Below are 48,613 nucleotides of genomic sequence, written 5' to 3' on the forward strand. Positions count from 1 at the left end.
CCGGAACTTTGATTTCGATATCTTTACCGCGTTTACCGGTACAGTCGCGGCTCTGGCCATTCTGCCCGCGTTCAGCGCGGAACGATTTCTCGAAACGATAATCGATAAGGGTATTGAGGTTTTCATCGGCGATCAGATAAACGTCGCCGCCGTCACCGCCATCACCCCCGTCAGGGCCGCCCTTCGGGATATATTTTTCGCGGCGGAAGCTGACGCATCCATTACCGCCATCACCCGCGACGACCAGAATTGTCGCTTCATCAACAAACTTCATTTTCAATCTCCGTCACACAATCGCCTGCAGCACTCTGCAGACGGGTCCGCCAGGGTCTTCTGCGCTGACCAGCGGCGGATAAATCAGGACTGGCTGTCGCCAGTGTGTACATAAAGTGTACAGCAAACTTCAGTGAGGCGTCGCTTTTACCGCGACAGAGCGCAGAATGTAAAAAGCCCCGCAGGAGCTGCGGGGCCTTTAATTCGTGCGTTCAGACGTTAAACGTCTGCGTCACGACAACCTTACTCAGCAACGATGCTGATGTATTTACGGTTGTTCGGACCTTTAACTTCGAATTTTACTTTGCCGTCTGCGGTAGCGAACAGGGTGTGGTCACGACCACAACCTACGTTGCTGCCTGCGTGGAATTTGGTGCCACGCTGACGAACGATGATGCTACCTGCCAGAACAGATTCACCACCAAAACGCTTAACACCCAGACGTTTTGCATTGGAGTCACGACCATTTCGAGTCGAACCACCAGCCTTTTTATGTGCCATTTGTCAGATCTCCTCTTACGCCGTGATACCAGTGATTTTCACATCAGTGAACCACTGGCGATGGCCAGCCTGCTTACGGTAGTGCTTACGACGACGAAACTTAACGATCTTAATTTTCTCGCCACGACCGTGAGCAACAACTTCTGCCTTGATCATACCGCCTGAAACCAGTGGCGCGCCGATTTTCACGTCTTCGCCATTAGCAATCATCAGAACCTGGTCAAACTCGATGGTTTCACCGGTTGCGATGTCCAGCTTTTCCAGGCGAACGGTCTGACCTTCGCTTACTCGGTGTTGTTTACCACCACTTTGGAAAACCGCGTACATATAAAACTCCGCTTCTGCGCTTGCCTTTTAGTTCATCAGGCGGCGCGCTAAATATTCACAATAGGGCGCGAATTCTACGCAAAACTCCAGAAGAAGACAAGAGCACTTTGCACACTCTTGCAGAAAAAAAACACAGGCTGAACGCAACCGTTTCTCAGGCTGAAAATTCAAGTACAATCAGTAACAGATTACCTGAACGCTGGCTGGGTAAAAGCACTTACCATGGCAGAGATAACGAGTCATAGCTGAAAAGACGAATGAACTTAGAACAGATCAACGAATTAACCGCACAGGATATGGCTGCCGTTAACCAGACCATCCTCGACCAGCTGAATTCAGATGTCTCGCTCATCAACCAGTTGGGCTACTACATCATCAGTGGTGGGGGTAAGCGTATCCGTCCCATGATCGCCGTGCTCTCCGCACGCGCCATGGGCTACAAGGGCGACCTGCACGTGACCAATGCGGCGCTGATCGAATTTATCCACACCGCCACGCTGCTGCATGACGATGTCGTGGATGAATCCGATATGCGTCGTGGCAAAGCGACCGCGAACGCGGCGTTTGGCAATGCGGCAAGCGTGCTGGTCGGGGATTTTATTTACACCCGCGCCTTCCAGATGATGACCAGCATGGGGTCGCTGCGTATCCTGGCGCTGATGTCAGAAGCGGTCAACGTGATAGCCGAGGGCGAAGTCCTGCAGCTGATGAACGTGAACGATCCTGACATCACCGAAGAGAGCTACATGCGCGTGATTTACAGCAAGACCGCGCGCCTGTTTGAAGCCGCGTCGCAGGCTTCTGCGATCCTGGCTGACGCCACGCCGGAAGAGGAGAAAGCGCTGCAGGATTATGGACGCTATCTGGGCACGGCTTTCCAGTTAATCGACGATTTGCTGGATTACAGTGCGGATGGAGAGACGCTGGGTAAAAACACCGGCGACGACCTGAGCGAAGGGAAACCGACGCTGCCGCTGCTGCATGCAATGCAGAACGGCTCACCTGAGCAGGCGAAGATGATCCGCGAAGCCATTGAGCAGGGTAATGGCCGCCATCTGCTGGAACCGGTACTGGAAGCGATGCACCAGTGCGGCTCGCTGGAGTGGACCCGCACCCGCGCCGAACAGGAAGCGGACAAGGCGATTGCCGCTCTGCGCATTCTGCCTGAATCACCCTGGCGCAGTGCGCTGGAGTCGCTGGCGCATATGTCAGTTCAGCGCGATTTCTGATTCCCTACGGAGCCTCCCTGGCTCCGTTTCTCCTCCCCGCTCTCACTTCTTTATGTTCGCTCATTGCTGTTGCATGCCTTTTGCGGGCTGTCACACAGACCCGACGCTGACGCCAAATATTACTGGAAATTAATGGAAACTATTTGCTATAAAAAACGCTTAATTTCCAGATAACAGTAAAAAGGTAAGCCAACGTCCCGGTGGACGACACAAAGACAAGGAGAACGGGTTATGCAAAAAAGGATGGAAGACTGGCACCCGGCTGACATTATCGCAGCCCTGCACAAACGCGGTACGACGCTGGCCGCACTGTCACGCTCGGCCGGCCTCAGCTCATCAACACTCGCGAATGCGCTGACGCGCCCGTGGCCAAAAGGCGAATGGCTGATCGCCGAGGCGATCGAGGTGCATCCCAGCGAGATCTGGCCCAGCCGCTACTACGATCCTGACACGCACCGCCTGCTGGATCGCAAAAAACGTATCCGGATCCCCGCCGATCTTTCCGGCACGCCCTGAGATCGACAGGCGAAAAAAAACCAGCCCCGCAAAGGGCTGGTTCTTTCAGCGCATACCTGAGATTACTCTTCGCTGACGCGCTCGATATTCGCACCCATCGCTTTCAGCTTATCTTCGATATGCTCATAGCCACGATCGATGTGATAAATGCGATCGACGAATGTCGTGCCTTCCGCGATACAGCCAGCCAGAACCAGGCTGGCAGAAGCACGCAAATCGGTCGCCATCACCTGCGCACCGGACAGGGTTTCCACCCCGTGACAGATCGCGGTGTTGCTCTCGATCTCCGCATGGCCGCCCATACGAATCAGTTCCGGGATGTGCATGAAACGGTTTTCGAAAATGGTTTCGGTAATCACGCCGGTGCCTTCCGCCACCATATTCAGCAGGGTGAACTGCGCCTGCATATCGGTCGGGAAACCCGGGTGTGGCGCGGTGCGCACATTGACCGCTTTAGGGCGTTTGCCGTGCATATCGAGACTGATCCAGTCTTCGCCGGTTTCGATATCGGCACCGGCATCACGCAGCTTAGAGAGAACCGCATCCATCGTATCGGGCTGAGCCTTGTGGCACATCACTTTGCCGCCTGAAATGGCGGCTGCCACCAGGAAGGTGCCGGCTTCGATGCGGTCCGGCAGAACGCGGTAAACACCGCCGCCCAGACGCTCGACGCCTTCGATGGTGATCTTGTCGGTGCCTGCGCCGCTGATGCGGGCACCCAGCGTGTTAAGGAAGTTGGCGGTATCGACAATTTCCGGCTCCCGCGCCGCATTCTCAATCACGGTGGTGCCGGTCGCCAGGGTTGCCGCACTCATGATAGTGACGGTTGCGCCGACGCTGATCTTGTCCATGACAATCAGCGCGCCCTTCAGGCGGCCGTTGACGGACGCCTTGACGTAGCCCTCTTCCAGCTTAATCTCGGCACCCAGCTGTTCCAGGCCGGTGATATGCAGGTCAACCGGACGCGCACCAATCGCGCAGCCGCCCGGCAGCGAAACCTGACCCTGACCAAAACGCGCCACCAGCGGGCCCAGCGCCCAGATGGAGGCGCGCATGGTTTTCACCAGATCGTAAGGCGCACAAAATACATCGACCGCGCTGGCATCGACATGCACAGAACCGTTGCGCTCCACCTTCGCACCCAGCTGGCTCAGCAGCTTCATGGTGGTATCAATGTCGCGCAGCTTTGGCACATTCTGGATCTCTACCGGCTCTTCAGCCAGCAGGGCAGCAAACAGAATAGGTAGCGCGGCGTTCTTCGCCCCGGAAATGGTTACTTCACCACTTAAGCGGGTGGGGCCTTGCACACGAAATTTGTCCATTAACACGGCTCTCAATTAACTAGCTAAAGATGGGACTCGCTTACCACGAGTGCACCACGCTGAGGGATCAGAAACCGTTGAGTTTACGGTCGCGCGCCCATTCAGCGGGAGTATAGGTTTTGATAGAGACAGCATGAATGCGGTTGTCCGCGATGTATTCCATCAGCGGCGCGTAGACAGCCTGCTGTTTTTTCACGCGGCTCAGCTCGCCAAACAGTTCGCCTACGGCGATCACCTGAAAATGGCTGCCATCGTTGCTCATCACATGCACTTCATCTAAAGGCAGCGCTGCCATCAGCACGGCCTGAATTTCACTGTTTTCCATTGTGCTTAACTTCACTTAATAATAATAAGGCTGACATAGTAGAGGAAAGCGGCTGACTCTTAAATACGCAAAAGCCCCTGTTGAAAACAGGGGCTTAGCATAACAAGCGGAAATCAGGCGCTTTTATCCGCAGAAACAATAATCTGTTGCAGATTGTAAAGCGTAATCAGCGACTGCAGTTTGTCGCTGATACCGGCAAAGCGCGGGGTGCTCCCCTGCGCCCGTGCGATTTCCCGCAGGTGCACCAGCAGAGCGAGGCCGGAAGAGTCAACCCGGTTCAGCGCCGCGACGTCGATCGTCTCGACGCCGCGAATCAGCGTTTCACGCTGCTGCCAGAGGCCCATCAGGGTGTCGCGATCCAGCTCGCCTTTCAGTAATAGCGTGCTGGCTTCGCGCTCCCAGCGTAACGATTCGTGCATTATTGTTGTTTATCCAGCGTGATTGGCTGTGACGCAGACGATTTGAGCTGCGCCGTCAGACCATCGATACCTTTGGTCCGTAACAGATCGCTCCACTCATTCTGTTTGGTGGTGATCATGCTGACGCCTTCGGCAATCATGTCATAAGCCTGCCAGTTGCCAGTCTGGCTGTTTTTACGCCACTGAAAGTCGAGGCGAACCGGCGGACGGCCATTAGGATCGATGATAGTGACGCGAATCGCCACAATTTTGGCGTCGCCCAGCGGCTGCTCAGGCTGGATCTGGTAGCTCTGGCCATTGTAGAGGGCCAGTGCCTGACCATAAGCCTGGGCCAGATAGTCGCCAAAAGCGCTGAAGTAAGCTTCGCGCTGGGCCGGTGTTGAGTCACGATAGTAGCGACCCAGCACTAATGCGCCCGCATATTTGATCTGCACGTAAGGCAGCAGTTCCTGACGCACAATCTGACGCAGGTAGTTGGGGTCCTGCTTGATTTTTGGCTGCTCATTTTTCAGACGGCTGAAGGTCTTTTGCGCCGCTTCGTTCATCAGCTTGTAGGGATTGCTCTGGTCGGCTGCCGTTGCCGTCAGCGGGACCGCAACCACCAGCATGGCAATCATCAGTAAACGTTTAAACATGGTATGCCCTCTTCTTTAAGGTTGAGCCGGTTCCGCAGGCGCGGCACTGCTGCCATCCTGCGCATCCTTGCCCTCATTTTTTTGTTTGTTGTCGCCGCTCTTGTAAAGGAACTGACCGATCAGATCTTCAAGCACCATCGCCGATTTGGTGTCGCGCAGCGTATCGCCATCTTTCAGCATCGCCGAACCAAGCTCAGGGTCGTCAAAGCCTAAGTTAAGCGCCAGGAACTGCTCACCCAGCAGACCCTGGGTGCGAATCGCCAGCGAACTGGTATCTGAAATTTTATTCGCGTACTGATCGCTGATCTCCATCGTGACGCGCGGCAGCAGGGTCTTCGGTTCAAGCTCGATATCCGTCACCCGGCCAATCACTACGCCGCCGATTTTGACCGGCGAACTGGCTTTGAGGCCGCCAATATTGTCAAAGGTCGCGTAGAGTTTCCACGTCGGCTCCGTGCCCATCGACTTCAGGTCGGCGACGCGCAGACAGAGAAACAGCGCGGCGATCAGCGCCATAATCATAAAAATGCCAACCCAGATTTCGCTTTTTTTGCTTTGCATTGCATCAATTCCCAAACATCAGTGCTGTCAGCACAAAATCCAACCCGAGTACCGCCAGAGAGGCGTGTACGACGGTACGCGTTGTCGCGCGACTGATCCCTTCGGAAGTGGGAATCGCGTCATAGCCATTAAAAAGAGCAATCCAGGTCACCGTCACGGCAAAGACGGCACTTTTGATCAGGCAGTTCACCACGTCGGTGCGGAAATCGACCGCGTTCTGCATCGCCGACCAGAAGAAGCCGGGATCGATCCCCTTCCAGCTCACACCCACCAGCGCACCGCCCGCGATCCCGACCGCCGTGAAGATGAGTGCCAGCAGCGGCATGCTGATAAAGCCTGCCCAGAAACGGGGCGACACCACCCGGCGTAACGGATCGACCGCCATCATCTCCATACTGGAGAGCTGCTCGGTGGCTTTCATCAGGCCGATTTCCGCTGTCAGCGCCGAGCCCGCCCGGCCGGCAAACAGCAGTGCGGTCACCACCGGTCCCAGCTCTCGCAGCAGCGACAGGGCCACCAGCATACCCAGACTGGTTTCGGCGCCATAGGTGGTCAGCACCAGATAGCCCTGCAGCCCGAGAACCATGCCAATGAAGAGGCCCGATACCACAATAATCAGGAGCGACAGCACGCCAACGCTGTAGAGCTGTTTGATCAGTAGCGGCGTGTGTCTGCGAAACGCCGGTTTTCCTACCAGCGCGTGAAACAGCATTAATCCTGCGCGTCCAAAACTGGCGCACGTTTCAATTCCCTGACGACCAAACGACGCCAGCGCCTTCAAGACCATCTGTTTAGTTACTCCGTGAGCCGGTTAAATCAGCGAGATAATCGCCGGCAGGAAAACGGAATGGAACCGGACCATCCGCATCGCCATCAATAAACTGGCGCACGCGCGGGTCGTTATTCTCTCGCAGTTCCGGCGCGGTGCCGTGTGCGATAATTTTTTGTCCGGCCACAATATAGGCATAGTCCGCAATGCTCAGTACTTCCGGTACGTCATGCGAGACCACGATGCAGGTCAGGCCCAGCGCATGGTTCAGTTCATCAATGAGTTTGACCAGCACGCCCATGGTAATCGGATCCTGACCCACGAAGGGCTCATCAAACATGATGAGTTCCGGCTCCAGCGCAATAGCGCGCGCCAGGGCCACACGTCGCGCCATGCCGCCTGAGAGCTCTGCAGGCTTCAGCTGGGCCGCGCCCCGCAGGCCCACCGCTTCCAGCTTCATCAGCACCGTGCTGTGCAGCAGCGGCTCAGGCAGTCGCGTATGTTCACGCAGCGGCCACGCAACGTTTTCATAAACCGTTAAGTCTGTAAACAGCGCACCCGACTGGAACAGCATGCTCATCTTTTTACGCGCTTCATACAGTCTGGCGCGCGATAATGACGGAATGTTTTCGCCACGGAAAAAAATCTCGCCGCGGGTCGGCTGAAGTTGCCCCCCAATCAAGCGTAGCAGAGTGGTTTTTCCGATCCCCGATGGCCCCATAATCGCGGTCACTTTGCCTTTCGGCACGGTCAGCGAGATGTCATCAAAGATGGTGCGATCTCCGCGCGAAAAACTCACGCCACGAACCTCAACCAGATTCGTTTGCTGCTGGGTCATTATTACCTCTTGTAAGGATCGGGCGTAAACATGGGGTACGATGGTAGCCTGTTCGGTCCTGATTCACGATAGCTTTACAGAAACTTACCGCTAAGATTTGGCGAAAATGGTCATTAAATTTACTTTTGCCCCTGAGGCGGTCAAAATCAGCGCCTGTCTCGCCAAACAGAATTTTAAACCGGCCGGGAACGCATTGCCGGCCTGAGTTTTTACGCAAGGATTTTTCATGTTCGTAGCTTCTGCACTGTTGATTATCGGTTTGCTTTTACTGGCTTATGGTGCCGATCGTCTGGTGTTTAGCGCCTCAATATTATGCCGCTCTCTGGGCATTCCGCCGCTGATTATCGGCATGACCGTGGTCAGCATCGGCACCTCGCTGCCGGAGATGATCCTCTCCTTTTCGGCAGCGCAGCATGGCCAGATGGATCTCGCTGTGGGCACCGCCCTCGGCTCGAATATTACGAACATTTTACTGATTCTGGGTGCCGCTGCGCTTATGCACCCGCTGAGTGTGCATTCTAATCTGATTCGCCGCGAACTGCCGCTGATGTTGCTGGTCACCCTGCTCAGCGGTTTTATGCTGTTTGACAATCAGCTTAGTCGACTGGATGGAATTGGCCTGATCGCGATTGCCGCAATTTATCTTCTGGTGGTGATTCGCATCGCGCGTAAGGCCGAACGGGACAATAACGACACCCTGACCCGCGAGCAGCTGGCCGAGCTGCCCCGTGAAGAGAGCGGCAACACGGTGGCCTTTCTCTGGCTCGCCGTTGCGCTGATCATCCTGCCGATGTCGACCCGTATGGTGATCGACAACGCCACGGCCTTTGCCGACTACTTTGGCGTCAGTGAGCTGGTGATGGGCCTGACGCTGATCGCCGTGGGCACCAGCCTGCCTGAGCTGGCAACGGTCATCGCCGGTGCACTGAAAGGCGAAGATGATATCGCGATCGGTAATCTGGTCGGCGCCAACATTTATAATATTGCCATCGTGCTTGGCCTGCCGGCGCTGATCCACCCCGGCAGCATTGACTATCACGCTTTCGCCCGTGACTACTGGGTGATGCTCGGCGTGAGTGCGCTCTTTGCCCTGCTCTGCCTGCTACGGCGTCGCCGTGTTGGCCGGACGGCAGGCCTGATTTTACTCTGTGGTTTCTTCGTCTGGGTGACGCTGCTGTGGATGCAGCCGGCGTTCATGGACGGCTAACAAGGACAGACTCACTATGTCACATCAGCAACCAACAGCATTCGACTTCCAGCAGGTGGGAAAAACCGTCCTGCGCATTGAGCGTGAAGGGCTGGAACAGCTCGATCAATATATCAATGAGGATTTTGCCCGGGCCTGCGCCCTGATCTATGCCTGCCAGGGTAAGGTGGTGGTGATGGGCATGGGGAAGTCAGGTCACGTCGGCAAGAAAATGGCGGCGACCTTTGCCAGCACCGGCACGCCTGCCTTTTTTGTGCATCCGGGCGAAGCCAGCCACGGCGATCTGGGCATGGTGAGCAAAAATGATGTCGTCATCGCCATCTCTAACAGCGGGGAGTCGAACGAGATTCTCGCCCTGATTCCGGTGTTGAAGCGCCAGCACATTACGCTGATCTGCATGACCGGACGGCCTGACAGCGCGATGGGACGGGCTGCCGACGTGCATCTCTGCGTCCACGTTCCTCAGGAAGCCTGCCCGCTGGGTCTGGCCCCGACCAGCAGTACCACCGCCACGCTGGTGATGGGTGATGCTCTGGCGGTTTCGCTGCTGGAAGCGCGGGGATTTACAGCGGAGGATTTCGCCCTCTCCCACCCCGGCGGTGCGCTGGGCCGGAAACTGCTGCTGCATGTGGCCGATATCATGCACAGTGGTGATGCGCTGCCGCATGTCACCCGTGACGCCTCACTGCGCGATGCGCTGCTGGAGATTACCCGCAAAAACCTCGGTCTGACGGTGATCGTTGACGACCTGATGAAAATCGAAGGGATTTTTACTGATGGTGACCTGCGCCGCATCTTTGATATGGGCATCGATTTTCAGCGTGCCACCATCGGGGAAGTGATGACGCCAGGGGGCATCCGCGTCCGGCCAAACATGCTGGCGGTGGATGCCCTGAACCTGATGCAGACCAAAAACATTACGTCGATTCTGGTGGCCGATGACGACCATCTGCTCGGTGTGGTACATATGCATGACATGCTGCGCGCTGGCGTAGTCTGAACAGGAAGAGAAAATGCAACAGGCAACTCCCCCGATTGACACCTGCTACGGCCCGGTCAGTGCTGAGGTTATGGCGCGCGCCAGTCGCATTCGTCTGCTGATCTGCGACGTGGACGGCGTGATGTCCGACGGGGTGATCTACATGGGAAATAACGGTGAAGAGCTTAAGGCGTTCAACGTGCGGGATGGCTATGGCGTGCGCTGCCTGCTGACCTCAGATGTGGAAGTGGCTATTATTACCGGCCGCAATGCCCGTCTGATGGAAGATCGCTGCAAAACGCTCGGCATCCGTCATCTTTATCAGGGACAATCGGATAAGCTTTTGGCCTATCGCGAACTTCTGGATAAACTGTCCCTTTCCGACGACCAGGTCGCCTATATCGGCGATGACCTGATCGACTGGCCGGTCATGGCGAAGGTGGGATTCAGCGTGGCGGTGGCGGATGCACATCCCATCCTGTTGCCGCGCGCAGACTATGTTACCCGTATCGCCGGTGGACGCGGTGCGGTTCGTGAAGTCTGCGATCTGATCTTAATGGCGCAGAACAAATTTGAGGATGCCAAAGGGCAATCAGTATGAGTAAAAGCAGGCGTTGGATAACGCTGATTCTGACCTTGATTGCACTGGTTTTGATCGGCTGGAATCTTACCAATAAGGATGACGATGGGATGCCCGTCGGGACAGACAGTCAGTCTCCGACCTATACCAGTGCGGATTCGCACACGGTGGTTTACAACCCGCAGGGCGCGCTGTCCTATAAACTGGTCTCAGACAAAGTGACCTATTTCTCGGATGACGAACTGAGCTGGTTCGAGCATCCGGTGATGACCACCTATGATGAGAACAAAATCCCGACCTGGACGTTACGCGCGGATAAGGCAAAGCTCACCAAAGATCGTATGCTTTATCTTTATGGCCATGTTGAGCTCAACACGCTGACGCAGGATTCTCAGCTGGAGCGGATCAAAACAGATAACGCGCAGATCAATCTGGTGACCCAGGACGTTACCTCGGATGACCAGGTGACATTGTATGGCCGCAGCTTTAACTCCACCGGCATGAAAATGCGCGGCAATTTACGGACAAAAAACGCCGAGTTAATCGAGAAGGTCAAAACCTCTTATGAAATTCAAAATGAACAAAAATAGCCTGAAGCTTTTACTGGCCAGCGTGCTGCTGGCGACCAGCGTTCCGGCGCTGGCCCTGACCGGTGACTCGGACAAACCCGTTAATATTGACTCGCAGAATCAGGCGCTGGATTTACAGGGCAATGTCGCGACCTTTACCGGCAACGTCATTGTGACGCAGGGCACCATTAAAATTACGGCAGATAAAGTCGTGGTCACCCGTCCGGGCGGCGACAGCAAGAAAACTATCGTCGACGCCTACGGTAATCCTGCCACCTTCTATCAGATGCAGGACAGCGGCAAACCGGTTCAGGGCCATGCCGCAAAACTGCATTACGAACTGGCCAACGATTTCGTTGAACTGACCGGCAATGCGTTTATTGAGCAGCAGGACAGCAACATCAAAGGCGATCGCATCACCTACCTGGTGAAAGAGCAGAAAATGCAGGCTTTCAGCCAGGGCCAGAACAAGCGCGTCACCACCGTACTGGTGCCGTCGCAACTTCAGGATAAAGCGTCGTCCAACAGCGAGAAGAAGAGTAACTGATAGCTATGGCCACATTAATCGCAGAAAACCTGGCGAAGGCCTACAAAGGCCGTCGCGTGGTAGAAGATGTCAGTCTGCAGGTGAAATCCGGCGAGATTGTCGGCCTGCTGGGCCCGAACGGTGCCGGTAAAACCACCACGTTCTACATGGTGGTCGGCATCGTGCCGCGTGACGCGGGCCGTATCGTGATTGACGATGAAGATATCAGCATCCTGCCGCTGCATGCGCGTGCGCGTCGGGGTATCGGCTATCTGCCGCAGGAGGCGTCCATTTTCCGTCGCCTCAGCGTTTACGATAACCTGATGGCGGTGCTGCAGATCCGTGACGATCTGACCGAAGAGCAACGCCAGGATCGCGCCCGCGAGCTGATGGAAGAGTTCCACATTGAGCACCTGCGCGACAGCATGGGCCAGGCCCTCTCCGGCGGCGAACGCCGCCGTGTTGAGATCGCGCGTGCGCTGGCCGCCAATCCGAAGTTCATTCTGCTGGATGAGCCTTTTGCCGGTGTTGACCCTATCTCCGTTATCGACATTAAGAAGATCATTGAGCATCTGCGTGACAGCGGCCTCGGCGTGCTGATTACCGACCATAACGTGCGTGAAACGTTAGCGGTTTGTGAGCGGGCTTATATCGTCAGCCAGGGCCACCTGATCGCGCACGGCACACCCAATGAAATTCTTGCGGATGAGCAGGTTAAGCGGGTTTATTTGGGTGAAGAGTTCAGACTCTGATAAGGTGTCGTTAAGACCGCTATTTACCTGGGAACTATCATCCTGTCTATGAAGCAAGGCTTACAACTCAGGTTCAGCCAACAGCTGGCAATGACTCCCCAACTGCAGCAGGCGATTCGTCTGCTGCAGCTCTCTACGCTTGAACTCCAGCAGGAGCTACAGCTGGCGCTGGAAAGTAATCCCCTGCTTGAGCAGACGGACCCGCACGACGAGATCGACTCCCGGGACGCTGCAGAAGCGGAGGCGCTGGATACCCGCGAAGCGCTTGAGCAAAAAGAGATGCCCGATGAACTGCCGCTGGATGCCACCTGGGATGAGATCTACACCGCTGGCACACCTTCCGGCACCGGAACGGACTATCAGGATGATGAGCTACCGGTTTACCAGGGTGAAACGACGCAGTCTCTGCAGGATTATCTGATGTGGCAGGTCGGCCTGACGCCGTTCAGTGATACCGATCGCGCGATTGCGACCTCTATCGTCGATGCTATCGATGACACCGGATATCTCACCGTTTCGCTTGAGGAGATCCTCGACAGTATCGGCAATGACGAGCTGGAGGTGGATGAAGTTGAAGCGGTGCTGAAACGCATCCAGCGCTTTGACCCGATTGGCGTGGGTGCGCGCGATCTGCGCGACTGCCTGCTGGTTCAGCTGTCACAATATGCACCCGACACGCCCATGCTGACCGAAGCACGTCTGATTGTCAGTGAGCATCTCGACCTGCTGGCCAACCACGACTTCCGTAGCCTGATGCGGGTAACGCGCCTCAAAGAAGAGGTGCTGAAAGAGGCGATGCTGCTGATTCAGTCGCTGGACCCGCGTCCCGGCCAGTCGATCAACACCGGCGAACCGGAATATGTGATTCCCGATGTGCTGGTGCGCAAGGTCGGCAGCCGCTGGACGGTTGAACTCAACGCCGACAGCCTGCCCCGCCTGAAGATCAATCAGCACTATGCGGCGATGGGCGGCACCACGCGTAACGACAGCGACACGCAGTTTATCCGCAGCAACCTGCAGGAAGCACGCTGGCTGATTAAGAGTCTGGAAAGCCGCAATGATACACTGCTGAAAGTGACGCGCTGTATCGTTGAGCAGCAGCAGGCGTTTTTCGAGCAGGGGGAAGAGTTTATGCGCCCGATGGTCCTGGCTGATATCGCTCAGGCTGTTGAGATGCACGAATCGACTATCTCCCGCGTGACCACGCAGAAGTATCTGCACAGTCCGCGCGGTATTTTTGAACTGAAGTACTTTTTCTCCAGCCACGTCAACACGGAAGGGGGCGGCGAAGCCTCCTCTACCGCGATTCGTGCGCTGGTGAAAAAATTAATTTCGGCGGAAAATCCAGCCAAACCCTTGAGCGACAGTAAACTGACCTCCATGTTGTCCGATCAGGGGATCATGGTGGCACGGCGTACCGTCGCAAAATATCGTGAGTCTTTATCCATCCCGCCATCGAACCAGCGTAAACAGCTGGTTTGACAGAAATGAGAAGGAAGACCTATGCAGCTGAACCTGACCGGGCAACACGTTGAAATTACGCCACCACTGCGTGAATTCGTCAGTGCTAAATTTGCCAAACTGGAACACTATTTTGAGCACATCAATCAGGTCTATATTGTCCTGAAAGTTGAGAAAGTCATGCAGGTGGCTGACGCAACACTCCACGTTAACGGTGGCGAGCTGCACGCCACGTCGGAAGCGGAAGATATGTACGCGGCGATTGACGGGCTGATCGACAAGCTCGCCCGTCAGCTGACTAAACATAAAGATAAACTGAAAAAACACTAACCTTCATGCTGGCTACGCGCGCCTGGCGCACTGAGCCGACAGGATGGGGCGGATAATCCGCCCCGTTTTGTCATCTGGCAGGCGTCATTTTCCGTCACGTCAGAAGACGCCGGCGGTGAATGGCCTGGTGAACCCGCAAGTGAAACGATAATGAACAACGATCTTACACTGGAATTGAGCACGGTGCTTTCGCCTGACTGCACACGCAGTGGCGTACACTGCCAGAGCAAAAAACGTGCGCTGGAAATCATCAGCGAACTGGCCGCTAAGCAGCTCAACCTGCCGCACCAGACGCTTTTCGAAGCGATCCTGACGCGTGAGCGTATGGGCAGTACCGGTATCGGCAACGGGATAGCGATCCCGCACGGCAAGCTGGAAGAGGATACGCTGCGCGCGGTCGGGGTCTTTATCAGCCTCGAACAGCCGATTGCGTTTGATGCCGTCGATAACCAGCCGGTCGATCTGCTGTTTGCCTTACTGGTTCCGGCTGACCAATGCAAAACACACCTGCACACCCTTTCACTGGTGGCAAAGCGTCTGGCCGATAAAACGGTCTGCCGCCGGCTGCGCGCTGCGCAGAGTGATGAAGAGCTTTATGCCATTATTACGGAAAACCAGACAGAGCTGTAACGCGTCTTTACCGGCCGGGTGCCGGTTTTAAAACGGGAGAGAAGGTCATGGTGCTGATGATCGTTAGCGGTCGTTCAGGCTCGGGGAAGTCAGTGGCACTCCGTGCGCTGGAGGATATGGGGTTCTACTGTGTTGATAACCTGCCGGTGGTGCTGCTGCCGGAGTTAGCGAACTCACTGGCAGAGCGGAATATTTCGGCGGCGGTCAGCATCGACGTGCGCAATATGCCTGAATCCCCCGAAATTTTTGAAACCGCACTGAATAATCTGCCCGACTCCTTTTCACCTCAGCTGCTGTTTCTCGACGCCGACCGCAACACGCTGATTCGCCGCTACAGCGATACGCGTCGTCTGCACCCCCTCTCCAGCAAAAATCTGTCGCTGGAGAGCGCCATTGATGAAGAGAGCGATCTGCTGGAGCCGCTGCGTTCGCGCGCCGATCTGATCATTGATACGTCAGAGATGTCGGTGCATGAGCTGGCCGAGATGCTGCGCACCCGCCTGCTGGGCAAGCGTGAACGTGAGCTGACCATGGTATTTGAATCCTTTGGTTTCAAACATGGCATCCCTATCGACGCGGACTACGTGTTTGACGTGCGCTTTCTGCCCAATCCCCACTGGGATCCGAAACTGCGCCCGATGACCGGCCTCGATCGTCCGGTCGCGGCCTTCCTCGACCGCCACACGGAAGTGCATAATTTTATCTACCAGACACGCAGCTATCTTGAACTCTGGTTGCCGATGCTGGAGACCAACAACCGTAGCTATCTTACCGTGGCGATTGGCTGTACCGGCGGTAAACACCGCTCAGTCTATATCGCCGAGCAGCTGGCGGACTATTTCCGCTCGCGCGGTAAGAATGTACAGTCACGCCATCGCACGCTGGAAAAGCGCAAATCATGACCGTCAGACAAACTGTAGAAATCAAAAATAAGCTGGGCATGCATGCCCGTCCGGCGATGAAGTTGTTTGAGCTGGTGCAGAGCTTCGATGCCGAAGTGTTACTGCGCAACGAGGCAGGCACTGAAGCCGAGGCCAGCAGCGTGATCGCCCTGCTGATGCTCGACTCGGCAAAAGGGGGACACATTGAGATTGAAGCCAGCGGGCCGGAAGAGGTCCCGGCGCTGGCTGCGGTCATTGAGTTGTTTGAAGCGGGCTTTGATGAAGAGTAAGGTCAGTTAAGCTGATTACGCTGTAAAAAGCCCTCTCCGCCCAGCTGACGCATCTGGCGCAGTATCCACTGCTGCCGCGACCTGACATAGCCTGAAGGCGCGGCGGCACGGTAACGAATCGGATTCGGCAGTACCGCCGCCAGCAAAGCAGCATCGGCCGCAGTGAGCCGGCTGGCAGGTTTGTGGAAATAGCGCTGTGACGCGGCCTCCACACCAAAGATGCCCGGCCCGAACTCCGCGATATTGAGATAGACGGTCAGAATACGCCGCTTCGTCCAGACCGTCTCAATCCCCACCGTCAGACCCGCTTCCAGCCCCTTACGGATCCAGCTGCGACCATCCCAGAGAAAGAGATTCTTCGCGGTCTGTTGTGACAGCGTGGACGCTCCGCGCATCCGGCTGTCGCTGTTATCCAGCACCGATTCAATCGCCGCCACATCAAAGCCCCAGTGCGTGGGAAACTTTTGATCCTCAGAAGCGATAACGGCCAGCCCCATCCACGGCGAGATCTCATCATGTCCGACCCAGTCTGAATGCGCCACATAACTGAAATCACCGCGCAACCACGCCCCCACCTGTCGCTCCACCATCACTGCGGAGAAGGGCACCGGTAAAAACGAAAAGAGTAAAATGCCGGCCAGCCACACGCCCAGCCAGACCAGCAGGAGACGGCCGGCAATCCGTCTGATACGCCGTCCGGCGCTTCCTTTATGCTTGTTCATGCAATCTTCCCATACCTGTTTCAGACGTTAATCAATTACTCATGTAATCACTGCCAGAAAAATCGCCTTTTTGCGATTTTCGGTGAAAATGAACGGTGCGTTTCCAGACTTCATGCACCTATTTTGCATCAACATGCGGCAACAGATCGAAATAGTTCAAGGACTTCCGAAAAAAGGAATCGGTTCCATTCATTGCCTCTGCTTAGCATCTTTCCAGATAAACACTTAATAATGGGTAATAAACGTCGCTTTAAATCATTCACCACCCTTAACTGTTATTTTTTTCTGTTATCGTAATGGTTCAACTCTTAACCAGAACTATTCTTATAACGTCTAAATAAACAGCAGAGGTCAGCGTAAATCCTGTCATAAATGACCCGGTTTTCGATCCCTGCCCCGCAAGCCGGCAGACGCAGAAAAGCGCAAAGTTTAAGATTCATTTCTGCCATTCCGAATCGTTTTGGATGATTCGGTTCATTTCAGGCTGCCGGCTTGCAATATCAGCGCGTTACGCGGACTGTCAGGGCAAATGAACCTGCCGGTTCGCTTTTACGCTGTACGGTCTTCGCGACATGGCGCAGCCGCGTTAAAAGTACGCGAAAAAGGGTAAATCTGATTAAAATAGCAGCAACATAACGCGGAAATTAATTCCTTGCTTGACTGTGTTGCCAAATTAATGTTTTCTGTGTTTAAACGCTGCTCAACATCACACATTTTAATGAATCTTGTCACATGAGAAGATGAATTTGCTAAGGTGATGACAGTGTTAACCAATACCCTGCGGCTGCATTAATTATTCAAATCATAGCGGCCGCAACATTTTCCCTGGTGTTGGCGCAGTATTCGCGCACCCCGGCCTCGGCTGGGGTCATTTTTTTCTGCCGTTTCACTTCTCCTGTCCGGCAACCCAGTCGCGCAGAACCTGCACATCGTGTCGCCACTCATGTTTCAGCTCTTCAATCCATTCAACCACGTTGTCCCACCACGCCGGCAGCTCCGGACTCTGGATCTGTTTCGCCAGCATCTGTAAACGCTGCAGCCCGACGGACCCGGCCGCGCCTTTGATTTTGTGCCCCTCTTCCGCAATTCCTTTCTGATCGCGCGCCATCAGATTCGATTCCAGCACCGCAAGATAGTCCGGCATCATCTTCTCAAACATCGTCAGGCTCTGCGTAATCAACCCCGGGCCCACCAGCTCGATATACTGTTCGAGCATGGCGACATCCAGCAGCATCCGGATTTTGTCATCGCTGACGGCGGGCGTTTCATCGTCCGTTTCTGCCTGATAGTCCCAGTATTTTTTGATCATTGCGGTCAGGGCAGGCACGGCCAGCGGTTTACTGAGCACATCATCCATCCCGGCGTCGAAATACTCTTTTTTATCTTTCAGCACGTTGGCCGTGAGCGCCACCAGCGGAGGCAGATGCGCGCCCTGATACTGCTGGCGAATCGCACGGGAGACATCCAGCCCGGTCATATCGGGCAGCTGAATATCCAGCAGCACCAGATCGAACTCCAGCGGGTCAAACATCGCCAGAGCCTCGCTGCCGGTCATGGCGACCTCCACGCTGCATCCCAGCTTCTCCAGAACGGAGCGCGCCACAATCACATTCAGTTCAATATCCTCAACCAGCAGCACATGCAGCGCAGGCAGAGGCAGGCTGTCGTCGACGCCTTCGTCAATCACTTCTTCTGCGATGCGTGGTGCTTTAATTTCGACGGTGAAGCATGAGCCCTGGCCGGGCGCACTCTGTACGCGGATATCTCCCCCCATCGCCTGGGCCAGTCGACGTGAAACCGCCAGCCCGATGCCGGTTCCGGTCGCCGGTTTCCCGCCATGCTGATCTTTAACCTGATAGTACATCGCAAAAATCTTGTCCTGCTCCTCCTGGCGGATACCCATGCCGGAGTCCTGCACCTCAAAGCGCAGTGTTTCATCCTGCTCATACGCGACGCGCACCACGATCTCGCCCTGCTGGGTGAACTTCACGGCGTTACCAATCAGGTTCCAGAGAATCTGACGCAGACGCGTTCCGTCGGTGGAGATCATGTGAGGCAGCGGCAGTTGCGGCGCGAGCACAAACTTCAGCCCTTTTGGCTGCGCCAGCAGGCCGGAGAGATTCTCTAAATCGGCGAGGAAACCGGTGAAGTCGAGCGGCTGATTATCCAGCTGAACTTTACGACGCTCGATTTTGTCCACCTCAATCACATCGTTGAAGATGTTGCCCAGCGTAATGGCCGAGACGTGGATGGTTTTCAGGTATTTCAGCTGTTCCTGGTTCAGATCGGTATCCAGCAGGATGCGGCTCAGGCCGACAATGCCATTAAGCGGCGTACGCAGCTCGTGGCTGATGGTGGAGATAAAGGTGGTCTTTTCCCGGCTGGCGTTCTCTAACGCGTCCTGATAGCGCTTACGCTCGGTGATATCGCGGCCAAAGCCCATCAGCCCGCTGCGTTTGCCGACACGATCGTAATAGGGCACCTTGCGGATCTCAAAACAGGCTTTGCGCCCGTCGGGATATTGCAGCCACTGCTCATAGGTCAGGGAGACGTTATGGCGGAACACTTTTTCGTCCGTTTCCAGCACCTTGGTCGCGGCTTCATCATCGTAGATATCGCGCGGCGTCAGGCCAATCAGCTGCTTTTCGCTTTTGCCGGTCAGCAGCTCCATGGCGCGATTGCAGCCGGAGAACTGCTTGTCGATATTGCGATAGAACACCAGGTCAGGTGACGCATCCAGGAAGGAGCGCAGGAAGGATGATTGCTGCTCCAGCTCAATCTGGGCCTGTTCGCGGCGGGTGACCTCTTCGCGCAGCTTGTCCATCACCTGTTCGCGCGCCAGCTCCGCTTTTTTACGATCGCTGATCTCCTGATTCAGCTGGGTGATGGTTTCCTTCATCTGCTGATTGAGTTCCAGGTCGCGGGTGCGCATCTCTTCCAGCTTATCCACCAGCCTTGCCAGCCGCTGCCGCGACTCCTCAAGCTGATCGACCACCACCGACAGAAAATAGACGGCCCAGGGCGTAATCAGCAGGCCAAAGAAGACCGAGCGCACCACATCGATACTCTCGACGTGCCCCCGCAATACCATCGTGACCGCCATCTGGACAATCATCGCCAGCACCACCAGCGCAGAGGCCAGCAGCAGCGAGAACCTGACCAGGCCAAGTTTGACCATTAAATCGACGTAGTACTGCGCCAGCAGACGAATCTGTTTCATAACGACTCCCTGGAAAAGAAACAGCCCCATGATAGCGCAGTTAGCCTGCGGACGTCGCAGCACGTCACGCGAAGATGAGGGATTGAATGCGCTTTTATGGTGCATCCGCCCTGCCGTTCGGCGACGTTTGGCACAAACCGGTTAAATCCCTTGACTGATTGTGCCAAATGAATAATCTGTAAGGCCGCCTGTGAATCACAGATTTCACCCGACGGCCTTTTTTCAATATCCTGGCAGCGTCCTGTTGCGCAGGCTCTCTCCTTTATATGAATACTCATTCAACTTTAATGCTGTTTTAAGCATTCTCTGCCTGATTAATTTTTCTTATAACCAACCGCTGTTTCATTCAAATAGGCCGACATAAGAAAAACAGATACATGCTATGTATCAGGGGTGCCGGACAGCATTTAATGCTGCCAGACACCCTGTCACCAGCATGGTGCAGAGATATGACGCCTGCACTACAGTGAGTCAGTTCACATTTATCGGCCGATCACCAGGTGGCAGAGTGAGACATTTTAAACCATAAAAATCAGTATTTTCATATATTTATACAAGAAAAGCGCCTGATAAGCCCGCCTGGCCGCCCTATTTGACCTGATTACGCTTTCCCGATAAGTTGGAAATCCGCTGAAAGCTTTCCTGACGGGCCATTGTCTCGGCATATCTATGCAACAAGAAGACTCCCGCGTGGTTTAAGTCATCTCCTTTACGAGACCGGAAATCGAAGAGCAGCTCAATAAAGGACGTTTTACGGATGTCTGGAGAGAAATGCTCAGGGCTATGACGCGCGCTCGACAGAGCATGGCGATGAAAATGAAGCTGCGCCTCAGTTGCGCCCAGACCCTGAAACAGTGCAGGTAATGTCAAAGCAGTTTAAGGAGACCCTCAATGTCCACTAAAAAACCTCAATCCTATGGCTTGTATGATCCGACAGCAGGCAGTGACAGCTGTGGTGTAGGTTTCATTACGCGTAAGGACGGCGAGCAGACCCATGAGATTCTGCAGATGGCGCACAGCGCCCTGTGCACAGTGCCGCACCGCGGCGGTATGTCAGCAGAAGGCGTCGGCGATGGCGCAGGCGTCAACGTTGACCTTTCACTGCATTTCTTCCGCAAGATTACCGGCCAGCCACTGGAAGCGGGTCGCTTTGGCGTCGGCAACTTCTTTGTGCCGAAAGATGCTGAGCTGCGCGCGAATGCCGAACGTCTGGTGGATGAGACCCTCAGCAGTTTCGGCCTGCCGGTGATCATGAAGCGCGACATGCCGCTCGACAGCAGCGTGACGCGTCCGGCTGCCATTCAGTTTCAGTTACCGATTCTGCAGTGGATCTTCACTGCGCCTCAGGACGTGGCTGATCAGAACGACTTCGAACAACGTATCTACCGCGCCCTGTTAACTATCGAAGCACGCGCCTTTACCGAAAGCGAATTTGGCGGGCTCTATCCGCTGTCGCTGTCGTCGCGCACGCAGGTATTTAAAGCGCGCCTGAACTCCAATGAAGTGATTCCTTACTTCAAAGATCTGACTGATCCCGATCATCAGGTGCGCGGGCTCTTTTTCCACACCCGTTTCTCGACCAACACCGATCCGCATACCACTATGGCGCAGCCGTTCCGCCTGATGGCGCACAACGGCGAGCTGAACACGGATCGTAAAAACCGCATCGCCGAATCGGCCCTGGCACTGGCGCGCGGCAAAAAGATCGTGCGGCCTAAAGGGCAGTCCGACAGCTCGCGGTTGGATCAGAGTATCCACAGCCGTCTGATGGAAGATAATCTCGATCTGATCACCGCCGTGGTTTCCATGATGCCGCCCGCCTGGGAAAACGACAGCTCGCTGTCAACCGAGGTGCGCGACATGCTGGAGTATTTCTCTCTGTATGAAGAGAAGAACGACGGCCCTGCCGCCTTAATCTTTGGCAATGGCGAAGTGATTGGTGCACGCCTTGACCGTCTGGGCCTGCGCCCGCTGCGCTCGGTCGAAACCGCAGACTATATCGGTGCGATGTCCGAAGCGGGCCAGATCGCCTTTCCTCCTGAAAGCGTCCTGCGTCGTGGCCGTATCGAAGCGGGCGGCATGCTCTACTTCGATCACCGTGAAAAACGCAGCTACACCACGCTGCAGGCGCTGGAAAAACTGGCCGCAGAGAAAGATTACTCCGCCCTGCTGCGTGAAGCGCGCGTCGGCCTGGACGATCTGCCGGAGATCCCGGCTGAGCAGCAGGGTTCACCGCTGCGCTATCGCGGCGATCTGAAAACCTATCAGCGCTTTGTCGCCTACTACTACAACCAGGAAAGCTTCAAGTTCATGATGGACCCGATGCTTAACACCGGCGCAGAGAAGATCTCCGCAATGGGTTACGGCAACGCCATCAACGGCTTATCCGATCACGAAGGCGGCATGGCGCACTACTTCTCTCAGCGCTTTGCTCAGGTTACCAACCCGCCGCTGGACTCTATCCGCGAAGTGGATGGCATGACGCTGCGTGTGGCGCTGGGGGCGAAACCGCACCTGGGCCGCAGCAAAGGCCGTCAGATTGTGGTGCCGACACCGATTCTCAGCCATCTCGATATGCTGCGTTTGCGTGAGCAGACCGTTGCCCCCTACGCCCGCTTCGAGATGCTCTATGAGCCGGTCATCGGCAAAGATCTGCTGAGCACGACCGCCAACGCGAACGCCCTGGAAAAAGCGATTGATGACCTGGCGCAGCAGGTGGTGGATTTTGCCCGGACGCAGGGCGGCATCGCCGTTCTGACCGACCGCCACATCTCCTCGAAGCACGCCGCGATCCCGATGCTGCTGGTGGTTTCCGCCATCAACCAGCGTCTGGTGCAGGAAGGTCTGCGCCTTGATGTGTCACTGGTGGTGGAAAGCGGTCAGAGCATCTCCTCACACCACATTGCCGCGACGCTGGGCTTCGGCGCATCAGCAATCTATCCGCTGGGCGTACAGATGCGCGCAGAGGAGAAATTTGGCGAGGGTGAAGAAGGCAATAAAGCCTTTAAGCGCTATGCCAAAGCTGCGGAAAAAGCCCTGATGAAAACCATGGGCAAAGTGGGCCTCTGTACCGTAGAAAGCTACAGCAGCGGCGAGTTTTTTGAGCCTAACTTCCTCAACACCGATGACCCGGTGCTGAAAAAGTACTTCCCGAATATCAAAACGCCGGTGGGTGGCGCAGGCTTCGCGGCTATCGCGCAGATGGCCGTTGACTGGCATCAGAGTGCCCTGAAGATTCAGGGTGAATCGGACGTACCGTTGCTGGGTCTGTTTAAAGAGCGCGCAGAGGGTGCCGGTCACTCCTACGGCACAATTGCCGTACGCACCTTTATCGATATGACCGAAGAGCCGATTCGCTTCGCTGATAAAGCGCGCGAAGAGGATAACTTTATCCGTCTGATGACGCTGGCAAAACTGGATAACGCTTTTGGCATCAAGCCAGAAACCTTTAAAGACAGCAGCTTCGAGCGTATTCCGGATGAGGTGATCAACAACTTCGCGATCACGGCCGACTATCGTCAGTTCTCCAGCCTGATGTATGAGGAGCGTAAGCGTCGCCCGGCTGCCCTGCGTGACATCCTGACATTCCCGGCCGATCTGACCCATATCGACAGCGAAGCGGAGTTCCGCCGCAAACTGGGACGCTACTCACTGACCAACAACGGCTTTGCCATTCGTGGTCTGGTGTGTGAAGCGGTGGATAGCAGCCTGAATCACTTTATGCTGCGTCTGACCGATGCGATCGAAGGCCTGAAGCCAGAGAACGAGCGCCTGCAGAATCTCTCTAACGCCCTGAAGTTCCGCTTCGGCGACGATATCGAGAGCAGCGAGGTGGTGACCGGCGGTCTGAAAATAACCGCTTACGGTAAAGCGGCAGACTACCTGTCACGTATTTTCACCACTCTGCCCTCCCTGCCACTGAGCGACGTGCAGCCAGCGTGCGAAATCACCCGCACCTTTGCCTCCGGCGCGATGAGTCACGGTGCGCTGGTCGCCCCCGCGCATGAAGCGGTGGCGCACGGCACCAACATGGTCGGCGGCATGAGTAACTGCGGTGAAGGCGGCGAGCACTACTCCCGTCACGGCACCATCCGTGCCTCACGCATCAAGCAGCTGGCGTCCGGCCGTTTTGGCGTCTGGGCCGCCTATCTGGCGGACCCGATGCTGGAAGAGCTGGAAATCAAGATAGGTCAGGGTGCGAAACCTGGCGAAGGCGGCCAGCTACCGGCGGCGAAAGTCACGGTTGAGATTGCGGCAGCGCGTGGCGGTACGCCAGGCGTCGAGCTGGTCTCGCCGCCGCCGCATCACGACACCTATTCCATCGAAGATCTGGCGCAGCTAATCCACGACTGTAAAGCCGCGCGGGTGCGCGTGATCGTCAAACTGGTCTCCTCAGAAGGGATCGGCACCATCGCGGTCGGCGTGGCCAAAGCGGGCGCAGACGTCATTAACGTGGCGGGTAACACCGGCGGTACCGGCGCTGCGTCGGTGACCAGCCTGAAATACACCGGACGCGTGGCGGAAATCGGCATCGCTGAAGTTCATCAGGCGCTCTGCGCCAACGGCCTGCGTGAGAAAGTGCAGCTGCGCTGCTCGGGCGCGCAGCAGACCGGCAGCGACGTGGTGAAATCCGCGCTGCTGGGCGGCGACAGCTTCGAATTCGGTACCACAGCGCTGATGATGCTGAAGTGCGTGATGGCGAAAAACTGTAACGTCAAATGCCCGGCAGGTCTGACGACCAACGCCGAAGCCTTTGATGGCGATCCTCGTCAGCTGGCGCAGTATTTCCTCAACGTCGCCCATGAAGTGCGTGAGATCCTGGCGCGTATGGGCCTGCGTTCCCTGCGTGAAGCGCGCGGCCGGGCTGACCTGCTGCACCTGATGGATCACCCACTGGAAGTGGGCAAGCTCGACTTACGCGCCATGCTCACCGTGGTGCCGGAGCTGAAGATCGAGAAGCCGGTCTATCTGGAGAAAGATTTTGAGCTGGATGATGGCTGGGTTGAGCAGCTGGAATCAGCGCTGGTCGATCAGGGCAATACCGACGTCGCACTGGGCAACGGCATCGTGCTGAACAACCGCAACAAAAGTGTGGGGGGCCAGCTGGCGATCGACATTGAACGCATGCTGAACCATCAGCTGAGTGCGGCGCAGCTGCAGGCGATGCCTGCGGTTCTGAGCGATGACCGCGGTCGCCATTATCTGGCCCCTGCGACCGTAAAAATTTCAACCACCGGTTCAGCCGGTCAGTCATTTGGCGCCTTCTGCAACGATGGCATGCAGCTGACCCACTACGGCACCTGTAACGACGGCGTCGGCAAGGGACAGTGTGGTGGTGAGCTGTTTATCATGTCGCCGGGCGGCGGCGCGCAGGATGGCGATGGTAACGTGCTGATCGGTAACTTTGCGCTGTTTGGCGCGACCGGTGGACGCCTGTTCGTGCAGGGCCAGGCCGGTGACCGCTTCGCGGTGCGTAACTCCGGTGCCACAGCCGTGGTCGAAGGCGTAGGAGATTTCTGCTGCGAATATATGACCAATGGTGCCATCCTCAACCTGGGCACCTTCGGTAAAGGCTTTGGTAACGGCATGAGCGGCGGCTTCGCCTATCAGTATGACCCGTATGGAACGCTCGCCAGCCATGCAGCCGGTGATTCAGTACGCTTCGGCTCGATTGCCGATCAGGATGAGATGGCGCAGGTGCATAAGCAGGCCGTGCTGACCATGCTGAACTGGCATCTGGAGGCTACAAACTCACCGCGTGCTGCCTGGCTGCTGGAGAACTGGGAAACGGAGTGTCACCACTTTGTCTATGTGATGCCGCGCTCGCTGCTGCTCTATCAGGATGGCGGAGAGATCCTGAAAGCCAGAAGCCGTAAAGATCTGCTCGAGGAGCTGTCGACCGCGCTGGCCGGCCATCAGGTTGCGAAGTTCAAAGCGGCCTGGCGTCAGGGCAAGACCATTGCTGACGGTGCGGTACCCGCCTACGGCGCGACCGATACGCTGGAGATGTTTGTTCTGCTTAACAACTACACCGTTCTGAGCTTTGCTCAGCAGCTGGCCCTGAGTAAATTACCGAAAGGGACAGCGGTTGAAGATCCGGCGGTAGAAAAAGCCGTACGCAATCTGCTGATGACGGAGGACTTTTCGCTGATCAGCAAACTGCAACGCCATGCCCGTTCCGCCATCGAAGCGTATAACGATGACGAACTGGCCAGTCTGATTGGTTCCAAACGCATGTCAGATTACAAAGCGGCGCTGACGCAGCGTAACATCCGCTCCATGGACAGCCTGGCCACCTATGGCTGGATCATGTATCAGGATGCCTGTAACCGGGAAGTGCTGGGCCATCTGCCTGATTTTGAAGAGCTGTTTGCACGTGCGGCCTTGCCTGAAATCGCCGCGGCGGTGGGCAAACTCTCCTGACAGTCATACTGTTCAGGCTGAACTGAATGTTATTCATTGATCATTGCCCGGAGTCGTCGTTGTACCGGACAGATGCAGAACCGCTCTCCCCAGCCGCACACCGCGGTGCGGGAAAGCGGAACCGCTTAAACCGGCCAGCGTTACTGATGACGGGGAAGAACGGGATTGAGTAAAAGTACCCATGAAAATTCCTTATATTCCAGAAGATGCACCTTTTAATGGCGATCAGAAATACTGGCTGGCTGGCTTTCTCGCGGGTCTTCACTCCCGTCTGCTGGTATTAGAAGACAAGCAGCAACCCGCTGCGGGCACAGGCGCAGCCGCGACCACGCAACTGCACATTCTCTATGGCTCACAGACCGGCAATGCCGAAGCGCTGGCGCAGACCGCCGCGAAATCGGCCCGTGCTAAAGGGCTGGTGCCGGTGGTTCAGGCGCTGGGCGATGTCGACCTCGACGTCTTTGCCACCATGCGCCATGTGCTGATCGTCACCTCAACCTACGGCGAAGGCGAGATGCCGGATAACGCGCAGCTCTTCTGGGATGCTATCTCTGCCAGTACCGCACCGCGCCTGGAGCAGATGCATTTTGCCGTGCTGGCAATCGGTGATACCGGCTATGACGGCTTCTGTCAGGCGGGCAAGTTCATCGATATGCGCCTTGAGCAGCTGGGAGCAAAACGCGTGGTGGATCGCATCGACTGCGATATCGACTATGAAGAGCCATCCAGCGAGTGGCTGAACAGCTCCATGCCTCAGTTTGCGGCCAGCGCAGGCAGCAGCGGCACCGTGCTGGAGAGCGCGCCTGAAGCACCGGTCATCCCGGGCAGCAACAAATCGAACCCTTACGCCGCGGCGCTGATCACCAACAAGCGCCTCTCTGGCGAGCAGTCTGCCAAAGATATCCGACATTTTGAGTTTGACCTGACCGACAGCGGCCTGAAGTATGAAGCGGGTGATGCGCTCGGCGTCATTCCGGTCAACGAGCCATCGCTGGTCAGCCTGCTGCTGACCCAGCTTAATGCCGACTACGAGACGCCGGTGCCCGGCTTCGACCGCAGCCTCGGCGACCTGCTGACCTACCAGTTTGAGATCTCTGAACCGTCGCGCAAGCTCATCGAATGGGTCGGGCAGAACACCACCAACCAGGAACTGCGTCATGTGTTACAGCACGACGACAAAGATGCGCTGGGTGTCTGGCTGTGGGGCAAAGATAGCCTTGACCTGCTGCAGCTTGACCTGACGCGCACGCTGGCGGTACCTGAGTTTGTTGCCCTGCTGCGTCCGCTGCAGCATCGTGCTTACTCAATTTCATCCAGTTCTAAAGCCCATCCAAATCAGGTGCACCTGACCGTTGCCTCGGTGCGTTATCACAGCGGCGGCCGTAATCGTGGTGGCGTCTGCTCAACCTACCTGGCTGAGCGCGTACGTCGTGGCGAAAAACCAGCCATCTTTATTTCGCCGAACAAAGCGTTCCGCGTCCCAGCCAATAACAGCGCTCCGCTGATCATGGTGGGACCTGGCACCGGCATCGCGCCCTTCCGGGCTTTCCTGCAGGAGCGCCAGGCAACCGGCGCGCAGGGCAAAAACTGGCTGTTCTTCGGCGATCAGCATCAGGAACATGACTTTATCTATCAGGATGAACTGCTCGCCTGGCGGGATAATGGCTTGCTGACGCGGCTTGACCTGGCGTTCTCCCGCGATCAGGAGAAGAAGATCTACGTGCAGAGCCGGATGCTTGAGCAGGGTGCAGAACTCTATGCCTGGCTGCAGGAAGGCGCTTACTTCTATGTCTGCGGTGATGCATCACGCATGGCGAAGGATGTGGATAATGCGCTGTATGAAGTGGTTCGCCAGTTCGGTGGCCTCTCCAGCGAGCGCGCAGCGGACTATGTTGACCAGCTGAAGAAAGAGAAGCGTTACCTGCGCGACGTCTATTGATAGCGAAGGTGTGATGAAAAATCCGGTTTGCGCAGGCAGCCGGATTTTTTTATGGCTGACAGGCAAAAAATACCCGCCGGAGAGGCGGGTATCTGTTTTAAGAATGCTGCGGTTATTTCACGACGCGCAGTGAAGGTCGTCCGCCCCGCGGCGGTGGATCGTCATCAGGCGGTGTCTCATCATCGCTGGCATCGTCGGGACGATCGCCATCAATCACGGACATCATGGTCTCTTCCTGACCTTCTGACGCCTCCTGAATATCCAGCTCGTAAGCCGGTTCCGGTTCAAACATCGTTCCGGCACCGTTTTCCCGGGCATAGATTGCCAGAATTGCCGCCATCGGCACGTTAACCTGACGAGGAACACCCCCAAAGCGGGCGTTAAACGACACCTGGTCATTCGCCAGATCGAGGTTACCAACAGCACGGGGCGCGATGTTCAGGACAATCTGACCATCACGCGCGTACTCCAGCGGGACCTGTACACCTGGCTGATTGATGTCGACCACCAGATGCGGCGTCAGCTGGTTGTCGAGCAACCAGTCATAGAAGGCGCGCAGCAGATAGGGACGACGTGCAGTAAGTTGCGACATTTCCATACGTTAAGCCCGTGCTTGCAGGCGCATTTCACGTTCAGCTTCAGTTAATGAAGCGAGGAAAGAGTCACGCTCAAATACGCGGTTCATGTAACCTTTCAGCTCTTTTGAACCAGAGCCGATCAAATCGATGCCCATTGAAGGCAGACGCCATAACAGCGGTGCCAGGTAGCAATCCACCAGGCTGAACTCTTCGCTCATGAAGTAAGGCGTGCGGCCAAACAGCGGCGCGATCGCCAGCAGCTCTTCACGCAGCTGTTTGCGTGCGGCTTCGGCTTCCTGACCACTGCTGTTCTCAACCTTCCTCATCAGGCTGTACCAGTCCTGCTCGATGCGGTGCATCATCAGGCGGCTGTCACCACGGGCAACCGGATAAACCGGCATCAGTGGCGGATGCGGGAAGCGCTCATCTAAATATTCCATGATGATGCGGGATTCATACAGCGTCAGCTCACGATCTACCAGTGTCGGTACCGTGCGATACGGATTGAGGTCAATCAGATCCTGCGGCAGGTTATCCATTTCGACCTGCTCGATCTCTACGCTGACACCCTTCTCCGCCAGAACGATACGTACCTGATGGCTGAAAATGTCAGTAGGACCAGAAAACAGCGTCATTACCGAACGTTTGTTGGCAGCGACAGCCATGAAAACCTCCAAGTTTGTTCACAAAAAGATACTGCGAATAGCCAACCACACGGCGACTCACTTGCTTGTCGAACTCGCACGCAACCTGGTCAGCTGCGCCGTAAAACTGACGCCCCGACAGCGGGAAGGCGCATAACGCACCGGCCTGCGGGCGCAAAGTGACACAGAGTTTACCAGATTTTAGGCTGCTTGTGGGCGTGGAATGAATCTTTGCAGGTAAATTGAGCGCGGGCTTACGGTTTTCACCGTTATCAGACGGGAAGGCAGAAAATAAAAAACCCGCCGAAGCGGGTTTTTTGAGCCAATTGCCGCAGCCGGAGCTGCAAACAATTAACGCTTGGAGAACTGAGGACGACGACGTGCTTTACGCAGGCCGACTTTCTTACGTTCAACCTGACGCGCGTCACGCGTTACGAAGCCAGCTTTACGCAGCTCGCCACGCAGTGATTCGTCGTATTCCATCAGAGCGCGGGTGATACCGTGACGGATCGCACCAGCCTGACCAGAAATACCGCCACCTTTAACAGTGACGTACAGATCGAATTTACCAACCAGATCCAGCAGTTCCAGCGGCTGACGAACGACCATGCGGGCAGTTTCGCGACCGAAGTACTGTTCCAGAGAACGTTGGTTAATTACGATGTTACCGCTACCCGGCTTAATGAATACGCGAGCGGTAGAGCTTTTGCGGCGACCAGTGCCGTAGTTTTGAGTTTCAGCCATTGCCTTTAATCCCGATTAAATGTCAAGAACTTGCGGTTGCTGTGCCGCATGGGTGTGCTCGTTGCCTGCGTAAACTTTCAGCTTACGGTACATAGCACGACCCAGCGGGCCCTTCGGCAGCATGCCTTTAACCGCGATCTCAATCACACGCTCAGGACGGCGAGCAATCATCTCTTCAAAGGTCGCCTGTTTGATACCACCGATGTGGCCGGTGTGGTGATAGTAGATCTTGTCAGTACGCTTGTTGCCGGTAACAGCAATTTTTTCTGCGTTCAGAACGATGATGTAATCACCCGTATCAACGTGCGGAGTGTATTCCGCTTTATGCTTACCACGCAGACGGCGCGCCAGTTCAGTCGCCAGGCGACCCAAAGTTTTGCCCGTTGCGTCAACTACAAACCAGTCACGTTGGACGGTTTCTGGTTTAGCTGTAAAAGTTTTCATCGAAAAGCTTACCCAAATTAAGTTACACGTTGGTGAAATCCCAAACGCTTAAGTAAACGAATGAGGCTCACACGACCATTTTGACCAGCAAGCCACCCCTTCGGATAGAGTTACTGGAACACAGAGGATTTGGGAAAAAAATCCTTTGCTGTAACGTGGGGTCGCAAGATTATAGAGAAGTCGATTGCAAAAATCGAACCCTATTTCGGTATTTATCCTGATTATTCTCACGGCAGATGCGGCAGGCGCAGATACTCTTCGCTCTGCATCTCCTGAAGCCGCGATAAACAGCGCTGGTATTCAAACTTCAGCCGCGTCCCCTGATAGATCTCGGTCAGCGAGGTTTCTGCGGCCACGACCAGCTTCACATGACGCTCATAAAATTCGTCAACCAGGGCCAGGAAACGGCGCGCCTGATCTTCGGTTTTATAGATCATTACCGGCACGTCATAGAGCAGCACGCTGTGAAAACGGCGGGAAAGCGCGATGTAGTCATGCTGGCTGCGCCCTTCCCCGCACAGCGTCGTGAAGTTGATGGCCAGCACGCCGTCGCTGACGCCCAGCGTCGGCATCTGGCGATGGTTGATTTCCAGCACCGGTGCGTCCTCCGGCTGGCTACCCGACAGCGCCTTAAACATGCGCGCCATCTCCGTGTGGGTGGCCTCGTTGAGCGGATAGTTCCACAGATGCGCCGAGGTCAGTGTCCGCAGCCGGTAGTCGATGCCGGCATCCACATTCATCACATCACAGTGCCGTTTTATCTGCTCAATAGCCGGCAGAAAACGCGCGCGCTGCAGGCCATTGCGGTAGAGGTCATCCGGCGGAATGTTCGAGGTTGCCACCAGGGCGATGCCGCGCTCAAACAGCGCTTCCATCAGCGTGCCCAACAACATCGCGTCGGTGATATCGGAGACAAAAAATTCATCGAAACAGAGGATGTCAGTTTCCGCTTTGAATTTGTCCGCGATAATCAGCAGCGGGTCGCTCTGCCCCTGCAGTTGCGTCAGTTCTTCATGCACCCGCAGCATGAAACGGTGGAAGTGCAGGCGCAGTTTGCGTTCGCCAGGAATAGACTGAAAAAAGAGATCCATGACCCAGGTTTTGCCGCGCCCGACGCCGCCCCACATGTAGAGTCCGCGAACAGGCTGGGGCGCCGCATTTTTCTCTTTACCGATCAATTTCGACAGGCGACCCAGCAGGCCGGATGAGGCGGGCGCGGCAGCCTGTTGCCGGGCAACCAGCGCCTGCTGCAGGGCGTCTAAACGGGTAATCGCTTCACGTTGTACGTCATCGGGCCTGAATTCGCCCTGCGACAGCGCCTGCTCATAACGTGCAAGCGGAGATGAGGTTTGCATTGTTGTTTCAAAGTCCCTGAATAGTGTCTGATTCATACCACGGTTGCTGAAAAAAAGGCCGTTCTACACTAAGCCATGCTGCTCCGGAGTTCCACATCCATAAGATTAACGGGTATAGTGACTATTATTGAAATGGTGCAACGCCCTACGGAACAATGGAAAAAACACGGGAGTCATTATGACCTGGGAATACGGGCTAATTGGTTTAGTGGTAGGTATTATTGTCGGCGCAGTCGCCATGCGTTTCGGCAACAAAAAGCTGCGTGAGCAGCGCAGCATGCAGTATGAACTGGAAAAATCGAAGGCCGAGCTGGCCGATTACCGCGAAGAGCTGACTAACCACTTCGCACAGAGCGCCGAGCTGCTGGACAACATGGCGCGTGACTATCGTCAGCTTTATCAGCACATGGCGAAAGGCTCTAACGATCTGCTGCCGAATCTGCCGGGTCAGCAGAATCCTTTTGCCTATCAGCTGACTGAAGCGGAAGCTGACAACGATCAGGTGCCGGTGCAGATGCCGCGCGACTACTCTGAAGGCGCATCTGGTTTACTGCGTGGCGAGCGCCCTGCCCGCGACTAATCTTTTTGGGGCGCAGCCTGTCTGCGCCCGCTGTTTTTGCGAACCCTGACCACAAACGACTGTCACACTCATTAAATCCTCCCACTTTGCAGCGAGAGCGTTGTAGCAATGAAAAAACAAGCACGCCTGTTTAGCGCATTAGCCTTGAGTATCGGGATGAGCCTTGCCGCCGCGCCAGACGCGATGGCAACGCTGCCAGCACAAATTGCGGGCCAGCCGCTGCCGAGCCTGGCACCGATGCTGGAAAAAGTGTTGCCTGCCGTGGTCAGCGTTCACGTGGAAGGCACCGACTCCGGCGAACAGGCTCAGGATATCCCTGAGCCTCTGAAACGTTTTTTCGGTCAGATGCCTGGCGGGAATAATCAGCCACAGCCGTTTGAAGGGCTGGGCTCGGGCGTGATCATTGATGCCGCGAAAGGCTACGTGCTGACCAACAATCATGTGGTGAACGGTGCCGACAAAATTAACGTGCAGCTTGGCGACGGCAGTGAGTATGAAGCCAAACTGATCGGTCATGATGAACAGACCGATATCGCCCTGATTCAGATCCAGGGCGCGAAAAACCTCACGCAGATTAAAGTGGCGGACTCCGACCAGCTGAAAGTGGGTGATTTTGCGGTCGCAATCGGGAACCCGTTTGGTCTGGGCCAGACGGCGACCTCCGGTATCATCTCTGCGCTGGGCCGCAGCGGCCTTAACCTGGAGGGGCTGGAAAACTTTATTCAGACCGATGCCGCGATTAACCGCGGTAACTCCGGCGGTGCGCTGGTCAACCTGAACGGCGAGCTGATTGGGATCAACACCGCCATTCTGGCCTCCAGCGGCGGCAATATCGGCATCGGCTTTGCTATCCCGAGCGATATGGCGATGAACCTCGCGCAGCAGCTGATTAAATTTGGCGAAGTGAAGCGCGGTCAGCTGGGTATTAAAGGCACCGAAATGACAGCCGACATGGCGAAGGCATTCAATGTCGACGTGCAGCGTGGCGCCTTCGTTTCGGAAGTGTTACCGCAGTCTGCCGCACAGAAGGCGGGCATCAAGTCTGGCGACATCATTACCTCTATCAACGACAAGCCGATTACCAGCTTCGCTGAGTTGCGGGTAAAAGTGGGCACGACCCCACCAGGCGAACAGGTTAAGCTTGGCCTGCTGCGCGAAGGCAAACCGGTGACGGTCACCGTTACGCTGGAGCAGAGTGCTCAGACCACCGCCAGCGCCCAGCTGATGTCTCCGGCCCTGCAGGGTGCCACCCTGAGTGATGGACAGACCAAAACCGGCGACAAAGGCGTGAAGGTCGACACCATCGAAAAAGGGACACCGGCTGAACAGGTTGGCCTGCAGAAAGATGATGTGATCATCGGCGTAAACCGCAACCGGGTTCAGACCCTGGCTGAGATGCGCAAGATACTGGAAGGCAAACCGCCGGTTCTGGCACTGAACGTGGTGCGCGGCGATGAAAGTATCTATCTGTTGTTGAGATAAACCTCGCATTATGGCGGACACAAGCGCGTGTGTGTCCGCCGCTCTCATGTTATTCTGCCCAGCGATCTCCCCTGGCGTGATTTAACACCATGTTTCTTAAACTTTTGCGTGCCGTAGTGCTGGGCCTGATTGTGGCGGGTATTCTACTCGCAGCACTGCCTGCACTGCGTATGGGCAGCGACGCCCTCTATAACCATGACGATATCAACGACGAAACGCCCTTCAGCTTCAATCAGGGCGTGCGCCGCGCCGTGCCTGCCGTTGTAAACGTTTATAACCGGAGCGCCCACGGCAACAACAACCGTGGCATTACCACCCTGGGCTCGGGGGTGATTATGAATGCCAAAGGCTACATCCTGACCAACAAGCACGTCATCAATAATGCCGATCAGATTATCGTGGCATTGCAGGATGGCCGCTTCTTTGAGGCCACGCTGGTCGGTTCCGACGGCATGACCGATCTGGCCGTGCTGAAGATCACCGCCTCCGGCCTGCCTGTCATCCCGATCAATCCCAATCGCCAGGCGCATATCGGTGATGTCGTGATGGCGATAGGCAACCCCTATAACCTGGGGCAGACGGTGACGCAGGGCATTATCAGCGCCACGGGCCGGGTTGGACTGAGTTCATCAGGCCGCCAGAACTTCCTGCAGACCGATGCGTCGATCAATCAGGGTAACTCCGGTGGCGCGCTGATTAACTCGCTTGGCGAGCTGATGGGCATCAACACCCTGACCTTTGATAAAAGTAACGATGGCGAAACGCCGGAAGGCATTGGTTTCGCCATCCCCACCGTTTTAGCCTCGAAGATCATGGATAAGCTGATTCGTGATGGTCGGGTGATCCGCGGCTATATCGGTATTACCGGTCGTGAGCTGCCGCCGCTGCATGGACAGGGCAGCAATCTGGATCGGGTTCAGGGCATTATCGTCAGCGTGGTGACGCCGGATGGACCGGCAGACAAGGCCGGGATTCAGGCCAACGATGTACTGCTCAGCGTAAACGGTAAGCCAGCCATCTCGGCGCAGGAGACCATGGATCAGGTGGCAGAGATTCGTCCCGGTTCCGTGATTGATGTGCAGGTGCTGCGCAACGATCAGAAACTGACGCTGCCGGTCACCATTCAGGAATTCCCTGATAACAGCAACTAATCAGCGGTCCTGTACCAACAGCAATGACATAGCCGGAGGGGCGGGGATGGCCCATCTGAAGAGCAAAGCGTCCGAGCCAGGATGGCGAGGCAGACCTACAGGGATGTAGGTTTCCTTTGCGATCAGATGGGCCATCCCTGCCCTTTTCGCCCGGGCTCTTAGCAGCGATCAACCGGAAAGGCGATCACCTCACTCAGTGACTCTGCTTTTAACGCCAGCATAATCAGCCGATCGATACCCAGCGCGACCCCGGAACAGGCGGGCATACCGTGCGCCAGCGCATCCAGCAGATAAGTGTCAATTGGATGGACCGGCAGACCGCGCGCCGCACGGCGACGGTTATCCTGCTCAAACCGCTGACGCTGCTCGCGGCTGTCGGTCAGCTCGCGGAAACCGTTCGCCAGCTCAATGCCTTTGTAATAGACCTCAAAACGTTCGGCTACGCGGTGATCTTCGGTGCTGATCTCCGCCAGTGCCGCCTGACTGGCCGGGAAATGATAAACGAAGCAGGGTTTGTCCTGGCCAATCTTCGGCTCCACGCCCAGCATAAACAGCAGCATCAGCAGCGTATCGCGATCCTCTTCTGCACGCGCCAGCTCGCCTTCGCCCAGCTTCTCTGCCGCTTCACGCAGCTGCGCTTTATCTGCCGACAGCGGATCCAGATCCAGGTGGCGGATAAAGGCCTGCTGATAGGAGAGCGACTCTGCGCTGTCACACTCCAGCACCTGCTGCAGCAGATCGTCCACCTCATTCATCAGGCGGTACATGTCGTAGTGCGGCCGGTACCACTCCAGCATGGTGAATTCCGGATTATGATGACGTCCCGCCTCTTCATTGCGGAAACTGCGCCCCATCTGATAGATCGGACCACTGCCCGCTGCCAGCAGGCGTTTCATATGATATTCCGGGCTGGTCATCAGCCAGAGATCGCGCCCCTGCGACGCACCAGGCCCGACAAAACGCGTCTGGAAAGGCACCAGATGGATATCGGTAATAGTGGCCTGGCTCATCGCCGGCGTATCCACTTCCAGTACGCCACGATCGGCAAAGAAACGACGCACTTCCGCTAAAATCGCGGCGCGTTTTAACAAATTGGCGATGGATGCGCTTGGTTGCCAGCTTGCCGTTTCGCTCATGGTGATGACTCCTGATACAAATAAGGGGTGGAAGTCTACCTGCAATGCCTGCGGCAAACAATCTCATGCCGGCGATGCCAAAAACAGCGCTTCGGCTTCTATACTTAAGCAGTTAAATCACAAAGGAATCCCGCTATGTCTCTATGGAAAACCCTTGTCGCCAGCCTCAGCGCTTTTCTCTCCGTTGCCTGTAGCACCACGCCACCCAAAAACGTCACGGTTGTTGAGAACTTTGACAGCCAGCGCTATCTCGGCCAGTGGTATGAGATTGCCCGCCTCAATCATCCGTTTGAACGCGGTCTGGAGCAAGTCACAGCTAACTACAGCCCGCGTGAAGATGGCGGCCTGAAAGTGATCAATCGTGGCTATAACGTGAAAAAACAGCGCTGGCAGGAGAGCGTCGGTAAGGCCTACTTCACCGGTGAACCTCAGCGCGCCGCCCTGAAAGTCTCGTTCTTTGGCCCCTTCTACGGCGGCTATAACGTTATCGCCCTGGATCCCGACTACCGCTATGCTCTGGTGTGTGGCCCGAACCGCCACTACCTGTGGATACTGTCGCGCACACCGCAGCTGGAGCCGGGCGTCAAAGAGAAGCTGGTTGATCAGGCGCGTCGGGATGGCTTCCCGGTTGATGAGTTAATCTGGGTGAAACAGAAATAGTGCAGAGGGAATAAGCCGGTACAAAACCGTTTTCGTACCGGCTGTAATAACAGGTTACTTCGTGCTGTTCTGAATCGCCTGGCCACCCGCTTCGACGTCTTCACCCACGCCACGCGTGGTGTTGCAAGCCGTCAGCAGTGAAGAGAGCACCAGTACAGAGAAGATCGCGGCAATACTTTTCTTTAACATGACAATGTCCTTTTTGATGGATGTAAAGTACAGCGCTTTAAGCATAGCCGGATTTCCGGCGGTTGCTGCCGCGGAACTTTAAAAAGGAGAAGCCGTTAAGGTCATTTTGCCGCACGCGAAATGGCACCACCTAAGTGGGAGACATCTTCGCCAAAACCGTGGAATGTGTTGCAGGCACTTAATGCAGAGGAGACCAGCAACGCGAATGCGATTAATTTTGCCAGCTTTTTCATTTTTTCTCTCAGACAAGAAAAAGGCGCATCCGGAGATGCGCCTGCGAATCTTACTTCACGCGTGACACGTATTCGCCAGAGCGGGTGTCAACTTTCACCACTTCGCCTTCCTGAACGAACAGTGGCACTTTTACAACCGCGCCGGTAGAGAGCTTGGCAGGTTTACCGCCGGTACCGGCAGTGTCACCTTTCAGGCCTGGATCGGTTTCCACGATTTCAGCTTCGATAAAGTTCGGTGGCTGAACGGCGATAGGACGACCGTTCCACAGCGTAACGATACATTCTGCGTTGTCCTGCAGCCATTTCGCTGCTTCGCCCACAGTCTTCTCTTCAACCGGGAACTGCTCAAAGCTTTCCTGGTGCATGAAGTGGTAGAACTCACCGTCGTTGTACAGGTAGCTCAGGTTGGTATCCATTACGTCTGCGCCTTCGGCGGAGTCGGTGGATTTAAAAGTTTTCTCAACGCGAGAACCCGTCAGCAGGCGACGCATTTTAACGCGTGCGAATGCCTGACCTTTACCCGGTTTAACGAACTCACTGGATTCGATGGCATACGGCTCGCCTTCGAACATGATTTTAAGACCGGGACGGAAATCGTTGCTAGAATAAGTCGCCATGAAGGCCCTCTACGAAAATTGATACTGGTACTAAGCCAAAAAAATGGCACACATTGTAACCCTAAAAATACCTTCCAGAGAAGATTGGTTGCAGCAACTTGCTGATGTTGTCACTGAACCTGATGAATTACTGCGTATTTTAGCCCTGGAACAGCATCCTGAGCTGGCCGCTGGCGCGGATGCGCGGCGGCTTTTCGCCCTGCGCGTTCCGCATGCCTTCATCAGCCGGATGAAAAAAGGCGATGCGCACGACCCGTTGCTGCTTCAGGTTCTGACGCAGCGTCAGGAATTCATCGATACGCCTGGTTATAGCACCGATCCGCTCGATGAACAAAGTAACGCGGTGCCCGGACTGCTGCATAAATACCGCAACCGGGCGTTATTGCTGGTCAAAGGCGGCTGTGCGGTCAACTGCCGCTACTGCTTCCGCCGTCACTTCCCCTATCAGGATAATCCCGGTAATAAGCGAAGCTGGCAGGCGGCGCTGGACTATATCGCCGATCATCCGGAACTGGATGAGATTATCTTCTCCGGCGGCGATCCATTAATGGCGAAAGATCATGAACTCGCGTGGCTGATTGCCGCGCTGGAAAAGATCCCGCACCTGAAGCGGTTGCGCATCCACAGTCGTTTACCGGTGGTGATTCCGGCACGCATTACCGATCAGCTCTGTGAGATGCTTCGCGCGACCCGGCTGCAGGTGGTGATGGTGACGCACATCAACCATGCGCAGGAGATTGATGATGCGCTGCGTGAGGCGATGAGCAGCCTGAAGCGGGCCGGTGTCACCCTGCTGAATCAGAGCGTGTTGCTGCGGGGCGTGAACGATAATGCGCAGACGCTGGCCACCCTGAGCAATGCCCTGTTTGATGCGGGCATTCTGCCCTACTATCTGCATGTGCTGGATAAGGTGCAGGGTGCCGCACATTTCTTTGTGTCTGACGATGAGGCGCGCCAGCTGGTGCGGGCATTACTGTCACAGGTTTCCGGCTATCTGGTGCCGAAACTGGCGCGGGAAATTGGCGGAGAGCCGAGTAAAACGCCGCTGGATTTACAGCTGCGACAGGAATAAAAACGGCCAGCACAAGGCTGGCCGCTGAGATTCGCTGTACTACCTATGCCACATTATGGGCACTTGTAGACCTGACCGGTCATTTTGCTGTCCAGAGGCGCGAACGCAGACAGCAGATTCTGCGTCGGGCTGGTGGCACCATAAATCACGTTGCCGCCCATCTCCGCGGCGCGATTGCGCAGGTCATTGGCTGCACCGCGCAGTGCGCTGGTTTCGCCGCCTGCACCGCTCAGCCAGTTGCTCTGTGAGCCGGTAAGGTTGCCCAGAAGCTGGCAGGAACTGGCAGGCTGCTGATCGGTAAACGTCACGCGCTCGCCTGCTGAAGAGAGTTGCGTAGAGCTGCTGCAGCCCGCCAGCAATAACACGCCAGCCGTCAGTCCGGGCAAGAGGTTAATCCGCATTGTAATCCCCATTTATTATCATCAGAGTCGGGTGGCAGCGTAGCAGAAAAAAAGCACTTTTTTCTGCACATTCATTGCCTTAATCCCGTTATATCCCCTCAATATTTCATGTTACGTCTCGGCGACTCTGCCTGCCTGAAGAATGAACTGAACATCAGTGAATTCAGCCGGACAACTGCAGACAGCGCGCAGACAACGGGAAATATCAGGAGGAAAGACGTACGATTGCGCCACTACTTATACTATTTTCCTGCCCAAAAGAAAAACCCCCGGCCGTTTCCGGTCGGGGGTTCTTTTGTGACTCAGGGAGTCAACGGCAATTACATCATGCCGCCCATACCGCCCATGCCACCCATACCGCCAGCGCCAGCGCCTAAATCAGGTGCGTCGCCTTTTGGCAGGTCAGTAACCATGCACTCGGTAGTGATCATCAGACCCGCAACAGAGGCCGCGTACTGCAGTGCAGAACGGGTCACTTTGGTTGGGTCCAGGATACCGAAGTCGATCATGTTGCCGTACTCTTCAGTCTGCGCGTTGTAACCGTAGTTACCGTCGCCCGCTTTCACGTTGTTCGCCACAACAGAAGGCTCTTCACCGGCGTTAGAGACGATCTGACGCAGTGGTGCTTCCATCGCGCGCAGCGCAACTTTGATACCGACGTTCTGGTCTTCGTTCTGACCACGCAGCTCTGACAGCTGTGCTGCAACGCGAACCAGCGCCACACCACCACCTGCAACCACGCCTTCTTCGACAGCAGCACGGGTTGCGTGCAGTGCATCTTCAACGCGCGCTTTCTTCTCTTTCATTTCAACTTCAGTGGCTGCGCCCACTTTCAGAACGGCTACACCGCCTGCCAGTTTCGCGACGCGCTCCTGCAGTTTTTCTTTGTCGTAGTCAGAGGTCGCTTCTTCGATCTGCTGACGAATCTGGGTCACACGGCCCTGAATGGTGGTCTCTTCACCCACACCATCGATGATGGTGGTGGTGTCTTTGTTGATCACAACACGTTTTGCCTGACCCAGATCTTCCAGCGCAGCTTTTTCCAGCTCCATACCGATCTCTTCAGAGATGACGGTACCGCCGGTCAGGATAGCGATATCCTGCAGCATGGCTTTACGACGGTCGCCGAAGCCTGGTGCTTTAACCGCAGCCACTTTCACGATGCCGCGCATGGTGTTGACCACCAGCGTTGCCAGAGCTTCGCCTTCAACATCTTCCGCGATGATCAGCAGAGGTTTACCGGCTTTCGCAACGGCTTCCAGCACGGGCAGCATTTCACGGATGTTAGAGATTTTCTTGTCAGCCAGCAGGATGAACGGCGATTCCAGTTCAACCGCACCGGTTTCTGGCTTGTTGATGAAGTACGGTGACAGGTAGCCGCGATCAAACTGCATACCTTCAACCACATCCAGCTCGTCCTGCAGGCCGGTGCCTTCTTCAACGGTGATCACGCCTTCTTTACCCACTTTCTCCATCGCCTGAGCAATCAGCTGGCCCACGGTTTCATCGGAGTTAGCAGAGATAGTACCTACCTGCGCAATCGCTTTAGAGTCTGAGCAAGGTACAGACAGCGCTTTCAGTTTCTCAACGGCAGACACAACGGCCTGGTCGATACCGCGCTTCAGGTCCATCGGGTTCATACCCGCGGCAACGGCTTTCAGACCTTCGGTGATGATAGCCTGCGCCAGTACGGTCGCGGTGGTGGTGCCGTCGCCTGCAGCGTCGTTCGCTTTAGAGGCCACTTCTTTCACCATCTGCGCGCCCATGTTTTCGAACTTGTCTTCCAGTTCGATTTCACGCGCAACGGACACGCCATCTTTAGTGATGGTCGGTGCACCAAAAGATTTATCCAGAACCACGTTACGGCCTTTCGGGCCCAGGGTAACTTTTACTGCATCTGCCAGTACGTTCACGCCACGCAGCATTTTTACGCGAGCGTCATTACCGAATTTTACGTCTTTAGCTGCCATTTCAATTGTCCCTTAAATTCGTTTCGTTCAGTGAGTTACGCGAAAAAATTACGCTTCGACAATCGCCAGAATGTCGCTTTCAGAGATGATCAGCACTTCTTCGTTGTCGATCTTTTCGGTTTTAGCGCCGTAACCTTCGTTGAAGATCACCACGTCGCCAACCTTCACGTCCAGCGGCTTAACGTCGCCACTCTCAAGGATGCGGCCATTGCCGACAGCCAGAACTTCACCACGGGTGGATTTACCGGCTGCAGAACCGGTCAGCACGATGCCGCCAGCTGATTTAGCTTCAACTTCTTTACGCTTGACGATGACGCGATCGTGCAATGGACGAATTTTCATGTGATAGCTCTCCTTTGAGAAGTCCAATCATTCAGTTTTGGGGTTGAACACCGGGCTGCATGGCTTCCGGCCTCGTGACCTGTGAGATAGGGCCATCCCCACCCGCTTTCAAGGGGGCGAACAACAAATTTTTTCTATGGAAGCCATAAGTGATGCTTTTTTAAACAGACGACGGCACAAATAAAAAACGCAACCCGGAGGTTGCGCTTTCAGTGGTGACAATGGCGGTTAACGATCCTTGTGATCGTCGTGATGCTCAAGGCGATCGCTGTTTTTACGCTCAAACTCGCCGTCCATCGTGTAGCCGCTGTCCGGTCCGGCTCCCGGCCCGCGCCAGACGCGCAGATGGGGCATCAGCTTCAGCGTGAGATGCTTCTGAACCGGGGGCAGCAGCAGCAGCAGGCCCAGCAGATCGGTAAAGAAGCCCGGCAGCAGCAGCAGGAAACCGGCGATGATCAGCGAGACGCTTTTGATCATCTCCGTGGCCGGGCTTTCGTTACGCGCCAGCTTCTCCTGCATCAGCATGAAGTTTTTCATGCCCTGATTTTTTACCAGCGAAACCCCGATGCAGGAGGTGAACACCACCAGCAGCATGGTCAGCAGCACGCCCATGACGTGCGCGACCTGGATGAACAGTGAAATCTCAATCCAGGCCAGAACAAAAAAGACTAATAACGGTATCCAGCGCACCGTACTCTCCTGTAAGTAGAGGCTGAACGGCAGCGTGCCGGTCAGCAGAAAGCGTTCATCCTGAGGAGGATAAGAAAAGAGATGGGCACCCGCGCCGCCCTTTTCAACCGATCCTGTCAAATTTATCCTGCGGGGTTAATTTTGTAACCAACTTCACATATCGTTAACCCGGCAGCAGCATTAGCGATCTGCATGCGTGCTTTTCCCGGGCATCAGAATATGATCGCACACGCCTCTATGAAGACGGATAATATGTCGGCACGGGCACACCACGACAAAATAAACACATCCTTTGTGATGGTTAGCGGCAACAACAAGAAGGTTATCATGGCGAACAACATTCGTATCGAAGAAGACCTGTTAGGTATGCGCGAAGTTCCGGCGGATGCCTATTATGGCGTTCATACTCTGCGTGCGATTGAAAATTTTTATATCAGCAACAGCAAAATCAGCGACATACCTGAATTTGTCCGCGGTATGGTGATGGTAAAAAAAGCAGCAGCGATGGCTAACAAAGAGCTGCAGACCATCCCGCGTAACATTGCCGATACCATCATTCAGGCCTGCGACGAAGTGCTGAACAAGGGCCGCTGTATGGATCAGTTCCCCGTGGATGTCTATCAGGGCGGCGCCGGGACCTCGGTCAACATGAACACCAATGAGGTGCTGGCAAACATCGGTCTTGAGCTGATGGGCCACCAGAAAGGGGAATACCAGTATCTCAACCCCAACGACCATGTAAACAAGTGCCAGTCGACCAACGACGCCTACCCGACCGGTTTCCGCATCGCGGTTTACAGTTCGCTGCTGAAACTGCTTGATGGCATCAGCCAGTTGTCTGAAGGCTTCCAGCGCAAAGCCGATGAATTCCAGACCATCCTGAAAATGGGCCGAACCCAGCTGCAGGATGCGGTGCCGATGACTCTGGGGCAGGAGTTTCACGCCTTCAGCGTGCTGCTGAACGAAGAGACCAAAAGCATTCTGCGTACCGCCGAACTGCTGCTGGAGGTTAACCTTGGCGCGACCGCCATCGGTACCCGTCTTAACACGCCGGATGGCTATCAGCATCTGGCCGTGCAGCGTCTGGCGGAAGTCAGCAACCTGCCGGTTATTCCGGCGGAAGATCTGATTGAAGCGACCTCCGACTGCGGCGCCTATGTGATGGTTCACTCGTCGCTGAAACGCCTGGCGGTAAAGCTCTCTAAAATCTGTAACGACCTGCGCCTGCTCTCCTCGGGTCCGCGCGCCGGCCTGAATGAAATCAACCTGCCTGAGCTGCAGGCGGGCTCCTCCATCATGCCGGCCAAAGTGAACCCGGTGGTACCGGAAGTGGTTAACCAGGTCTGCTTCAAGGTGATTGGCAACGACACCACCGTGACCATGGCTTCTGAAGCGGGTCAGCTGCAGCTTAACGTCATGGAGCCGGTGATCGGCCAGGCGCTGTTTGAGTCGATCAGCATCCTGACCAACGCCTGCTACAACCTGCTGGAGAAGTGCGTCAACGGCATCACCGCTAACCGCGCGGTGTGCGAAGCCTACGTCTTCAACTCAATTGGCATCGTGACCTACCTCAACCCCTACATCGGCCACCACAACGGCGACATCGTCGGCAAAATCTGTGCCGAAACCGGGAAAAGTGTGCGTGAGGTGGTGCTGGAGCGCGGCCTGCTGACGGAGAGTGAGCTGGACGATATCTTCTCGGTGCAGAACCTGATGTATCCGGTTTATAAAGCAAAACGCTACACCGATGAAAACGAGCAGTAGGGTTTAACCCACGTGGGTTAACCAAAGGCACACCGCGATCAACATGGTGTGCCTTTTTTTTTGGTACACAGCATTCCCGGAGTTCACCGGTTAACTTTGCAGGAGTGATTCATGTTTGTGGTTGAGCTGCTTGTCGTCCTGATGGCGATCTGGCTGGGCGCACGTCTTGGCGGCATTGGTATCGGATTCGCCGGCGGGATGGGGGTACTGATCCTGACGCTGGGCTTTGGCATGGCACCCGGCGCTATCCCGTTCGACGTGATAGAGATCATCATGGCGGTGATCGCCGCCATCGCGGCTATGCAGGTGGCGGGCGGCATGGACTATCTGGTGAGCCTGGCGGAACGCCTGCTGCGCCGACATCCGCGCCACGTCACGCTGCTGGCCCCGCTGGTAACCTACCTGATGACGCTGCTGGCAGGCACCGGCCACACCGCTTTCTCGACGCTGCCGGTGATCGCAGAAGTGGCCAAAGAGCAGGGCGTGCGCCCTTCCCGTCCGCTGTCGATTGCGGTGGTGGCGTCGCAGATCGCGATTACCGCCTCTCCCATCTCCGCCGCCGTGGTCTTTTTTGCCACGCTGCTGGAACCGCGCGGCGTCAGCTACATCACGCTGCTGGCGATTGCGATCCCCGCCACGATGGTGGGCCTCTTCCTGGCCGCGCTGGTCACTAACTTCCTCGGCAAAGAGCTTAAAGATGATGAGGTTTATCAGGCGCGTCTCGCCAAAGGGGAAGTTACCCTGCGGGGTGCCAGCGTCTACCAGCCGAAGCCGGGGGCGAAACGCTCGGTGCTGATTTTTCTGACGGGTATTATTGCCGTGGTGCTCTATGCCACCGCCACCAGCGCCAGCGTCGGGCTGATCGCCGATCCGCCGCTGCCACGTAACGAAGCGATTGTGGTGTTTATGCTGACCATCGCGACGCTGATCAGCCTGACCTGCAAACTCGACACCAGCGAAATCCTCAGCGCCAGCACCTTTAAGTCAGGCATGAGTGCCTGTATCTGTGTGATGGGTGTCGCCTGGCTGGGCGACACCTTTGTCAAAGCGCATCTGGCAGAGATTCAGACACTGGCGGGCGACACGCTGAAAACCTATCCGTGGATGCTGGCGCTGGTGCTCTTCTTTGCCTCCATGCTGCTCTACTCACAGGCGGCGACCACCAAGGCACTGATGCCGGCCGCCCTGCTGCTGGGCGTCACCCCGCTCACCGCGATTGCTTCCTTTGCGGCGGTATCGGCACTGTTTGTGCTGCCCACCTACCCCACACTGCTGGCCGCCGTTGAGATGGACGATACCGGCTCCACCCGGATTGGTAAGTTTGTATTCAACCACGCCTTTATCATTCCCGGCGTTATCGCTATCGCGCTGTCGGTGCTTTCCGGCTTCATCTTTGGCGGACTGCTCTTGTAGTGCCGCCATCGTGTTATGAAGGGAGCGTGCTATCATCGGCGCTCTTTTCATCACACAGGAGTCACAGGATGAATGCCGTCGTTATCCTCTGTACTGCCCCCGATCAGGCCACGGCGCAACAGCTTGCGACCCTGGCGCTGGAAGCCAGGCTGGCGGCCTGCGTTACCCTGCTGCCCGGCGCGACCTCCTGCTATCTCTGGCAGGGCCGGATTGAGCAGAGCAGTGAAGTGCAGATGCTGCTGAAGTGCGACAGCGATCACCAGCAGGCGCTGTGCGATCTGCTTAAAGCCGCGCACCCTTACGACGTGCCCGAACTGCTGGCACTGCCGGTTCAACATGGAGACAGTGAATACTTGTCATGGCTGCACGCATCTCTCGCTTAATAACGCTTCTGCTGACGCTGTTTGTCTGTCTGCAGGCGCACGCTTCCCTCTTTTCCAGTCCGGCGACCGGCCGCTTTGTGCCCGTCGACCAGGCCTTTACGTTTGATTTCGACCAGCAGGGCGCGCAGCTCAACCTGCACTGGAAAGTGAAGTCAGGCTATTACCTCTATCGCCAGCAGATTCACATCACGCCACAGAATGCGACCCTCGCGCCCCTGACGCTGCCTGCCGGAGAGCCGCATGAAGATGAATTTTTCGGCAAGAGTGAGATCTATCCGCAGGATCTGACGCTGCCGGTGACGCTGCAACAGGCAGGCCCCGGTGCCACGCTCAGCGTGACTTATCAGGGCTGTGCGGCTGCCGGCTTCTGCTACCCGCCGGAGACGCGATCCGTGCCACTGAATGCGGTAGCCGCAGACAGCCCGCCAGCGCCCGCCAGCCCTAAGCCTGAGGTTCAGCCCGCCTCCGCCAGCCCGCTGCCCTTTTCGCCACTGTGGGCGTTGCTGATCGGCATCGGCGTCGCCTTTACGCCCTGCGTGCTGCCGATGTACCCGCTGATCGCCGGCATTATCCTGGGCGGCCAGCGCCATTATTCGCTGGGACGCCTGTTTGCCCTGGCGATGGTCTACGTGCAGGGGATGGCGCTGACCTACACGCTGCTGGGCGTGGTGGTCGCCGCAGCCGGTCTGCGCTTCCAGGCCGCGTTGCAGCACCCGTGGGTGCTGTTCACGCTTTCCCTGCTGTTCATCGTGTTGGCACTGTCGATGTTCGGACTGTTTACGCTGCAGCTGCCCGCCAGCCTGCAAACCCGTCTGACCCTGTGGAGCAATCGCCAGCAGGGAGGATCGCTGCCCGGCGTCTTCCTGATGGGCGCGCTGGCAGGTTTGATCTGTTCGCCCTGCACCACGGCCCCGCTCAGTGCCATTCTGCTCTACATCGCGCAGAGCGGAAATCTATGGGCCGGTGCCGGAACGCTGTGGCTCTATGCGGTCGGCATGGGATTACCGCTGATCGCCGTGACCCTGTTTGGCAACCGGCTGCTGCCGAAGAGCGGCCCGTGGATGCAGACCGTCAAGGAGGGCTTCGGGTTTGTCATCCTGGCGCTGCCGGTGTTCCTGCTGGAGCGCATCGTGGGCGAGGCCTGGGGATGGCGGCTCTGGAGTCTGCTTGGCGTGGCGTTCTTTGGCTGGGCGTTCAGCCTCAGCCTGCGCGCCAGCAGCGGAAAGTGGCGCGTCGTGCAGATTGTCATGCTGGCCGCTGCGCTGATCAGTGCGCGGCCATTGCAGGACTGGGCCTTTGGCGATCCGGCCACGCAGCAGGCGGTCCCCCCCCTGCCGTTCCAGACCCTTCAGACGCCGCAGCAGCTCAATAGCGCGCTGCAGCAGGCCCGCGGTCGCATCACGATGGTCGATCTCTATGCTGACTGGTGCGTCGCCTGTAAAGAGTTTGAAAAATATACCTTCAGTGACCGCGCCGTGCGCGATAGCCTCCGTCAGGTGCAGTTAATGCAGGCCAACGTCACCGACAACAACGCCCGTGACAACGCGCTGTTACAGCATCTTCAGGTGCTGGGCTTACCCACAATTCTGTTCTTTGATGCGCAGGGCCGGGAAATCCCCGGTTCGCGTATCACCGGGTTTCTGGATGCCGCTGACTTCCGCGCGCATTTGCAGAAACTTACCCCGTAAACAACACTGGAGTCAGGTCTTTGCCCGGTAAAACAGCCGGGCCTGCATACCAGAGGAGAGTCACTTGCAGCGTGAACAGATACTCGAGCATGCATTGAATGTGCTTGAACAGAACGGCCTCGCCGCCACCCTCTCATTGGAAAACCTGGCGGGTTCCGGATTACCTTCAGAGCAGCTCCGGCTGTTCTGGCCCGACCGCGACGCCCTGCTCTACGATGCGCTGCGCTATCACGGGCAGCAGATTGAAACCTGGCGTCGCCAGATCCTGCTGGATGCGTCGCTGTCGGCAGATCAGAAACTGATGGCACGCTATGAAGTCCTGAGTGAACAGGTCAGTAAAGGGCGTTTTCCGGGCTGCCTGTTTATCGCCGCCTGCAGCTTCTACCCGCAGCCCGATCAGCCCATTCACCAGCTGGCCGAGCAGCAGAAACGCGGCTCCTGGCAGTTTACTCATGAGATTCTGGTGGAACAGGGTCTGGATAACCCCAGCATGGTCGCCGACCAGATGGAGCTGATTCTTGAGGGCTGCCTGAGCAAGCTGCTGGTGAAGCGCAACGTGCAGGATGTCGCCACCGCTCAGCGCCTGGCGGAAGATGTTTACAACATCGCGCTGTGCCGCAAAAACGGGGCGCTGGCCTGAGGTTTTACCCCTTTTGACTGAAAAGCAGGCAATCAGTCACGTTTTCCGGGGTTTTTTAGTGAAAGCCGTTGACGGCCTGCGGCCTTTACGGTTTAATGCGCCCCGTTGCCCGAATAGCTCAGTCGGTAGAGCAGGGGATTGAAAATCCCCGTGTCCCTGGTTCGATTCCGGGTTCGGGCACCATATTTAAAGAACCCGCCTCTGGCGGGTTTT

General features: G+C 56.2%; 50 protein-coding genes and 1 tRNA gene (1 of these 51 cut by a window edge). 26 read left to right on the forward strand and 25 right to left on the reverse strand.

All coding sequences use genetic code 11. The annotated features are described in order from the left end of the window. The 3 genes from cgtA to rplU form a co-directional block, all read right to left on the reverse strand. Positions 1 to 274 carry the beginning of an Obg family GTPase CgtA gene (cgtA, locus tag FJW00_RS05455; RefSeq protein WP_009092447.1) on the reverse strand. It extends 899 nt beyond the left edge of the window, so 274 of the gene's 1,173 nt are visible here — the first part of the coding sequence; its start codon is at positions 272 to 274; its stop codon lies beyond the left edge, outside the window. A gap of 242 nt (positions 275 to 516) precedes the next feature. After that, positions 517 to 774 carry a 50S ribosomal protein L27 gene (gene rpmA, locus FJW00_RS05460; protein WP_009092448.1) on the reverse strand — a complete coding sequence of 86 codons (258 nt, stop codon included), beginning with the start codon at positions 772 to 774 and terminating at the stop codon, positions 517 to 519. A 15-nt stretch (positions 775 to 789) separates the two neighbouring features. Continuing rightward, positions 790 to 1,101, reverse strand: a complete 312-nt coding sequence (gene rplU, locus FJW00_RS05465; RefSeq protein WP_008925416.1) for a 50S ribosomal protein L21 — start codon at positions 1,099 to 1,101, stop codon at positions 790 to 792. A 257-nt stretch (positions 1,102 to 1,358) separates the two neighbouring features. On the opposite strand from rplU, the gene ispB reads away from it, so the two are divergent. Both ispB and FJW00_RS05475 read left to right on the forward strand, forming a co-directional pair. Then, complete coding sequence (gene ispB, locus FJW00_RS05470) at positions 1,359 to 2,330, forward strand: octaprenyl diphosphate synthase (protein WP_009092450.1); 972 nt, start codon at positions 1,359 to 1,361, stop codon at positions 2,328 to 2,330. A gap of 231 nt (positions 2,331 to 2,561) precedes the next feature. Next, on the forward strand, positions 2,562 to 2,846 hold the full coding sequence (locus FJW00_RS05475; RefSeq protein ID WP_033736431.1) for a helix-turn-helix domain-containing protein: 285 nt from the start codon (positions 2,562 to 2,564) through the stop codon (positions 2,844 to 2,846). 62 nt (positions 2,847 to 2,908) lie between these two features. Here the strand turns inward: FJW00_RS05475 and murA are convergent, their stop codons facing one another. The 7 genes from murA to mlaF all read right to left on the reverse strand — a co-directional run bounded on the left by murA (position 2,909) and on the right by mlaF (position 7,715). Further along, entirely contained in the window at positions 2,909 to 4,168 is a 1,260-nt protein-coding gene (gene murA, locus FJW00_RS05480; RefSeq protein ID WP_009092454.1) for a UDP-N-acetylglucosamine 1-carboxyvinyltransferase, read from the reverse strand. 67 nt (positions 4,169 to 4,235) lie between these two features. Next, the gene (gene ibaG, locus FJW00_RS05485) at positions 4,236 to 4,493 is read right to left on the reverse strand and encodes a BolA family iron metabolism protein IbaG (protein ID WP_009092456.1); all 258 of its coding nucleotides are present in this window, start codon (positions 4,491 to 4,493) and stop codon (positions 4,236 to 4,238) included. Between the two features lie 113 nt (positions 4,494 to 4,606). Then, complete coding sequence (mlaB, locus tag FJW00_RS05490) at positions 4,607 to 4,912, reverse strand: lipid asymmetry maintenance protein MlaB (RefSeq protein WP_046101075.1); 306 nt, start codon at positions 4,910 to 4,912, stop codon at positions 4,607 to 4,609. Further along, positions 4,912 to 5,547 carry a phospholipid-binding protein MlaC gene (gene mlaC / locus FJW00_RS05495; RefSeq protein ID WP_009092458.1) on the reverse strand — a complete coding sequence of 212 codons (636 nt, stop codon included), beginning with the start codon at positions 5,545 to 5,547 and terminating at the stop codon, positions 4,912 to 4,914. Before mlaC ends, mlaB begins: the two co-directional genes overlap by 1 nt. A gap of 15 nt (positions 5,548 to 5,562) precedes the next feature. Continuing rightward, the gene (mlaD, locus tag FJW00_RS05500; RefSeq protein ID WP_009092459.1) at positions 5,563 to 6,108 is read right to left on the reverse strand and encodes an outer membrane lipid asymmetry maintenance protein MlaD; all 546 of its coding nucleotides are present in this window, start codon (positions 6,106 to 6,108) and stop codon (positions 5,563 to 5,565) included. 4 nt (positions 6,109 to 6,112) lie between these two features. Next, positions 6,113 to 6,895, reverse strand: a complete 783-nt coding sequence (gene mlaE, locus FJW00_RS05505) for a lipid asymmetry maintenance ABC transporter permease subunit MlaE (RefSeq protein WP_009092460.1) — start codon at positions 6,893 to 6,895, stop codon at positions 6,113 to 6,115. Positions 6,896 to 6,899: 4 nt separating this feature from the next. Further along, a complete protein-coding gene (gene mlaF / locus FJW00_RS05510) occupies positions 6,900 to 7,715 on the reverse strand; it encodes a phospholipid ABC transporter ATP-binding protein MlaF (protein ID WP_009092461.1) in 816 nt (271 codons plus the stop codon). A 226-nt stretch (positions 7,716 to 7,941) separates the two neighbouring features. On the opposite strand from mlaF, the gene FJW00_RS05515 reads away from it, so the two are divergent. The 11 genes from FJW00_RS05515 (at position 7,942) to npr (ending at position 15,920) form a co-directional block, all read left to right on the forward strand. After that, positions 7,942 to 8,922 carry a calcium/sodium antiporter gene (locus tag FJW00_RS05515; RefSeq protein WP_009092462.1) on the forward strand — a complete coding sequence of 327 codons (981 nt, stop codon included), beginning with the start codon at positions 7,942 to 7,944 and terminating at the stop codon, positions 8,920 to 8,922. A 16-nt stretch (positions 8,923 to 8,938) separates the two neighbouring features. Beyond that, on the forward strand, positions 8,939 to 9,922 hold the full coding sequence (gene kdsD / locus FJW00_RS05520) for an arabinose-5-phosphate isomerase KdsD (protein WP_009092463.1): 984 nt from the start codon (positions 8,939 to 8,941) through the stop codon (positions 9,920 to 9,922). A gap of 13 nt (positions 9,923 to 9,935) precedes the next feature. After that, positions 9,936 to 10,502 carry a 3-deoxy-manno-octulosonate-8-phosphatase KdsC gene (kdsC, locus tag FJW00_RS05525; protein WP_140923239.1) on the forward strand — a complete coding sequence of 189 codons (567 nt, stop codon included), beginning with the start codon at positions 9,936 to 9,938 and terminating at the stop codon, positions 10,500 to 10,502. Continuing rightward, positions 10,499 to 11,071: an LPS export ABC transporter periplasmic protein LptC gene (gene lptC / locus FJW00_RS05530; RefSeq protein WP_009092465.1), complete on the forward strand. Its 573-nt coding sequence runs from the start codon at positions 10,499 to 10,501 to the stop codon at positions 11,069 to 11,071. The genes kdsC and lptC overlap by 4 nt, the downstream gene beginning before the upstream one ends. Next, positions 11,046 to 11,597, forward strand: coding sequence for a lipopolysaccharide ABC transporter substrate-binding protein LptA (gene lptA / locus FJW00_RS05535; RefSeq protein WP_033736432.1), 552 nt, complete (start codon positions 11,046 to 11,048; stop codon positions 11,595 to 11,597). The genes lptC and lptA overlap by 26 nt, the downstream gene beginning before the upstream one ends. Before the next feature lie 5 nt (positions 11,598 to 11,602). Continuing rightward, positions 11,603 to 12,328, forward strand: coding sequence for an LPS export ABC transporter ATP-binding protein (lptB, locus tag FJW00_RS05540; RefSeq protein WP_009092467.1), 726 nt, complete (start codon positions 11,603 to 11,605; stop codon positions 12,326 to 12,328). A gap of 48 nt (positions 12,329 to 12,376) precedes the next feature. Then, a complete protein-coding gene (gene rpoN / locus FJW00_RS05545; protein WP_009092468.1) occupies positions 12,377 to 13,810 on the forward strand; it encodes an RNA polymerase factor sigma-54 in 1,434 nt (477 codons plus the stop codon). Positions 13,811 to 13,831: 21 nt separating this feature from the next. Further along, positions 13,832 to 14,119 (forward strand): ribosome hibernation promoting factor, encoded by a 288-nt coding sequence (gene hpf / locus FJW00_RS05550; RefSeq protein WP_009092471.1) that lies wholly within the window; start codon positions 13,832 to 13,834, stop codon positions 14,117 to 14,119. A 150-nt stretch (positions 14,120 to 14,269) separates the two neighbouring features. Next, positions 14,270 to 14,749 carry a PTS IIA-like nitrogen regulatory protein PtsN gene (gene ptsN / locus FJW00_RS05555; RefSeq protein ID WP_009092473.1) on the forward strand — a complete coding sequence of 160 codons (480 nt, stop codon included), beginning with the start codon at positions 14,270 to 14,272 and terminating at the stop codon, positions 14,747 to 14,749. Between the two features lie 47 nt (positions 14,750 to 14,796). Continuing rightward, positions 14,797 to 15,651, forward strand: coding sequence for an RNase adapter RapZ (gene rapZ / locus FJW00_RS05560; RefSeq protein WP_003851114.1), 855 nt, complete (start codon positions 14,797 to 14,799; stop codon positions 15,649 to 15,651). Next, complete coding sequence (gene npr / locus FJW00_RS05565; RefSeq protein ID WP_009092474.1) at positions 15,648 to 15,920, forward strand: PTS phosphocarrier protein NPr; 273 nt, start codon at positions 15,648 to 15,650, stop codon at positions 15,918 to 15,920. The genes rapZ and npr overlap by 4 nt, the downstream gene beginning before the upstream one ends. Positions 15,921 to 15,922: 2 nt before the next feature. Here npr and mtgA read toward each other — a convergent pair whose 3' ends face one another. Then, on the reverse strand, positions 15,923 to 16,642 hold the full coding sequence (gene mtgA, locus FJW00_RS05570; protein ID WP_140923240.1) for a monofunctional biosynthetic peptidoglycan transglycosylase: 720 nt from the start codon (positions 16,640 to 16,642) through the stop codon (positions 15,923 to 15,925). 886 nt (positions 16,643 to 17,528) lie between these two features. Then, on the reverse strand, positions 17,529 to 19,862 hold the full coding sequence (arcB, locus tag FJW00_RS05575; protein WP_111208265.1) for an aerobic respiration two-component sensor histidine kinase ArcB: 2,334 nt from the start codon (positions 19,860 to 19,862) through the stop codon (positions 17,529 to 17,531). An 891-nt stretch (positions 19,863 to 20,753) separates the two neighbouring features. On the opposite strand from arcB, the gene FJW00_RS05580 reads away from it, so the two are divergent. Together FJW00_RS05580 and FJW00_RS05585 are read left to right on the forward strand one after the other, a co-directional pair. Further along, positions 20,754 to 26,285: a glutamate synthase-related protein gene (locus FJW00_RS05580; RefSeq protein ID WP_140923241.1), complete on the forward strand. Its 5,532-nt coding sequence runs from the start codon at positions 20,754 to 20,756 to the stop codon at positions 26,283 to 26,285. Between the two features lie 181 nt (positions 26,286 to 26,466). Next, positions 26,467 to 28,224: a sulfite reductase subunit alpha gene (locus FJW00_RS05585; RefSeq protein WP_009092478.1), complete on the forward strand. Its 1,758-nt coding sequence runs from the start codon at positions 26,467 to 26,469 to the stop codon at positions 28,222 to 28,224. A 112-nt stretch (positions 28,225 to 28,336) separates the two neighbouring features. On the opposite strand, the gene sspB is transcribed toward FJW00_RS05585, so the two are convergent. The 5 genes from sspB to zapE all read right to left on the reverse strand — a co-directional run bounded on the left by sspB (position 28,337) and on the right by zapE (position 31,989). After that, a complete protein-coding gene (gene sspB, locus FJW00_RS05590; protein WP_009092479.1) occupies positions 28,337 to 28,822 on the reverse strand; it encodes a ClpXP protease specificity-enhancing factor in 486 nt (161 codons plus the stop codon). A 3-nt stretch (positions 28,823 to 28,825) separates the two neighbouring features. Then, positions 28,826 to 29,467, reverse strand: coding sequence for a stringent starvation protein SspA (gene sspA, locus FJW00_RS05595; protein WP_009092481.1), 642 nt, complete (start codon positions 29,465 to 29,467; stop codon positions 28,826 to 28,828). A gap of 330 nt (positions 29,468 to 29,797) precedes the next feature. Beyond that, a complete protein-coding gene (gene rpsI, locus FJW00_RS05600) occupies positions 29,798 to 30,190 on the reverse strand; it encodes a 30S ribosomal protein S9 (protein ID WP_008925401.1) in 393 nt (130 codons plus the stop codon). Between the two features lie 15 nt (positions 30,191 to 30,205). After that, on the reverse strand, positions 30,206 to 30,634 hold the full coding sequence (gene rplM / locus FJW00_RS05605) for a 50S ribosomal protein L13 (protein WP_009092483.1): 429 nt from the start codon (positions 30,632 to 30,634) through the stop codon (positions 30,206 to 30,208). 227 nt (positions 30,635 to 30,861) lie between these two features. After that, positions 30,862 to 31,989, reverse strand: coding sequence for a cell division protein ZapE (gene zapE, locus FJW00_RS05610; RefSeq protein WP_140923242.1), 1,128 nt, complete (start codon positions 31,987 to 31,989; stop codon positions 30,862 to 30,864). Positions 31,990 to 32,167: 178 nt separating this feature from the next. Between zapE and zapG the strand changes: the two genes are divergently transcribed. From zapG to degS, 3 genes are all read left to right on the forward strand, one after another. Further along, entirely contained in the window at positions 32,168 to 32,569 is a 402-nt protein-coding gene (gene zapG, locus FJW00_RS05615; protein ID WP_009092485.1) for a Z-ring associated protein ZapG, read from the forward strand. 108 nt (positions 32,570 to 32,677) lie between these two features. After that, positions 32,678 to 34,051, forward strand: a complete 1,374-nt coding sequence (gene degQ / locus FJW00_RS05620; protein ID WP_009092486.1) for a serine endoprotease DegQ — start codon at positions 32,678 to 32,680, stop codon at positions 34,049 to 34,051. Positions 34,052 to 34,140: 89 nt separating this feature from the next. Beyond that, positions 34,141 to 35,202, forward strand: a complete 1,062-nt coding sequence (gene degS, locus FJW00_RS05625) for an outer membrane-stress sensor serine endopeptidase DegS (RefSeq protein ID WP_140923243.1) — start codon at positions 34,141 to 34,143, stop codon at positions 35,200 to 35,202. Positions 35,203 to 35,360: 158 nt separating this feature from the next. On the opposite strand, the gene epmA is transcribed toward degS, so the two are convergent. Beyond that, a complete protein-coding gene (epmA, locus tag FJW00_RS05630) occupies positions 35,361 to 36,338 on the reverse strand; it encodes an elongation factor P--(R)-beta-lysine ligase (protein ID WP_009092488.1) in 978 nt (325 codons plus the stop codon). A gap of 135 nt (positions 36,339 to 36,473) precedes the next feature. On the opposite strand from epmA, the gene FJW00_RS05635 reads away from it, so the two are divergent. Next, complete coding sequence (locus FJW00_RS05635) at positions 36,474 to 36,998, forward strand: lipocalin family protein (RefSeq protein WP_111208268.1); 525 nt, start codon at positions 36,474 to 36,476, stop codon at positions 36,996 to 36,998. Between the two features lie 54 nt (positions 36,999 to 37,052). Here the strand turns inward: FJW00_RS05635 and FJW00_RS05640 are convergent, their stop codons facing one another. The 3 genes from FJW00_RS05640 to efp all read right to left on the reverse strand — a co-directional run bounded on the left by FJW00_RS05640 (position 37,053) and on the right by efp (position 38,037). Beyond that, positions 37,053 to 37,187, reverse strand: a complete 135-nt coding sequence (locus tag FJW00_RS05640) for an entericidin A/B family lipoprotein (protein WP_003848302.1) — start codon at positions 37,185 to 37,187, stop codon at positions 37,053 to 37,055. Positions 37,188 to 37,288: 101 nt separating this feature from the next. Next, positions 37,289 to 37,420 carry an entericidin A/B family lipoprotein gene (locus FJW00_RS05645; protein ID WP_009092493.1) on the reverse strand — a complete coding sequence of 44 codons (132 nt, stop codon included), beginning with the start codon at positions 37,418 to 37,420 and terminating at the stop codon, positions 37,289 to 37,291. A gap of 50 nt (positions 37,421 to 37,470) precedes the next feature. Beyond that, on the reverse strand, positions 37,471 to 38,037 hold the full coding sequence (gene efp / locus FJW00_RS05650; protein ID WP_009092495.1) for an elongation factor P: 567 nt from the start codon (positions 38,035 to 38,037) through the stop codon (positions 37,471 to 37,473). Positions 38,038 to 38,080: 43 nt separating this feature from the next. Here efp and epmB point away from each other — a divergent pair, with 43 nt between their 5' ends. Further along, positions 38,081 to 39,109: an EF-P beta-lysylation protein EpmB gene (gene epmB / locus FJW00_RS05655; RefSeq protein ID WP_009092497.1), complete on the forward strand. Its 1,029-nt coding sequence runs from the start codon at positions 38,081 to 38,083 to the stop codon at positions 39,107 to 39,109. Between the two features lie 53 nt (positions 39,110 to 39,162). Here epmB and FJW00_RS05660 read toward each other — a convergent pair whose 3' ends face one another. The 4 genes from FJW00_RS05660 to FJW00_RS05675 all read right to left on the reverse strand — a co-directional run bounded on the left by FJW00_RS05660 (position 39,163) and on the right by FJW00_RS05675 (position 42,512). After that, positions 39,163 to 39,510, reverse strand: coding sequence for a DUF4156 domain-containing protein (locus FJW00_RS05660; RefSeq protein ID WP_009092500.1), 348 nt, complete (start codon positions 39,508 to 39,510; stop codon positions 39,163 to 39,165). A 320-nt stretch (positions 39,511 to 39,830) separates the two neighbouring features. Then, positions 39,831 to 41,480, reverse strand: a complete 1,650-nt coding sequence (groL, locus tag FJW00_RS05665; protein ID WP_009092501.1) for a chaperonin GroEL — start codon at positions 41,478 to 41,480, stop codon at positions 39,831 to 39,833. A gap of 48 nt (positions 41,481 to 41,528) precedes the next feature. Continuing rightward, the gene (locus FJW00_RS05670) at positions 41,529 to 41,822 is read right to left on the reverse strand and encodes a co-chaperone GroES (protein ID WP_009092502.1); all 294 of its coding nucleotides are present in this window, start codon (positions 41,820 to 41,822) and stop codon (positions 41,529 to 41,531) included. Positions 41,823 to 42,050: 228 nt separating this feature from the next. Beyond that, positions 42,051 to 42,512: an FxsA family protein gene (locus FJW00_RS05675; protein ID WP_181405354.1), complete on the reverse strand. Its 462-nt coding sequence runs from the start codon at positions 42,510 to 42,512 to the stop codon at positions 42,051 to 42,053. 327 nt (positions 42,513 to 42,839) lie between these two features. Here FJW00_RS05675 and aspA point away from each other — a divergent pair, with 327 nt between their 5' ends. The 6 genes from aspA (at position 42,840) to FJW00_RS05705 (ending at position 48,583) form a co-directional block, all read left to right on the forward strand. Next, the gene (gene aspA, locus FJW00_RS05680; RefSeq protein ID WP_009092504.1) at positions 42,840 to 44,276 is read left to right on the forward strand and encodes an aspartate ammonia-lyase; all 1,437 of its coding nucleotides are present in this window, start codon (positions 42,840 to 42,842) and stop codon (positions 44,274 to 44,276) included. 111 nt (positions 44,277 to 44,387) lie between these two features. Then, entirely contained in the window at positions 44,388 to 45,689 is a 1,302-nt protein-coding gene (locus FJW00_RS05685) for an anaerobic C4-dicarboxylate transporter (RefSeq protein ID WP_140923245.1), read from the forward strand. Positions 45,690 to 45,757: 68 nt separating this feature from the next. Next, positions 45,758 to 46,072, forward strand: a complete 315-nt coding sequence (gene cutA, locus FJW00_RS05690) for a divalent cation tolerance protein CutA (RefSeq protein WP_009092506.1) — start codon at positions 45,758 to 45,760, stop codon at positions 46,070 to 46,072. Beyond that, positions 46,048 to 47,760 carry a protein-disulfide reductase DsbD gene (locus FJW00_RS05695; protein ID WP_140923246.1) on the forward strand — a complete coding sequence of 571 codons (1,713 nt, stop codon included), beginning with the start codon at positions 46,048 to 46,050 and terminating at the stop codon, positions 47,758 to 47,760. Before cutA ends, FJW00_RS05695 begins: the two co-directional genes overlap by 25 nt. A gap of 64 nt (positions 47,761 to 47,824) precedes the next feature. Beyond that, positions 47,825 to 48,400, forward strand: coding sequence for a division control transcriptional repressor DicD (gene dicD, locus FJW00_RS05700; protein WP_046101062.1), 576 nt, complete (start codon positions 47,825 to 47,827; stop codon positions 48,398 to 48,400). 107 nt (positions 48,401 to 48,507) lie between these two features. Next, positions 48,508 to 48,583 (forward strand) — tRNA-Phe (locus tag FJW00_RS05705). Positions 48,584 to 48,613 lie beyond the last annotated feature (30 nt).

The organism is Pantoea anthophila (genome assembly GCF_006494375.1).
Taxonomy (GTDB): Bacteria; Pseudomonadota; Gammaproteobacteria; order Enterobacterales; family Enterobacteriaceae; genus Pantoea; species Pantoea anthophila.

What these genes read in the sequence shown, in the direction of transcription:
- rpmA (WP_009092448.1), bottom strand. Translation starts at nt 774, where the DNA reads ATGGCACATAAAAAGGCTGGTGGTTCGACTCGAAATGGTCGTGACTCC.
- rplU (WP_008925416.1), bottom strand. Translation starts at nt 1,101, where the DNA reads ATGTACGCGGTTTTCCAAAGTGGTGGTAAACAACACCGAGTAAGCGAA.
- ispB (WP_009092450.1), top strand. Translation starts at nt 1,359, where the DNA reads ATGAACTTAGAACAGATCAACGAATTAACCGCACAGGATATGGCTGCC.
- FJW00_RS05475 (WP_033736431.1), top strand. Translation starts at nt 2,562, where the DNA reads ATGCAAAAAAGGATGGAAGACTGGCACCCGGCTGACATTATCGCAGCC.
- murA (WP_009092454.1), bottom strand. Translation starts at nt 4,168, where the DNA reads ATGGACAAATTTCGTGTGCAAGGCCCCACCCGCTTAAGTGGTGAAGTA.
- ibaG (WP_009092456.1), bottom strand. Translation starts at nt 4,493, where the DNA reads ATGGAAAACAGTGAAATTCAGGCCGTGCTGATGGCAGCGCTGCCTTTA.
- mlaB (WP_046101075.1), bottom strand. Translation starts at nt 4,912, where the DNA reads ATGCACGAATCGTTACGCTGGGAGCGCGAAGCCAGCACGCTATTACTG.
- mlaC (WP_009092458.1), bottom strand. Translation starts at nt 5,547, where the DNA reads ATGTTTAAACGTTTACTGATGATTGCCATGCTGGTGGTTGCGGTCCCG.
- mlaD (WP_009092459.1), bottom strand. Translation starts at nt 6,108, where the DNA reads ATGCAAAGCAAAAAAAGCGAAATCTGGGTTGGCATTTTTATGATTATG.
- mlaE (WP_009092460.1), bottom strand. Translation starts at nt 6,895, where the DNA reads ATGGTCTTGAAGGCGCTGGCGTCGTTTGGTCGTCAGGGAATTGAAACG.
- mlaF (WP_009092461.1), bottom strand. Translation starts at nt 7,715, where the DNA reads ATGACCCAGCAGCAAACGAATCTGGTTGAGGTTCGTGGCGTGAGTTTT.
- FJW00_RS05515 (WP_009092462.1), top strand. Translation starts at nt 7,942, where the DNA reads ATGTTCGTAGCTTCTGCACTGTTGATTATCGGTTTGCTTTTACTGGCT.
- kdsD (WP_009092463.1), top strand. Translation starts at nt 8,939, where the DNA reads ATGTCACATCAGCAACCAACAGCATTCGACTTCCAGCAGGTGGGAAAA.
- kdsC (WP_140923239.1), top strand. Translation starts at nt 9,936, where the DNA reads ATGCAACAGGCAACTCCCCCGATTGACACCTGCTACGGCCCGGTCAGT.
- lptC (WP_009092465.1), top strand. Translation starts at nt 10,499, where the DNA reads ATGAGTAAAAGCAGGCGTTGGATAACGCTGATTCTGACCTTGATTGCA.
- lptA (WP_033736432.1), top strand. Translation starts at nt 11,046, where the DNA reads ATGAAATTCAAAATGAACAAAAATAGCCTGAAGCTTTTACTGGCCAGC.
- lptB (WP_009092467.1), top strand. Translation starts at nt 11,603, where the DNA reads ATGGCCACATTAATCGCAGAAAACCTGGCGAAGGCCTACAAAGGCCGT.
- rpoN (WP_009092468.1), top strand. Translation starts at nt 12,377, where the DNA reads ATGAAGCAAGGCTTACAACTCAGGTTCAGCCAACAGCTGGCAATGACT.
- hpf (WP_009092471.1), top strand. Translation starts at nt 13,832, where the DNA reads ATGCAGCTGAACCTGACCGGGCAACACGTTGAAATTACGCCACCACTG.
- ptsN (WP_009092473.1), top strand. Translation starts at nt 14,270, where the DNA reads ATGAACAACGATCTTACACTGGAATTGAGCACGGTGCTTTCGCCTGAC.
- rapZ (WP_003851114.1), top strand. Translation starts at nt 14,797, where the DNA reads ATGGTGCTGATGATCGTTAGCGGTCGTTCAGGCTCGGGGAAGTCAGTG.
- npr (WP_009092474.1), top strand. Translation starts at nt 15,648, where the DNA reads ATGACCGTCAGACAAACTGTAGAAATCAAAAATAAGCTGGGCATGCAT.
- mtgA (WP_140923240.1), bottom strand. Translation starts at nt 16,642, where the DNA reads ATGAACAAGCATAAAGGAAGCGCCGGACGGCGTATCAGACGGATTGCC.
- arcB (WP_111208265.1), bottom strand. Translation starts at nt 19,862, where the DNA reads ATGAAACAGATTCGTCTGCTGGCGCAGTACTACGTCGATTTAATGGTC.
- FJW00_RS05580 (WP_140923241.1), top strand. Translation starts at nt 20,754, where the DNA reads ATGTCCACTAAAAAACCTCAATCCTATGGCTTGTATGATCCGACAGCA.
- FJW00_RS05585 (WP_009092478.1), top strand. Translation starts at nt 26,467, where the DNA reads ATGAAAATTCCTTATATTCCAGAAGATGCACCTTTTAATGGCGATCAG.
- sspB (WP_009092479.1), bottom strand. Translation starts at nt 28,822, where the DNA reads ATGGAAATGTCGCAACTTACTGCACGTCGTCCCTATCTGCTGCGCGCC.
- sspA (WP_009092481.1), bottom strand. Translation starts at nt 29,467, where the DNA reads ATGGCTGTCGCTGCCAACAAACGTTCGGTAATGACGCTGTTTTCTGGT.
- rpsI (WP_008925401.1), bottom strand. Translation starts at nt 30,190, where the DNA reads ATGGCTGAAACTCAAAACTACGGCACTGGTCGCCGCAAAAGCTCTACC.
- rplM (WP_009092483.1), bottom strand. Translation starts at nt 30,634, where the DNA reads ATGAAAACTTTTACAGCTAAACCAGAAACCGTCCAACGTGACTGGTTT.
- zapE (WP_140923242.1), bottom strand. Translation starts at nt 31,989, where the DNA reads ATGCAAACCTCATCTCCGCTTGCACGTTATGAGCAGGCGCTGTCGCAG.
- zapG (WP_009092485.1), top strand. Translation starts at nt 32,168, where the DNA reads ATGACCTGGGAATACGGGCTAATTGGTTTAGTGGTAGGTATTATTGTC.
- degQ (WP_009092486.1), top strand. Translation starts at nt 32,678, where the DNA reads ATGAAAAAACAAGCACGCCTGTTTAGCGCATTAGCCTTGAGTATCGGG.
- degS (WP_140923243.1), top strand. Translation starts at nt 34,141, where the DNA reads ATGTTTCTTAAACTTTTGCGTGCCGTAGTGCTGGGCCTGATTGTGGCG.
- epmA (WP_009092488.1), bottom strand. Translation starts at nt 36,338, where the DNA reads ATGAGCGAAACGGCAAGCTGGCAACCAAGCGCATCCATCGCCAATTTG.
- FJW00_RS05635 (WP_111208268.1), top strand. Translation starts at nt 36,474, where the DNA reads ATGTCTCTATGGAAAACCCTTGTCGCCAGCCTCAGCGCTTTTCTCTCC.
- FJW00_RS05640 (WP_003848302.1), bottom strand. Translation starts at nt 37,187, where the DNA reads ATGTTAAAGAAAAGTATTGCCGCGATCTTCTCTGTACTGGTGCTCTCT.
- FJW00_RS05645 (WP_009092493.1), bottom strand. Translation starts at nt 37,420, where the DNA reads ATGAAAAAGCTGGCAAAATTAATCGCATTCGCGTTGCTGGTCTCCTCT.
- efp (WP_009092495.1), bottom strand. Translation starts at nt 38,037, where the DNA reads ATGGCGACTTATTCTAGCAACGATTTCCGTCCCGGTCTTAAAATCATG.
- epmB (WP_009092497.1), top strand. Translation starts at nt 38,081, where the DNA reads ATGGCACACATTGTAACCCTAAAAATACCTTCCAGAGAAGATTGGTTG.
- FJW00_RS05660 (WP_009092500.1), bottom strand. Translation starts at nt 39,510, where the DNA reads ATGCGGATTAACCTCTTGCCCGGACTGACGGCTGGCGTGTTATTGCTG.
- groL (WP_009092501.1), bottom strand. Translation starts at nt 41,480, where the DNA reads ATGGCAGCTAAAGACGTAAAATTCGGTAATGACGCTCGCGTAAAAATG.
- FJW00_RS05670 (WP_009092502.1), bottom strand. Translation starts at nt 41,822, where the DNA reads ATGAAAATTCGTCCATTGCACGATCGCGTCATCGTCAAGCGTAAAGAA.
- aspA (WP_009092504.1), top strand. Translation starts at nt 42,840, where the DNA reads ATGGCGAACAACATTCGTATCGAAGAAGACCTGTTAGGTATGCGCGAA.
- FJW00_RS05685 (WP_140923245.1), top strand. Translation starts at nt 44,388, where the DNA reads ATGTTTGTGGTTGAGCTGCTTGTCGTCCTGATGGCGATCTGGCTGGGC.
- cutA (WP_009092506.1), top strand. Translation starts at nt 45,758, where the DNA reads ATGAATGCCGTCGTTATCCTCTGTACTGCCCCCGATCAGGCCACGGCG.
- FJW00_RS05695 (WP_140923246.1), top strand. Translation starts at nt 46,048, where the DNA reads ATGGCTGCACGCATCTCTCGCTTAATAACGCTTCTGCTGACGCTGTTT.